The 57,671-nt window shown below is 70.5% G+C and carries 48 protein-coding genes and 1 other RNA gene (1 of these 49 only partly in view); 10 read left to right on the top strand and 39 right to left on the bottom strand.

All coding sequences use genetic code 11. The features are described from left to right. Positions 1 to 6: 6 nt before the first annotated feature. The 7 genes from ACFY01_RS31820 to ACFY01_RS31790 all read right to left on the bottom strand — a co-directional run bounded on the left by ACFY01_RS31820 (position 7) and on the right by ACFY01_RS31790 (position 7,761). Entirely contained in the window at positions 7 to 138 is a 132-nt protein-coding gene (locus ACFY01_RS31820) for a hypothetical protein (protein WP_390739207.1), read from the bottom strand. Beyond that, positions 135 to 2,444: a xanthine dehydrogenase family protein molybdopterin-binding subunit gene (locus ACFY01_RS31815; protein WP_390739206.1), complete on the bottom strand. Its 2,310-nt coding sequence runs from the start codon at positions 2,442 to 2,444 to the stop codon at positions 135 to 137. Before ACFY01_RS31815 ends, ACFY01_RS31820 begins: the two co-directional genes overlap by 4 nt. Continuing rightward, positions 2,441 to 3,973, bottom strand: coding sequence for a 2Fe-2S iron-sulfur cluster-binding protein (locus tag ACFY01_RS31810; RefSeq protein WP_390739205.1), 1,533 nt, complete (start codon positions 3,971 to 3,973; stop codon positions 2,441 to 2,443). The genes ACFY01_RS31815 and ACFY01_RS31810 overlap by 4 nt, the downstream gene beginning before the upstream one ends. Next, positions 3,970 to 4,863, bottom strand: coding sequence for an FAD binding domain-containing protein (locus tag ACFY01_RS31805; RefSeq protein WP_390739204.1), 894 nt, complete (start codon positions 4,861 to 4,863; stop codon positions 3,970 to 3,972). The genes ACFY01_RS31810 and ACFY01_RS31805 overlap by 4 nt, the downstream gene beginning before the upstream one ends. Positions 4,864 to 5,035: 172 nt before the next feature. Beyond that, positions 5,036 to 6,727 (bottom strand): beta-N-acetylhexosaminidase, encoded by a 1,692-nt coding sequence (locus ACFY01_RS31800; protein ID WP_390739203.1) that lies wholly within the window; start codon positions 6,725 to 6,727, stop codon positions 5,036 to 5,038. Between the two features lie 153 nt (positions 6,728 to 6,880). Then, the gene (locus tag ACFY01_RS31795) at positions 6,881 to 7,159 is read right to left on the bottom strand and encodes a DUF3039 domain-containing protein (protein ID WP_310777786.1); all 279 of its coding nucleotides are present in this window, start codon (positions 7,157 to 7,159) and stop codon (positions 6,881 to 6,883) included. Between the two features lie 29 nt (positions 7,160 to 7,188). After that, positions 7,189 to 7,761, bottom strand: a complete 573-nt coding sequence (locus ACFY01_RS31790; RefSeq protein WP_390739202.1) for a YqgE/AlgH family protein — start codon at positions 7,759 to 7,761, stop codon at positions 7,189 to 7,191. Positions 7,762 to 8,037: 276 nt separating this feature from the next. Here ACFY01_RS31790 and murA point away from each other — a divergent pair, with 276 nt between their 5' ends. Continuing rightward, a complete protein-coding gene (gene murA / locus ACFY01_RS31785; protein ID WP_390739201.1) occupies positions 8,038 to 9,378 on the top strand; it encodes a UDP-N-acetylglucosamine 1-carboxyvinyltransferase in 1,341 nt (446 codons plus the stop codon). Positions 9,379 to 9,935: 557 nt separating this feature from the next. Here murA and ACFY01_RS31780 read toward each other — a convergent pair. The 6 genes from ACFY01_RS31780 to ACFY01_RS31755 all read right to left on the bottom strand — a co-directional run bounded on the left by ACFY01_RS31780 (position 9,936) and on the right by ACFY01_RS31755 (position 17,348). Then, positions 9,936 to 10,217, bottom strand: coding sequence for an HU family DNA-binding protein (locus tag ACFY01_RS31780; RefSeq protein WP_067273695.1), 282 nt, complete (start codon positions 10,215 to 10,217; stop codon positions 9,936 to 9,938). Positions 10,218 to 10,642: 425 nt separating this feature from the next. Beyond that, positions 10,643 to 12,058 (bottom strand): NAD-dependent malic enzyme, encoded by a 1,416-nt coding sequence (locus ACFY01_RS31775; protein WP_390739200.1) that lies wholly within the window; start codon positions 12,056 to 12,058, stop codon positions 10,643 to 10,645. A 345-nt stretch (positions 12,059 to 12,403) separates the two neighbouring features. After that, positions 12,404 to 14,791: a HelD family protein gene (locus tag ACFY01_RS31770; RefSeq protein WP_390739199.1), complete on the bottom strand. Its 2,388-nt coding sequence runs from the start codon at positions 14,789 to 14,791 to the stop codon at positions 12,404 to 12,406. A gap of 175 nt (positions 14,792 to 14,966) precedes the next feature. Next, positions 14,967 to 15,740, bottom strand: coding sequence for an anti-sigma factor family protein (locus tag ACFY01_RS31765; protein ID WP_390739198.1), 774 nt, complete (start codon positions 15,738 to 15,740; stop codon positions 14,967 to 14,969). A 50-nt stretch (positions 15,741 to 15,790) separates the two neighbouring features. Beyond that, a complete protein-coding gene (locus ACFY01_RS31760) occupies positions 15,791 to 16,312 on the bottom strand; it encodes a sigma-70 family RNA polymerase sigma factor (protein ID WP_010039908.1) in 522 nt (173 codons plus the stop codon). Positions 16,313 to 16,652: 340 nt separating this feature from the next. Then, entirely contained in the window at positions 16,653 to 17,348 is a 696-nt protein-coding gene (locus ACFY01_RS31755) for an ABATE domain-containing protein (protein ID WP_390739197.1), read from the bottom strand. Positions 17,349 to 17,709: 361 nt separating this feature from the next. On the opposite strand from ACFY01_RS31755, the gene ACFY01_RS31750 reads away from it, so the two are divergent. Next, positions 17,710 to 18,249: a peptidoglycan-binding protein gene (locus ACFY01_RS31750; RefSeq protein ID WP_390739196.1), complete on the top strand. Its 540-nt coding sequence runs from the start codon at positions 17,710 to 17,712 to the stop codon at positions 18,247 to 18,249. Positions 18,250 to 18,391: 142 nt separating this feature from the next. Here the strand turns inward: ACFY01_RS31750 and ACFY01_RS31745 are convergent, their stop codons facing one another. The 14 genes from ACFY01_RS31745 to ACFY01_RS31680 form a co-directional block, all read right to left on the bottom strand. Further along, the gene (locus ACFY01_RS31745) at positions 18,392 to 18,919 is read right to left on the bottom strand and encodes a helix-turn-helix domain-containing protein (RefSeq protein ID WP_390739195.1); all 528 of its coding nucleotides are present in this window, start codon (positions 18,917 to 18,919) and stop codon (positions 18,392 to 18,394) included. Positions 18,920 to 19,191: 272 nt separating this feature from the next. Beyond that, positions 19,192 to 20,352, bottom strand: coding sequence for a uroporphyrinogen-III synthase (locus tag ACFY01_RS31740; protein ID WP_390739194.1), 1,161 nt, complete (start codon positions 20,350 to 20,352; stop codon positions 19,192 to 19,194). An 85-nt stretch (positions 20,353 to 20,437) separates the two neighbouring features. After that, positions 20,438 to 21,838 carry a nitrate/nitrite transporter gene (locus ACFY01_RS31735; protein ID WP_390739193.1) on the bottom strand — a complete coding sequence of 467 codons (1,401 nt, stop codon included), beginning with the start codon at positions 21,836 to 21,838 and terminating at the stop codon, positions 20,438 to 20,440. Between the two features lie 219 nt (positions 21,839 to 22,057). Then, the gene (locus ACFY01_RS31730) at positions 22,058 to 22,978 is read right to left on the bottom strand and encodes a hypothetical protein (protein WP_390739192.1); all 921 of its coding nucleotides are present in this window, start codon (positions 22,976 to 22,978) and stop codon (positions 22,058 to 22,060) included. A gap of 924 nt (positions 22,979 to 23,902) precedes the next feature. Further along, positions 23,903 to 24,565 (bottom strand): hypothetical protein, encoded by a 663-nt coding sequence (locus ACFY01_RS31725; RefSeq protein ID WP_390739191.1) that lies wholly within the window; start codon positions 24,563 to 24,565, stop codon positions 23,903 to 23,905. After that, positions 24,562 to 25,947, bottom strand: coding sequence for a hypothetical protein (locus tag ACFY01_RS31720; protein ID WP_390739190.1), 1,386 nt, complete (start codon positions 25,945 to 25,947; stop codon positions 24,562 to 24,564). Before ACFY01_RS31720 ends, ACFY01_RS31725 begins: the two co-directional genes overlap by 4 nt. Continuing rightward, positions 25,944 to 26,261, bottom strand: coding sequence for a hypothetical protein (locus tag ACFY01_RS31715; RefSeq protein ID WP_390739189.1), 318 nt, complete (start codon positions 26,259 to 26,261; stop codon positions 25,944 to 25,946). The genes ACFY01_RS31720 and ACFY01_RS31715 overlap by 4 nt, the downstream gene beginning before the upstream one ends. 117 nt (positions 26,262 to 26,378) lie before the next feature. Beyond that, positions 26,379 to 27,359 (bottom strand): hypothetical protein, encoded by a 981-nt coding sequence (locus ACFY01_RS31710; RefSeq protein WP_390739188.1) that lies wholly within the window; start codon positions 27,357 to 27,359, stop codon positions 26,379 to 26,381. 35 nt (positions 27,360 to 27,394) lie between these two features. After that, positions 27,395 to 28,054, bottom strand: coding sequence for a hypothetical protein (locus ACFY01_RS31705; RefSeq protein WP_390739187.1), 660 nt, complete (start codon positions 28,052 to 28,054; stop codon positions 27,395 to 27,397). Positions 28,055 to 28,219: 165 nt separating this feature from the next. Then, positions 28,220 to 28,966 carry a hypothetical protein gene (locus ACFY01_RS31700; RefSeq protein WP_390739186.1) on the bottom strand — a complete coding sequence of 249 codons (747 nt, stop codon included), beginning with the start codon at positions 28,964 to 28,966 and terminating at the stop codon, positions 28,220 to 28,222. 193 nt (positions 28,967 to 29,159) lie between these two features. Then, positions 29,160 to 30,359, bottom strand: coding sequence for an acyltransferase (locus ACFY01_RS31695; protein ID WP_390739185.1), 1,200 nt, complete (start codon positions 30,357 to 30,359; stop codon positions 29,160 to 29,162). Further along, a complete protein-coding gene (locus tag ACFY01_RS31690; protein ID WP_390739184.1) occupies positions 30,356 to 32,686 on the bottom strand; it encodes a glycosyltransferase in 2,331 nt (776 codons plus the stop codon). The genes ACFY01_RS31695 and ACFY01_RS31690 overlap by 4 nt, the downstream gene beginning before the upstream one ends. Before the next feature lie 16 nt (positions 32,687 to 32,702). After that, positions 32,703 to 33,707, bottom strand: coding sequence for a hypothetical protein (locus ACFY01_RS31685; protein ID WP_390739183.1), 1,005 nt, complete (start codon positions 33,705 to 33,707; stop codon positions 32,703 to 32,705). A gap of 229 nt (positions 33,708 to 33,936) precedes the next feature. After that, positions 33,937 to 34,920 carry a LysR family transcriptional regulator gene (locus ACFY01_RS31680; RefSeq protein ID WP_390739182.1) on the bottom strand — a complete coding sequence of 328 codons (984 nt, stop codon included), beginning with the start codon at positions 34,918 to 34,920 and terminating at the stop codon, positions 33,937 to 33,939. 83 nt (positions 34,921 to 35,003) lie between these two features. Here ACFY01_RS31680 and ACFY01_RS31675 point away from each other — a divergent pair, with 83 nt between their 5' ends. The 7 genes from ACFY01_RS31675 (at position 35,004) to ACFY01_RS31645 (ending at position 45,711) form a co-directional block, all read left to right on the top strand. Further along, a complete protein-coding gene (locus ACFY01_RS31675; RefSeq protein ID WP_390739181.1) occupies positions 35,004 to 36,236 on the top strand; it encodes an MFS transporter in 1,233 nt (410 codons plus the stop codon). 131 nt (positions 36,237 to 36,367) lie between these two features. Further along, a complete protein-coding gene (locus ACFY01_RS31670) occupies positions 36,368 to 37,660 on the top strand; it encodes an ABC transporter substrate-binding protein (RefSeq protein ID WP_390739180.1) in 1,293 nt (430 codons plus the stop codon). Then, a complete protein-coding gene (locus ACFY01_RS31665; protein WP_390739179.1) occupies positions 37,657 to 38,631 on the top strand; it encodes a carbohydrate ABC transporter permease in 975 nt (324 codons plus the stop codon). The genes ACFY01_RS31670 and ACFY01_RS31665 overlap by 4 nt, the downstream gene beginning before the upstream one ends. Further along, on the top strand, positions 38,628 to 39,452 hold the full coding sequence (locus tag ACFY01_RS31660) for a carbohydrate ABC transporter permease (protein WP_390739178.1): 825 nt from the start codon (positions 38,628 to 38,630) through the stop codon (positions 39,450 to 39,452). The genes ACFY01_RS31665 and ACFY01_RS31660 overlap by 4 nt, the downstream gene beginning before the upstream one ends. Before the next feature lie 24 nt (positions 39,453 to 39,476). Next, positions 39,477 to 41,726, top strand: coding sequence for an alpha-xylosidase (yicI, locus tag ACFY01_RS31655; protein ID WP_390739177.1), 2,250 nt, complete (start codon positions 39,477 to 39,479; stop codon positions 41,724 to 41,726). Further along, a complete protein-coding gene (locus ACFY01_RS31650) occupies positions 41,726 to 42,733 on the top strand; it encodes a LacI family DNA-binding transcriptional regulator (RefSeq protein ID WP_390739176.1) in 1,008 nt (335 codons plus the stop codon). Before yicI ends, ACFY01_RS31650 begins: the two co-directional genes overlap by 1 nt. A gap of 35 nt (positions 42,734 to 42,768) precedes the next feature. Further along, positions 42,769 to 45,711 (top strand): glycoside hydrolase family 3 C-terminal domain-containing protein, encoded by a 2,943-nt coding sequence (locus tag ACFY01_RS31645; protein ID WP_390739175.1) that lies wholly within the window; start codon positions 42,769 to 42,771, stop codon positions 45,709 to 45,711. A gap of 469 nt (positions 45,712 to 46,180) precedes the next feature. Here ACFY01_RS31645 and ACFY01_RS31640 read toward each other — a convergent pair whose 3' ends face one another. The 8 genes from ACFY01_RS31640 to ftsE all read right to left on the bottom strand — a co-directional run bounded on the left by ACFY01_RS31640 (position 46,181) and on the right by ftsE (position 52,710). Next, entirely contained in the window at positions 46,181 to 46,369 is a 189-nt protein-coding gene (locus ACFY01_RS31640; RefSeq protein WP_390739174.1) for a DUF397 domain-containing protein, read from the bottom strand. Then, positions 46,366 to 47,184, bottom strand: coding sequence for a helix-turn-helix domain-containing protein (locus ACFY01_RS31635; protein WP_390739173.1), 819 nt, complete (start codon positions 47,182 to 47,184; stop codon positions 46,366 to 46,368). Before ACFY01_RS31635 ends, ACFY01_RS31640 begins: the two co-directional genes overlap by 4 nt. A gap of 100 nt (positions 47,185 to 47,284) precedes the next feature. After that, positions 47,285 to 48,634 (bottom strand): hypothetical protein, encoded by a 1,350-nt coding sequence (locus tag ACFY01_RS31630; RefSeq protein ID WP_390739172.1) that lies wholly within the window; start codon positions 48,632 to 48,634, stop codon positions 47,285 to 47,287. A 78-nt stretch (positions 48,635 to 48,712) separates the two neighbouring features. Further along, positions 48,713 to 49,098, bottom strand: a transfer-messenger RNA (tmRNA) gene (ssrA, locus tag ACFY01_RS31625). Positions 49,099 to 49,220: 122 nt separating this feature from the next. After that, positions 49,221 to 49,766: an SsrA-binding protein SmpB gene (gene smpB, locus ACFY01_RS31620; RefSeq protein WP_390739171.1), complete on the bottom strand. Its 546-nt coding sequence runs from the start codon at positions 49,764 to 49,766 to the stop codon at positions 49,221 to 49,223. Positions 49,767 to 49,812: 46 nt separating this feature from the next. Further along, positions 49,813 to 50,991, bottom strand: a complete 1,179-nt coding sequence (locus ACFY01_RS31615) for a S41 family peptidase (RefSeq protein ID WP_390739170.1) — start codon at positions 50,989 to 50,991, stop codon at positions 49,813 to 49,815. Positions 50,992 to 51,058: 67 nt separating this feature from the next. Continuing rightward, positions 51,059 to 51,976, bottom strand: a complete 918-nt coding sequence (ftsX, locus tag ACFY01_RS31610; protein ID WP_390739169.1) for a permease-like cell division protein FtsX — start codon at positions 51,974 to 51,976, stop codon at positions 51,059 to 51,061. 44 nt (positions 51,977 to 52,020) lie between these two features. Beyond that, positions 52,021 to 52,710, bottom strand: coding sequence for a cell division ATP-binding protein FtsE (gene ftsE / locus ACFY01_RS31605; RefSeq protein ID WP_132851613.1), 690 nt, complete (start codon positions 52,708 to 52,710; stop codon positions 52,021 to 52,023). A 246-nt stretch (positions 52,711 to 52,956) separates the two neighbouring features. Between ftsE and ACFY01_RS31600 the strand changes: the two genes are divergently transcribed. After that, complete coding sequence (locus tag ACFY01_RS31600; RefSeq protein WP_390739168.1) at positions 52,957 to 53,148, top strand: hypothetical protein; 192 nt, start codon at positions 52,957 to 52,959, stop codon at positions 53,146 to 53,148. Positions 53,149 to 53,244: 96 nt separating this feature from the next. Here ACFY01_RS31600 and ACFY01_RS31595 read toward each other — a convergent pair whose 3' ends face one another. From ACFY01_RS31595 to ACFY01_RS31580, 4 genes are all read right to left on the bottom strand, one after another. After that, positions 53,245 to 53,880 carry a hypothetical protein gene (locus tag ACFY01_RS31595; RefSeq protein WP_390739167.1) on the bottom strand — a complete coding sequence of 212 codons (636 nt, stop codon included), beginning with the start codon at positions 53,878 to 53,880 and terminating at the stop codon, positions 53,245 to 53,247. Between the two features lie 295 nt (positions 53,881 to 54,175). After that, positions 54,176 to 55,282 (bottom strand): peptide chain release factor 2, encoded by a 1,107-nt coding sequence (gene prfB / locus ACFY01_RS31590; protein ID WP_390739166.1) that lies wholly within the window; start codon positions 55,280 to 55,282, stop codon positions 54,176 to 54,178. Positions 55,283 to 55,375: 93 nt separating this feature from the next. Beyond that, positions 55,376 to 56,614 (bottom strand): serine/threonine-protein kinase, encoded by a 1,239-nt coding sequence (locus ACFY01_RS31585; protein ID WP_390739165.1) that lies wholly within the window; start codon positions 56,612 to 56,614, stop codon positions 55,376 to 55,378. A gap of 111 nt (positions 56,615 to 56,725) precedes the next feature. Beyond that, positions 56,726 to 57,671 carry the 3' portion of a protein kinase gene (locus tag ACFY01_RS31580; protein WP_390739164.1) on the bottom strand. 758 nt of this gene lie beyond the right edge of the window, so only the last 946 of its 1,704 coding nucleotides appear in the window; its start codon lies off the right edge, out of view; it ends in the stop codon at positions 56,726 to 56,728.

Below are 57,671 nucleotides of genomic sequence, written 5' to 3'. Positions count from 1 at the left end.
CGTGCGTCAGGTGAAGTAGATCCCGCCCAGCACCACCACGACCGCCGCCACCACGAACAGCAGGATCCACAGCAGCAACTTGCCCATCGCGGGCGGTGGTTCGTAGCGCGGCTGGTCCTGGGGCTCGTGCTCGCTCACTGGCCGGTCACCACCGCGGCCTGGGGGCGGATGGGGAGGCGGTTGACCGGGCGGCCGGTCGCCGCGCGGACGGCGGAGGCGATGGCCGCCGGGGAGGTGACCACCGGTACCGCGCTGGCCGCCTTGGCGCCGAAGGGGGCGACCACGTCTCGTTCCTCGACCAGTTTGACGATCTGGATGTCGGGGACGTCCAGGGCCGTGGGCAGCGCGTACCCGGTGAGGTCGGGGTGACGGATCAGGCCGCGCGGGCTGCGGAGGTTCTCGGTGAGCGCGATGCCGACGCCCTGGGTGACCCCGGCCTCGATACGCGCGGCGAGCTGCGCCGGGTTGAGCACCTGGCCGACGTCCTGGGCGACGGCCAGTTCCACGACCCGTACCGAGCCGAGTTCGATGTCGACGTCCACCACCGCGCGGATCGCGCAGAAGGCCAGGCCCACGAAGGCGTCGCCCTGGCCGGCGCCGTCCAGCGGTTCGGTGGGGTGCGGGCGGCACTGGGCCGTCGCCCAGAGTTCCTTGCCGTCCATCGCCTCGGTGACGGTGGTGGACAGCACACCGTCGTACGAGGTGATCTTGCCGTCGGTGATCTGGAGCAGCTCGGTGGACATGCCGAACTTGTGCGCCAGGGGTTGCAGCAGCTGGGTGCGGACCATCTTCGCCGCCCGTTCCACCGCGCCGCCCGACACCCAGGTGTGCCGTCCGTGGCAGCTGGCGCCGGCCGGGGGCTGGTCGGTGTCGACGGGTGCCACGTGCACCTCGTCGATGCCGAGGGTCTCCTGGACGATCTGCCGGGCCAGGGTCGTGAAGCCCTGGCCCGTCTCCACGGCCGCGCACAGGACCGTGGCGATGCCGTCGTGGACCTTCACCGTCGCCGTGGAGACCTCGTCGGCGCCCTCCGCGCCGAGCATGTGCACCATGCCCAGGCCGTAGCCGACGCCCCGGCGCACCGCGCCCGGGTCGCCCGCGCCCTCGGGGCCGCCGGGCAGCAGCCACTCCTCCTCGGGCGTGTCCTTGGGCAGCGCGGGGAGCGGGAAGTCGCGTACCGCCTGGAGGAGTTCGGCGACGGGGGCCGGGCAGGTCACCGTCTGGCCGATGGGGAGGACGTCACCGGTCGCGAGCGCGTTGCGCAGGCGCAGTTCGGCCGGGTCCAGCGCGAGTCTCTTGGCGAGCTTGTCCATCTGCGCCTCGTAGGCGGCGCAGACCTGCATGGCGCCCTCGCCGCGCACGTGGCCGGAGGGCGGGTTGTTGGTGCGGACGGCCCAGCCCTCGATGAAGGCGTTCGGGACGACGTAGGGGCCGCAGGCGAAGGAGACGGCGGCGGCCAGGGCCTCGGCGGAGGTGTCGGCGTACGCGCCCGCGTCGAGGAGGATCTGCGCCTCGACCTTGACCAGCTGGCCCTCGGCGTCGGCGTGGTGCCGGTACCGGAGCAGGGTGGGGTGGCGGTGGGTGTGGCCGAGGAAGGACTCCTCGCGGGTCGCCGTCAGCTTCACCGGGCAGCCGGTCTTGAGGGCGAGCAGGCCGAGCGGGAGCTGGAAGCCCTGGTCCTCGCGGTCGGCGGTGGCGCCGGGGACGCCGGTGACGACGATCTTCACCCGCTCGGGGGTCAGACCGAAGACGGCGGCGGCCGTGTTGCGGTCGGTGTGCGGGTCGGTGGAGGCGAGGTACAGCTCCACTCCGCCGTCGGGGCGGGGCACGGCGAGGCCGGCCTCCGCGCCGACGGGGGCGGGGTCCTGGCGGCCGATGCGGTACAGGCCCTCGACGACGATCTCGCCCTGCGCGTCCGGGTCACCGTGGCGCAGCGGGATGTGCCGGATCAGGTTGCCGTCGGGGTGCAGCGCTTCGGCTTCGAAGGCCTGCTCGGGGTCGGTCACCGGGTCGAGCACCTCGTACTCGACGATGACGGCCGCCGCGGCCATCCTCGCGGTGTCCGGGTGGTCGGCGGCGACGGCGGCGATGGGCTCGCCGTGGTGGCGTACGACCTCGGAGGCGAACACCGGGCGGTCGGGGGTGCCGCGGCCGTGGCGCGGGGTGCCGGGGACGTCCTCGTGGGTGACGACGGCCCGTACGCCGGGCATCTCGCGCGCGTGGGTGGTGTCGATGGACACGATGCGCGCGTGCGCGTGCGGGGAGCGCAGTACGGCGGCCCAGAGCAGGCCCTCGGCCCACAGGTCGGCCGCGTACGGGAAGGTGCCCTCGGTCTTGGCGCGGGCGTCGGCGGCGGGCAGGGAGACGCCGAGGCCGTGCGGCAGCGGTTCGGTGTCGGGGGCGGGCTCCGCGGCGGTGGGCGCGGTGACGGCTTCGTTGCTCACGCCTGGCCTCCGTCCTGGCCGTAGTGCTGGTCGTGCGGTACGGGACCGCCGAACACCCCTCCGGCGCCGCCGAAGGTCCCCGGTGAGTCGAAGGCCGACGCGTTGACGCCGCCGGCTCCGGGGCCCGCCTGGTGCGGGATGCGTACGCCGTCCGCGTCCGTGTCGGCCTCGGCGGCGGCGTGCGCCTCGCGTTCGGCGACGACCTCCTGGACGGCGTTCAGGACGCCCCGGTAGCCGGAGCAGCGGCACAGGTTGCCGCACAGGGCCTGGCGGGCCTCCAGGTCGGTGGGGGCCGGGTTGCCCTCCAGCAGGTCGTGCACGGTCATCGCCATGCCGGGGATGCAGAAACCGCACTGCACCGCGCCGCAGTTGGCGAGCGCCCGCTGCACGTCGGAGGGCCGGCCGTCGGCGGCGAGGCCCTCGACGGTGCGCACCTCGCTGCCGGCGGCGGTGACGGCGGGCACCAGGCAGGAGGCGACGAGCCGTCCGTCGACCTGGACGTTGCAGGCCCCGCACTCGCCCTGCGAGCAGCCGTCCTTGGCACCGGCGAGCCCGAGCCGCTCGCGCAGCACGTACAGCAGCGACTCGCCGATCCAGGCGTCGGTGACGGGGCGGTCGGTGCCGTTGACGCGCAGGACGTAGGAGGCGAGGGGGTGTTCGTCGTGCGCGAGGGGCGGGGGCGGCTCCTCCTCGGCCGGCTGCGCGGCGTCGGGCGGGGTCGCGGTGTCGTCGCCCGTTGCGGCCTCTTCGGCGGCCTCCGGCTCGGCTGCGGTGTCGTCGTCCGTCTCGGGGGCCGCGGGGGCCTCAGAGAGCCCCTCAGGGGCCTCTGCGGCCTCCTGTGCCCGCGGGGGCGCCCCCGCGGGCTCGGCGGCTTCGGGCTCCGGCGTATGCCCGCCCTGCGGTCCGGCGTACGGCGCGCCGGGCCGGAAGTCCTCGCGGGCGGGCTGCCCGGCCGGCTGTTCGCCGTCCGGCTCCTGCTGCCGTCCCCAGGGCCGGCCCGCCGTCTCCGTCGCCCAGGGGGCGGGGGCGCCGCCCGGGAGCGTGGCCGGTGCGTTGCCGCTCCACTGCTCGACCAGGGAGGACGTGGTGAACTCGCCCGATTCGTCCGGAAGGTCGCCCCCCGCGACGGGGATGGACCATTCCCCGGTCACATCGTGCCCGGGGGCCGACCCGGCGGGCGCGGGCCCGTCGAAGGTCCACTGCTGCGTGGTGGCGGGGTTGTACGCGAACCGGTCGTCCGCCCCGGCGTTCCCGCCCTGCGGTGCGGCGTTCGGGTCGGGCCACCGGGCACCGGCGTCCGGCGTCGCCCAGGTGCCGCCGGCCGCCGGGTCGGCGCCGGGGTCCACACCGGGGGCCACCGTTATCTGCGGCGGCACGTAGCCGTGACCGGGCGCGGCCAGGAGGGCGTCGATGCCGCCCTCGGGGAGCTTCACGAAGGCGGTGGCCCCGTCGTCGTAGTCACCCTGGGGCAGCGGGTCCCAGCGTCCACCGCCCTGGGACGTGCCCTCTCCGTGCTGGTCGTCGGTCACGACAGCGCCCTCCCCAGTGCTCGTCGGGCCAGCGCGGCGACAGTGCGCCGCAGGTGCAGTACGGCGGGCGGAAGCTGCGGTACGGAGCCGTCCGGTTCCGCTGCCGGGTCCGGGATGCAGGCCGCGGCGACGTACTCGCCGAAGGCGTGCAGCGCCTCCGGGACGATCGCGCGGTCGTTGTCCCAGTCGATCAGCCGGGCGACCCACTGCTCGGCCTCCAGGGGCCGCAGCGGCATCGGCGCCACGGCGCCCACCGCGCACCGCACTCCGCGCCGGGCCGGGTCGAGGACCAGCGCCACGGAGGCGATCGCGCGGCCGGGGCCGGTCCGCCCGGTGGCCTTCAGGAAGACCTGCGGGGCGTGCAGCAGCGGCACGCGCACGTAGCCGATGAGTTCACCGCCGCGCAGCATGTCGACCCCGGCCAGCAGGTGCGACACGGGGATCTCCCGGCGGGCTCCGCCCTGGCCCGCGATGATCAGCGTCGCCTCCAGCGCGGCCAGGACCGGCAGCGCGTCACCGGAGGGCGCGGCCGAGGCGATGTTGCCGCCCAGGGTGCCCGCGTTGCGGATGTGCGGCGGGCCCGCGGCGCGCGCGGCGGCGGCGAGCGCCGGGATCAGGGCCGCGAAGTCGGGGCGGCCCATGCGCGCGTGCGTGAGTCCCGCGCCGAGCAGCGCGTGGCCGTCCAGGTACTGCCAGCCGCGGATCTCACTGATCCGGCCGAGACCCACCAGGGCGGCGGGCCTGAGCTGTCCGGAGTTGACGGCGGCCATCAGATCGGTGCCGCCCGCCACCGGCACGGCGGTGGGCATGGCGGTGAGCGCCGCCACCGCCTCGTCCAGCGTCGTGGGCAGCGTGACGGCCTGCGCCGCCTGTGGTGCGTGCGTGGTCAAACCGGCTGCCCCTTCCCGCTGCCCCACCTGGTCCCACCTGTGTTGCCGTACGGTACGTGCTGACAGGGCGGACGTGGCAACTCTGGCACATCTTCGCAGGGCCGTAACGCGGGGGTCCGCTAGGAGGCATTGAGGGTTTTTCTGCCACTTTCACCTGGTTGTCCATTTTCGTCTACCTGTTCGGCGGCGGGCCCTCGATCGGGCGCCCGAGCACGCCGGGCCGCCGCTGCCACGGCCGGGGCCCGGCCGGCGGGCGGTAGGCGACGCCCAGGGCGTCGAGCCTGCGGTAGTGGGCGGCCATCCGGCGTTCGAAGCCGGCGAAGTCCCGTTCCGCCGGGGCGGGCAGGGCGCTCCAGGCCACCTCGGCGAAGGCGGCGAGCCGCGGGAAGGCCTGGTAGTCCACGCGCGCGGAGTCCTCCATCACCTCCGTCCACACGTTGGCCTGGGTGCCCAGCACACGCCGCGCCTCCTCCTCGGTGAGCTGCGGGGGAACCGGCTCGAAGCGGTAGACGTCCTCCAGGGTGCGCACGAAGCCGATCGGTACGGGTTCGCCGGCGCCGACGTCCTGCCGGTGGTCCAGGTACACGTACTGCTCGGGGCACATCACGACGTCGTGGCCGGCCCGCGCCGCCGCGATCCCGCCGCCGTACCCGCGCCAGGACGACACGGCGGCGCCGTCGGCGAGCCCGCCCTCCAGGATCTCGTCCCAGCCGATGAGCCTGCGCCCGCGCGCGGAAAGCCACTTCGAGAAGTGGCCGATGAACCAGGCCTGGAGTTCGTCCTCGTCCGCGAGGCCGAGTTCCTTGATACGGGCCTGGGCGGTCGCCGACCGCCGCCACTGTTCCTTGGGGCATTCGTCGCCGCCGATGTGGATGAACTCCGAGGGGAAGAGGGCGAGTACTTCCTCGAACACGGCCTCGTAGAAGCGGAGGGTGTTGTCAGTGGGGGCGAGTACGTTCGGGCTGATCCCCCAGGTGTCCCAGACGGAAAGGGCGGTGGTGTCGATGACGTCGGTGTTGCCGAGCTCGGGATACGCGGCGATGGCGGCCTGCGAGTGGCCCGGTACGTCGATTTCCGGGACCACGGTGATATGCCGCTCGGCGGCGTAGGCGACGATCTCCCGGATGTCGTCCTGGGTGTAGTGGCCGCCGTGCGGTCTTTCGTCCCACAGCGGTGAGGCCCGGTGGCCGAATTTCGTCCGCGCCCGCCAGGATCCGGTCTCGGTCAGTCCCGGATACCGCTCGATCTCGATCCGCCAGCCCTGGTCGTCCGTCAGATGGAGGTGGAGGACATTGAGTTTGTGCGCGGCCAGGAGATCCAGGTAGCGCAGCACGCCGTCCTTGGGCATGAAGTGCCGTGCGACGTCGAGCAGGAGGCCGCGCCAGCGGAAGCGCGGTGCGTCCTCGACGATCTGGTGCGGGATCACATGGGCGGCGCGCGGGCGCACCGGAGCGCGCCGGAAGGCGTCGGGGCCGAGCAGCTGACGCAGGGTCTGGGCGCCCCAGAAGACCCCGGCCGCGTCGCCGCCGCGGATCTCGACGCCCCGGCCGGTGACGACGCTGAGCCGATACGCCTCCGGTTCCAGCGTGTCGTCGATGCGCAGGCGTACGGAATCGCGGGCGTCCTCCGGCCCCGGCGGCAGGGGCAGGCCGAGGGCGGCGCCGAGCGTGGAGCGCAGCCAGCGCTCCGTGCCGCCGGTGCCCGGGGCGGCCCACAGGGTGGTGTCCCGGTCGAGTGTGACGGCGTGGCCCGTCGGGCCGTCGTCGATGGTGCGCGGTGCCGGAATCAGTTCGCTCACGTCAGCCCTCGTCCCCCAGTCGCCGGCCAGTCGCCGGACAGTGGCCGGAAACGGGCGTTGCAACATGCGCAACGACCGTTTCACACATCACAACACCAGAAGGCTAGGGGTGCTCCGACACGCCGACAAGAGGTCTCGACCACTTCCCCGCGCGGGCGCACGAAAGCCCCCGGGGCGTGCCATACACACCCCGGGGGCCTCGTCGGCGGCTAGCTGCCGCTACTTGTCCTTGCCACCCTCGTCGCCGCCGCTGCCCATGGAGTCGTAGATCTCCTTGCACATCGGGCACACGGGGTACTTCTTCGGGTCGCGGCCCGGCACCCACACCTTGCCGCACAGCGCCACGACGGGGGTGCCGTCGAGGGCGCTCGCCATGATCTTGTCCTTCTGGACGTAGTGGGCGAAGCGCTCATGGTCGCCGTCACCGTGGGACACCTGCGGCGTCGGCTCAACGAGGGTCCCCGTACCAGTCCCGCGCTCGGGCTCGAGAGTGCTCATACGCCCCAGGGTACTGAAGCTCACGCGCATCAGTTGAGCGTAGGGTCGTCCGGATAGGTGGCCACCATCGCCAGCTCGCTGCGCTGGCGGCGCAGCACCTCGCGCCAGAGTCTCTCCGGGGACGGGGACGACACGTCGCCGGGCTCGGACTCGACGACGTACCAGGCGCCCTCCACCAGCTCGTCCTCCAGCTGGCCTGGGCCCCAGCCGGCGTATCCGGCGAAGATCCGCAGGGAGCCGACGGCCGAGGCGAGCAGCTCCGGCGGGGCCTCCAGGTCGACGAGCCCGATCGCGCCGTGCACCCGGCGCCAGCCGAGCGGGGCGCGGTCGCCGTTGGAGCCGCCGGGGATGACCGCGACGCCGAGCGCAGAGTCCAGCGACACCGGGCCGCCCTGGAAGACCACGCCGGGCTCGCCGGTGAGATCGGCCCAGCCCTCCAGGATGTCGCCCACGTCCACCGGGGTGGGGCGGTTGAGGACGACACCGAGCGAGCCCTCCTCGTCGTGGTCGAGAAGGAGCACCACCGCACGGTCGAAGTTCGGGTCCGCCAGGGCGGGCGTTGCCACGAGCAGCCGCCCTGTGAGCGAGGACACCTCGGTCATGCCAGACATGATCCCGCATCTTGCCTTCGCATGGGGAGCCAATCGGTGCCCGGGAGTGAATGCAGCTCAGGGCGCAACGATGCGCGGCCGAGCGCACGGCCGCGGCGGTGACGGGACGTGGCCGACGGGGAACGGTTCGTGTTGTGACACAGCTATGACCTAGCTGGGCGGTCCTTGGGCTTACGGGAGGGGGGTAATCGGCGATTACCCTGTCTCTCCGGCCCCTGCGCAAAGTGATCGGCCGACCCCTGCCCGACTCATCGGAACGCGAGATACATGACCGTCAACGACGATGTCCTGCTTGTCCACGGCGGCACCCCGCTGGAGGGCGAGATCCGTGTCCGCGGCGCGAAGAACCTCGTGCCCAAGGCCATGGTCGCCGCCCTGCTGGGCAGTGCGCCGAGCCGACTGCGCAACGTTCCGGACATCCGTGACGTGCGCGTCGTACGCGGCCTGCTCCAGCTGCACGGGGTGACGGTCCGTCCGGGTGAGGAGCCCGGCGAACTGGTCCTCGATCCGACGTACGTGGAGAGCGCGAACGTCGCTGACATCGATGCCCACGCCGGTTCGAGCCGCATCCCGATCCTGTTCTGCGGTCCTCTCCTGCACCGGCTCGGCCACGCCTTCATCCCGGGCCTGGGCGGCTGCGACATCGGTGGCCGGCCCATCGACTTCCACTTCGACGTGCTGCGGCAGTTCGGCGCGACGATCGAGAAGCGCGCGGACGGCCAGTACCTGGAGGCTCCGCAGCGGCTGCGCGGTACGAAGATCCGGCTGCCGTACCCGTCCGTCGGCGCGACCGAGCAGGTGCTGCTGACGGCCGTACTCGCCGAGGGCGTCACCGAGTTGTCCAACGCGGCCGTCGAGCCGGAGATCGAGGACCTGATCTGCGTTCTGCAGAAGATGGGCGCGATCATCGCGATGGACACCGACCGCACGATCCGCATCACCGGTGTGGACAAGCTGGGCGGTTACACCCACCGTGCCCTCTCGGACCGCCTGGAGGCCGCGTCCTGGGCGTCGGCCGCGCTGGCGACCGAGGGCAACATCTATGTCCGCGGCGCCCAGCAGCGCTCGATGATGACCTTCCTCAACACCTACCGCAAGGTGGGCGGCGCGTTCGAGATAGACGACGAGGGCATCCGCTTCTGGCACCCCGGCGGCCAGTTGAAGTCCATCGCGCTGGAGACGGACGTGCACCCCGGCTTCCAGACCGACTGGCAGCAGCCGCTGGTCGTGGCCCTCACGCAGGCGACCGGCCTGTCGATCATCCACGAGACGGTCTACGAGTCCCGTCTGGGCTTCACCTCCGCGCTGAACCAGATGGGCGCCCACATCCAGCTCTACCGCGAGTGCCTGGGCGGCTCCGACTGCCGCTTCGGCCAGCGCAACTTCCTGCACTCCGCGGTGGTGTCCGGCCCCACCAAGCTCCAGGGCGCCGACCTGGTCATCCCGGACCTCCGCGGCGGCTTCTCCTACCTGATCGCGGCCCTGGCCGCCCAGGGCACGTCCCGCGTCCACGGCATCGACCTGATCAACCGCGGCTACGAGAACTTCATGGAGAAGCTCGTGGAACTCGGCGCGAAGGTCGAACTCCCGGGCAAGGCCCTCGGCTGACCCCACCCCCACCACCCACCCCCGGCCCGAGCAGCCCGCTCCCCGGCCGGGGGTCCGGGGGTTGCCCCCGGGCAGACACAGCATGGAGAAGCTCGTGGAACTCGGCGCGAAGGTCGAACTCCCGGGCAAGGCCCTCGGCTGACCCCACCCCCACCACCCACCCCCGGCCCGAGCAGCCCGCTCCCCGGCCGGGGGTCCGGGGGTTGCCCCCGGGCAGACACAGCATGGAGAAGCTCGTGGAACTCGGCGCCAAGGCCGAACCCCCGGGCAAGGCCCTCGGCTGACCCCACCCCCACCACCCACCCCCGGCCGCATCACCCCAGCCACGGGCAGCTCGTTCGGGCTGGGGTCCGGTCTGTGCGCCTCGGTGCGCAAGCCTCGGCCGAGTGTGGCCGCGCAGCTCCCGCCGGCGGTTCAGCGTGGTGGCGAGGGGCCTGTGCCGCCCTGGTGGGGCGGGCTGGGGCGGTGAGCGTAATGGGGCGGCACCCGGAGTCCGGGTGCCGCCCCATCGGCGTTCTACAGTCCGTACGCCGTCCCGTGGCCTACGGACGGCAAGGTCACTGGCCCTTGGCCGCTTCCTTGAGCTTGCTGCCCGCGGAGACCTTCACGCTGTAACCGGCCGGGATGTTGATGGGCTCACCGGTCTGCGGGTTACGAGCGGTACGAGCGGCACGGTGGGTGCGCTCGAAGGTCAGGAAGCCAGGGATGGTGACCTTCTCGTCGCCCTTGGCGACGACCTCGCCGACGGTCTCGGCGAACGCGGCCAGCACGGCGTCGGCGTCCTTGCGGGTCACCTCGGCACGGTCGGCCAGCGCGGCCACCAGCTCACTGCGGTTCATGTTGTTACTCCCGTGTTCTTCTTGCCGTTGAGGCGTGCCACGCGGCAGAGCCGCATGTCGGGCACGGCCATGCCGATGCTGCCAGGGTCCTCGGAGAGTCCCCGGACCCGGGTCCGTCGTCAGACCCTCGCGCCCAGGGACGCATCCTGCCCCTACCTGCGGCGGGAAAGCCAATCCGGCACCCGTAGGAGTCGTGAGAACACCCTAGGGAGTCACACGAAAAGAGTGCCCGAACGTGGCCGACACCCTAGACGGCGGCTCCGCGCGCCGGGTTCCACGACGCGCCGGTACGACGCCCCGCCGTGGGGATGCTCACAAGGCTATGCACATCACCCACGGCCACGCATACCCACCCCGCGCCCGCACAGGCCCCAGGACTGGCCAGGACTGCCCCCGGACCGCCCCCGGACCGTCCCAGGACCGCCCTAGGACGCCGCGCCCACCGCCTTGGCCGCTTCCCGCACCGCGCCGGCCACGGCACCCGCGACCTTGTCGTTGAACACGCTCGGGATGATGTAGTTCGGGTTCAGCTCGTCCTCGGTCACCACGTCGGCCAGCGCCTGCGCGGCGGCGAGCATCATCTCGGTGTTCACCGTGCGGGACTGCGCGTCCAGCAGACCGCGGAAGACGCCCGGGAAGACCAGCACGTTGTTGATCTGGTTGGGGAAGTCGGAGCGGCCGGTGGCCACAACTGCGGCCGTCTGGCGGGCGATTGCCGGGTCCACCTCGGGGTCCGGGTTCGCGAGCGCGAACACGATCGCGCCCTCGGCCATGGCGGCCACGTCGTCACCGTCGAGGACGTTCGGGGCCGAGACGCCGATGAAGACGTCGGCGCCGTGCACGGCCTCCTTCAGGCTGCCCGTGAGGTTCTCGGGGTTGGTGTTGTCGGCGATCCAGCGCAGCGCCGAGTCGGCCGGGGCGCCCACCAGGTCCTCGCGGCCGGCGTGCACGACACCCTGGATGTCGGCGACGACGGCGTTCTTCACACCGGCGGCGATCAGCAGCTTGAGGATGGCCGTACCGGCCGCGCCGGCGCCGGACATCACGACGCGGATGTTCTCAATTGCCTTGCCCGTACAGCGAAGTGCGTTCTTCAGGGCGGCGAGGACGACGATCGCCGTACCGTGCTGGTCGTCGTGGAAGACGGGGATGTCGAGGGCCTCGCGCAGCCGCGCCTCGATCTCGAAGCAGCGGGGCGCGGAGATGTCCTCCAGGTTGATGCCGGCGAACCCGGGGGCGATCGCCTTGACGATCTCGACGATCGCGTCGGAGTCCTGGGTGTCCAGGCAGATCGGCCAGGCGTCGATGCCGGCGAAGCGCTTGAAGAGGGCCGCCTTGCCCTCCATGACGGGCAGCGCGGCCTTCGGGCCGATGTTGCCGAGACCCAGCACGGCGGAGCCGTCCGTCACGACCGCAACGGAGTTGCGCTTGATGGTGAGGCGGCGGGCGTCCTCGGGGTTCTCGGCGATCGCCATGCACACGCGGGCCACGCCGGGCGTGTAGACCATGGAGAGGTCGTCACGGTTGCGGATGGGGTGCTTCGACGCCATCTCGATCTTGCCGCCGAGGTGCATGAGGAAGGTACGGTCCGAGACCTTGCCCAGCGTGACGCCCTCGATGCCGCGGAGTTCCTCGACGATCTCGTCGGCGTGCGCGGTCGAGGAAGCCGCGATGGTGACGTCGATACGGAGCTTCTCGTGGCCGGACGCGGTGACGTCGAGGCCGGTCACCGAGCCTCCGGAGGACTCCACGGCGGTGGTGAGCTGCGAGACTGCGGTTCCGCTCGCGGGCACCTCCAGCCGGACCGTCATCGAGTAGGAGACGCTGGGCGCCGTTGCCATGGCCGACTTCCTCTGCTTTCACCGTGTCTCGGGCAATGCCGTCCGATCGTCGCACCTACCGCCGAGTAGGCGTTAGCCAGGCCGCATTGAGAACGTTTTGTTCACAACAAAAGAGGCCCACATCACATCGGACGTGGGCCTCTCGAACGTTCAGTGACACCGACCCGCCATGCTCGCCTCGCGGCAAGTGGTCGCTCGCAGCGACTATGGTTGGGCCCGGGGGCTTGGATCGGGCCGGTGCCACACCCAGGCTAACAAACGGATCCCGTAAGGCCATTCCCGTACGGGCGGTTCACAGGAAACCGGGACACAGGCACCAGGATCCGGGACACCGGCACCAGGACCTCAGTCCCGGAGCAGATCCGGTACCCCGGCCGCGTCCGGCTGGTCCCGCTCCCCGGAGACCACCGTCAACTGCTGGGTGGCCCGGGTCAGCGCGACGTACAGCACCCGCAGCCCGGCCGGCGACTCGTCTGCGATCTCCGCAGGTGAGACGACCACCGTGGCGTCGTACTCCAGACCCTTGGCCTCCAGGCTGCCCAGCGCCACCACCCGGTCGCCGAGCCCGGCCAGCCAGCGGGCGGCCTCCGCGCGCCGCTGCATGGCGACGACCACGCCGACCGTGCCGTCCACCAGGTCCAGCAGCCGCTCGGCCTCCGCGCGCACGGTGTTCTCCAGGGAATCCCGGACGACGCTGAAGCGTGGCTCGACCCCGGTGGACCGTACGGCCGACGGCGACTCGGAGCCGGGCATGGCGAGGGCGAGGACCTTCGCGGCCAGTTCGGCGATCTCCGCCGGGTTGCGGTAGTTCACGGTCAGCTGGAAGCGGCGGCGCGGGCGGGTGCCCAGGGCCTCGTCGCGGGCCTCGGCCGCCTCGTCCGGGTCGGACCAGGAGGACTGGGCGGGGTCGCCGACGACCGTCCAGGTGGCGTGCCGGCCCCGGCGGCCGACCATGCGCCACTGCATCGGCGTGAGGTCCTGCGCCTCGTCGACGATGACGTGCGCGTACTCGGTGCGTTCCTGCGCCAGCCGCTCGGCCCGCTCGCGCTGTGACTCCTCGCGGGCCGGCATCAGCTCCTCCAGGCCGGTGAGCTGGTCCAGCGGGTCCAGCTCGCGTCTCTTCTTCGGGCGGGCGGGGGCGCCGAGGACGGCCTGGAGCTCGTCGAGCATCGCGATGTCGTGCACGGAGTGGCCGTCCCGCTTGAGGGAGCGGGCGACCTTGCGGACCTCGCCGGGGTTCAGGATCCGCCGGGCCCAGCGGCCGAGCCGCCGCTCGTCCGCCATGGCCGCGAGGACGGCCTTCGGGGTCAGCTCGGGCCACCACGCGTCGAGGAACGCGAGGAAGCTGTCCTCCGTGCTGACGTCCTCGTCGAACGAGGACCGCAGCTCGGCGGCCAGCTCGGGGTCCGTGTGCCGGGTGCCCGCCCCGGACTGGGACCACAGGGCGTCGAGCAGCAGCTTGCGGGCGCGGGGCCGGAGCAGGTTGACGGGTGCGGTGCCGCCCAGGGCCGTGCGGCGGATCCGCTCCAGCGCGCCCGCCTCCAGCTCCAGCCGCCGCCCGAAGGCGACCACGCGGAGCCGGTCGGGCGGACCGGCGGGGGTGTCCTCGTCCCCGAAGGCGAGCTGGCCCTGAGCGGCGGCCGGGCTCGCGCCGCCCGAGCCGCCGGCCGGTCCCAGTTCCAGGGCCCCCCGGGCCGCCCTTCGCAGTACCTTCAGCATCCGGTACGAGCCCTTGGCGCGGGCCACGGACGGGGAGTCGTACAGGGTGGCCTCGGCGCCCTCGACCAGCGAGCCGATCGCGCGGATGGCGACCTGCCCCTCCTCGCCGAGCGAGGGCAGCACGCCCTCGGTGTACGCCACGAGCAGCGGCGTCGGCGAGACGATCAGGATGCCACCCGCGTACCGGCGCCGGTCCTGGTAGAGGAGGTACGCGGCCCGGTGCAGGGCCACGGCCGTCTTGCCCGTGCCCGGGCCGCCCTCGACGTAGGTCACGGAGGCGGCGGGGGCGCGGATCACAAGATCCTGTTCTGCCTGGATGGAGGCGACGATGTCCCGCATGGTGTGCGTACGGGCCTGGCCGAGGGCGGCCATCAGGGCGCCGTCGCCGATCACCGGCAGCTCGCCGCCGTCCAGGCGGGCCTTCAGCTCGGGGCGCATCAGGTCGTCCTCGACCCCGAGGACCCGGCGCCCCTTGGAGCGGATGACGCGCCGGCGGACGACCCGGCCGGGGTCGACCGGGGTGGAGCGGTAGAAGGGGGCCGCTGCGGGCGCCCGCCAGTCGATCACCAGGGGGGCGTAGTCCTGGTCGAGGACGCCGATGCGGCCGATGTGCAGGGTCTCGGCGATGTCGGCCGTGCCGTCGTCCCGGACGGCTCCTTCGGCGGGCTCGACCGCGGTGTACGCGCCGTCGGGGCCCTTCTTGCCGTCCTTGCCGAGCAGCAGGTCGATCCGGCCGAACAGGAAGTCCTCGAACTCGTTGTTCAGCCGGTTCAGGTGGACGCCCGCACGGAAGACCTGCGCGTCGCGTTCGGCGAGCGCGCCGGGGGTGCCGACCTGGCCGCGCTTGGCCGCGTCGTGCATGAGGAACTCGGCCTCGTGGATCTTCTCCTCGAGGCGCCGGTACACCCGGTCCAGGTGTTCCTGTTCCACGCTGATCTCTCGGTCGCGCAGGGAGTCCTGCGCCGAGTCGTGAACCGAGTCGACCGCGGTTTCCTGTTGAGCCTGAGCGGCCACCGGGCCCCCTTCTAACGTGCTGGGCAGCCGTCAACCGTACGCGAAGAGGGCCCCTTGAGGCGAGGGGCCCGCCCGACCGACCCGGCTGGAAACACCCGGGCCCGGCACACGCACCTGCGGCGATGCCACAGACGCGCACACCGGGCCCGGATCGCCCGTGCCGGCCGGCCGACGCCTACGCGTCGACCTGCACCAGCTTCTTGCCGTCGAAGGTCATGATCTCGAAGTGATCGATCTCGTTCGTCTTGAAGGCGGCGCCGCCCTGGGCGTAGAGCGGTTCCTTGGCCATCTCCGTCTTGGCGTCGGGGATGCCGTAGCCCTCGTTCGGGACCGACCAGGAGGTCATCGTCTCGCGCTCGCCGTTCTTGCCGACGGCGATGAGCGAGCACTTCAGGGGACCCTTGACGTTGCTGATCTGGACGACGCCCGCGGTGCCCCAGGGCTTCTCCTTCATCGCCACGGTCGCGGTCACCTTGGTGCTCGCGTCCGTCGCGGTGACCCTGTCGGACATCGTGTTGAACGTGTCCTTGGCGGTGGCCGACAGCGTCGTGCCCTTCTGGGCCGAGTCGCTGCCGCCGTTCACCGCCATCACGGCCACCGGACCGGTGATGATCAGCGCGACGGCCGCGGCGAGCATGAAGAAGCTCTTGCGGCGCTTCTGCGCGTGGCGCTCGGCGACCTCGTCGACGAGCTTGTCCATCAGCCGCGGCGTGGGCTTGGCGGAAAGGGATTCGCCGATCGCGGGTGTCCCTGCCCCGGTGCCCGGCAGGTCCGCCAGGGCGGCCAGCATCGGCTCCATCCCGGCGAGCTCGTCGAGCTGCTGGGCGCACCACTCGCAGGTCGCGAGATGCGCTTCGAAAGCGGTTGCTTCCGCGTCGTCGAGGATGCCTAGGGCGTAGGCGCCGACGGTTTCATGCTCGTTGGGCACCTGGCCCTGCCTGGGGCTCATGGGTCCAGACATACCCGGACCTCCCGCTCCGAATCCCCCGTAGACACTCATCACGCCGTCACCCCCCGCTCCTCCAGTGCGAGCTTCATCGACCGCAGGGCGTAGAACACCCGAGAGCGGACCGTGCCGCTGGGAATGCCCAGCGTCTCGGCCGCCTCGTTGACGGTACGCCCCTTGAAGTACGTCTCGACGAGGACCTCCCGGTGGGCAGGGGTCAGGTCGTCGAGCGCGTCGGACAGCGTCATCAGCCACAGCGCCTTGTCGATCTCGTCCTCCGCGGGGATGACCTCCAGCGGCGACGGATCGACCTCCTGCGGCCGGGCCTGCCGGCTGCGGTGGCCGTCGATGACGATGCGGCGTGCGACCGTCACCAGCCAGGGGCGTACCGATCCGGTCGCTCGATTGAGCTGACCGGCGTTCTTCCAGGCACGGATGAGCGTCTCTTGCACGACGTCCTCGGCGCGTTGCCGATCACCGGCGACCAGCCGAAGGACATACGCAAGGAGTGGTCCGGCGTGCTCGCGGTAGAGAGCACGCATCAGCTCCTCATCTGGTTCCGAGGGCTGGGACATGCGATGTCGGGCCCTCGATCCACGTTCATTGGCCACGGCCGCATCCTTGCGCACGCCCACCTCCGGTGTCCGGGGGTTCCCCCAGTCGGTCGCTCGCCCACACGTACGGAAGTGATCCGCGGCGTGTTCAAACCCGGGTGAGAAATTTCTCGGGGGTGACGTGACGAGGGGGACATGCGCGCACATTCCCACCGCATGATCTTTACATTTCCGACACATCGCCAAGGAGAACGGTGGACAGCCGGAGGTGCCCGCGCCACGCCGGAGGCAAACGCGGTGTTGTCGAAATCACTTCGACGCCAGACCGGTGCTTAGCTCACAGAAAACACCTACCGGACACTCAGGCTCGCGCGAGTGCCGCCCGCCGGCGGTGCCTCGCGACCCGTTCCCGGTTCCCGCAGACCTCGCTCGAACACCACCGCCGGCGTCGCCCGCGGGACGTGTCCACGTACATGATGGGGCAGTTGTCCCCCTCGCACTCCCGCACGGCCGCCCACGCGACCGGATCGGTCAGCAGCTCCACGGCGTCCCGGGCGACGGCCGCGAGCAGCGCCGCGCAGCACGGCGGCCCGTCCAACTCCCGCGCGAGCGCGCCGCCCTCGGCACGCACCGCGCGCGGGGCCGGGGGCGCGGGCCGGGCGAACTCGTTGAGGCGGGCGAGCGCGAGGTCGTACGGCGCGCTGTCGGTGCCGGGCGCGGATGTCCGGGAGTTGGCGACGGGCGCGGACGTCCCGGAGTTGGCGACGGGCGCGGACGTCCCGGAGTTGGCGCCGGGCGCGGACGTCCCGGAGTTGGCGCCGGCCCGCATCAACAGCTCCAGACATCCCCGCAGTTCACGGAAGCCCGCGAGCCAGGAGCCGTCGGCGTGCGCCAGGGGGGTGCCGGGCGGTACGAGTCCCGAGCCGGTGATCCAGGCGCGCAACGGCTCGACGGAGTAGAGCCGTTCGCCGGGGTGGGTGGTGGAGAGGAGATCCAGGCAGATCCGCCCCGCGTCGAACCGCAGCTCGTACCGGTCCGTGGCCGTACCCAGTGCCATGTGCCTGTCACCGCCTTGGGCTGGGGAACCGTTCCCTCTCCCACAGTGCCTGCCCACGCCCGAGGCCGGAACCCCTCGTACCGGCGGCGGGCACGCCCCGTCTCCCTCCCCGGGCCGTCCCACCCCGTCCCACGGGGTGCCCGTCCGGCCCCTGAGCGGCGGAGACCCTGAGCGGCGGGGACGCCGGTGGCGGGCGCACGGGCCGTCCCGTTCCGGTCCAGATACGCCGCCAGGCCTCGCCGCCCCCGCTCACGGCCGGGACCCTTTGTCCTGCGAGCCGGGACTCCTCGTCCCGCGAATCGCACCGAGAGCCGCCCCAGGGGGAACCACGGGGGACGGCGGTTCAGAAGGGAAACAGTTCATGAGCGTGCGCACCAAGACCGTCGCCCTGGCGACGGCCGCGCTGCTGGGCGCGGGAGCCATCGGCATCGCCCTGGCGCCGGCGGCGAACGCCGCCCCGTACCACGGCATCGACGGCGGCGGCGTCGTCACCGACGACTGGCAGGACGAGGAGGACCTGGGCGTCGACGACTACGCCGACAGCAACGCCACGGCCCTGTGGCAGACCGTCCTCTACGCGGACGGCGCCCAGTGGCAGGACGACGACGGCGACTGGCACAAGTTCAAGAAGGGCCAGATCGACGGCTCGTTCGGCCCGGAGACCGAGTCGGCCACCCAGTGGTGGCAGGAGCACTACCACCTCAGCGACAACGACGGCGTGGTCACCGACGACAGCTGGACCTTCGCCCAGCGATGGCTCTCCGGCCCGTCCTCGGGCAGCGTCGTCCGCTACGCGGGTGACGCCCGGCCCGTCGACTTCAAGCGGGTCAGCGGCAAGTACCGGGTGCGGATCAAGGGCACGGGCAACTGGAAGAACGCCTACTACGACCAACGCGGCTGAGTCACGCGCCGGCCCGGGGCGGGCGAGCCTGCGGTCCCCGGGGGCGGGCGGTCCCGGGGGCCGACGGTCACGCGGTCCCGGGGCCGGCCGCCACGCGGTCCCGGGGACCGGCGGTCCTGCGGTCCCGAGGGGGCGGGCGGTCCTACGGTCCCGGGGACGGGCGGTCGTACGGTCGGTCCGTCCCCCGGGGCAGCGCCCACAGCAGCCCCGCCACCAGCAGCGCGATGACAGCGAACGCGACCAGTGCCGCCGTGCGCCACCGCGCGCGCCCGGCGCCGGGCGGCTCGGGACCGGTGGCGGCTGCCCCTGCCGCGACAGCCCCTCCCGCGAAAGCCCCTGTTGGTACAGCCCTTGTTGCGACAGTCCCGTCCTCCGACGGCCCGGCGGCCGCCGCCGCTTCGGGTGGCGGCCAGGCCTGAGCGGCCAGCTCCCACAGCACCAGCAGCCGCGCCTGGTCCGCGCCCGCGAGCCGGCAGAGTGCCTGCGCCGCCGCCCACGGCGGCAGCTTGGTCCCGCTGAGGTACCGCTGCCAGGAGGACTTGCTGTAGGCGGTCCGCCGGGCCAGCTCGGCAAGGCTCAGACCCGTACGGTCCTTCAGGACGCGCAGCTGCCCGACCAGGTGCCGTACCTCTCCCGGCAGCGCGTCCGGCACGGACCGCCAGCGTGTCATCGTCGCCCCCCAGTGCTCGCCGTGCGACCGCCCGGTCGCGGCCCCCGCCCGCCACGGCAACGCCAGCCTGCCACCCCGCCGAAGGTCCGCGGCAGAGCGCACACGGGCCACCGGGAGCACTCGCCCCCGTCCGTGCAGGGCGCGCGAGACGGCCAGGCCCGCACGGGGTAGGAACCGACCCGAGTGGTGAGCCGGGCGCGCGCCGAACTCCTCAGCGTGGCGTGCCCGTCAGACGTCGGCGTACTTCGCGTCAGGCGTCGGCGTACTTCGCGTCAGGCGTCCGCGTACTTCGCGTCGGCCGCCGGATCGAGGGCGAGCCGGTAGCCCCGCTTCACCACCGTCTGGATCAGCTTCGGCGCCCCGAGTGCCGTACGCAGCCGGGCCATCGCCGTCTCCACGGCGTGCTCGTCCCGCCCGGCCCCCGGCAGGGCCCGCAGCAGCTCGGCCCGGGCCACCACCCAGCCCGGCCGTCGCGACAGCGCCCGCAGCAGGGACATCCCGGCCGGCGGTACGGGCTTCAGGTCGCCGTCCACCAGCACCGCGTGCCCGCGGATCTCCACCCGGTGCCCGGCGATCGGCAACGCGCGCGCCCGGCCCGGCAGTTCCTGGCAGAGCAGCTGGACGAGCGGCCCGAGCCGGAACCGCTCCGGCTGGACCGTCTCGACGCCCCGCGCCTGGAGCGGCAGCGCGGTGACCGGCCCGACGCACGCAGGCAGCACATCGCCGCTGAGGGCGGCGAGCAGCTCGGCCACCAGCCCCCGCTCCTCGGCCCGGTTCAGCAGCGACGCGGCGGCGGGCGCGCTGGTGAAGGTCACCGCGTCCAGCCCGCGCGAGAGGGCGGCGTCCAGCAGGCGGTCGACGGGCCCGAGGTCCTCCGGCGGCATCCACCGGTACACCGGCACCAGCACCACCTCGGCTCCCCCCTCCCGCAGCGCCTCCACGAAGCCGGGCAGCGGCTCGCCGTGCAGCTGTACGGCGATCCGGCGCCCGTCGACGCCCTCCTCCAGCAGCCGGTCCAGCACCTCCGCCATGGACTCGCTCGACGGCGACCACTCCTCGGTCAGCCCGGCGGCCCGTATCGCACCCTTGACCTTGGGTCCGCGCGCCAGCAGCTCCACCCCGCGCAGCCGCCCGAGCAGCGGCTCGCCGAGCCCCCACCCGTCGGCGGCCTCGACCCACCCCCGGAAGCCGATCGCGGTGGTGGCGACCACCACGTCCGGCACCTGGTCGATGATCTCCTTGGTGGCGGCGAGCAGTTCGCCGTCGTCGGCGAGCGGCACGATGCGCAGGGCAGGCGCGTGCAGCACGGCCGCCCCGCGCCGCTGGAGCAGCGCCCCGAGCTCGTCGGCCCGGCGCGCGGCCGTCACGCCCACGGTGAACCCGGCGAGGGGGCCGTGCCGGCTGTCGTCCGGTCGCTGCGTTTCGTCGTACATGGCTCTCCTAGCTGACCTGCATGCCGAACGAGCCTGTCAACGGCGCGTGACAGGCTCGGTTCGGGTTGATGTCGCCGGTGTTACGTCACACCTCCGCGTAGCTGAGCTGCGGCTTCGCCTCGGCGGCGGCCGCCGCGCGGGCCTGGCCGGCCGGGCTGCGAAGGTATACGGCCCAGGTCACCGCGAAGCAGACACCGTAGTAGGCCAGGAAGACGACGAACGCGCCGGTGCCGGAACCGTAGGAGAGGAAGGACTGCCGGAAGGCGAGATTGATCCCCACTCCACCGAGCGCGCCGACCGCCCCGATGAGCCCCATGGAGGCCCCGGACAGCCGCCGCCCGTGGGCCGCCGCCGCCTCGCCCTCCAGCCCCTTGGCCAGGGCCTTCGCCTGGAAGATGCCGGGGATCATCTTGAACGTGGACCCGTTGCCGAGCCCGCTGAGCACGAACAGCACCACGAACACGGCCACGAACAGCGGCAGCGACTTCTCCATGCTGGCCCCGACCAGGACGGCGGTGGCGGCGGCCATGCCCACGTAGTTCCACAGTGTGATCTTCGCCCCGCCGTACCGGTCGGCCAGCCAGCCGCCGACGGGCCGGATCAGCGAGCCCAGCAGCGGACCGATGAAGGTCAGGTACGCGGCCTGGAGCGGCGTCCGCCCGAACTGGTTGGTCAGCACCTGCCCGAAGGCGAAGCTGTAGCCGATGAACGACCCGAACGTCCCGATGTAGAGGAACGACATGATCCAGGTGTGCGCGTCCTTGGCGGCGTCCTTCGCCGCGCCAGTGTCGTTCTTCACGGTGGCGAGGTTGTCCATGAACAGCGCGGCGAGGACGGCGGCGACGACGATCAGCGGGATGTAGATCCCCAGCAGCACCCGCGGCCCGCCGCTCGCCCCGATGATCGCGAGGGCGACCAGTTGGATGACCGGCACGCCGATGTTGCCGCCCCCGGCGTTCAGGCCCAGCGCCCACCCCTTCTTCCTGAGCGGGAAGAAGGCGTTGATGTTGGTCATGGACGAGGCGAAGTTGCCGCCGCCGATGCCCGCGAGCAGCCCGACGAGGAGGAAGGTGCCGAACGACGTCCCCGGCTTCATCACGGCGAACGCGGCGATCGTCGGGATGAGCAGCAGGCTCGCCGAGATGATCGTCCAGTTCCGCCCGCCGAAGAGGGCGACCGCGAAGGTGTAGGGCACCCGGACGACGGCACCGACCAGCGTCACCACCGACGTGAGCAGGAACTTGTCTGCGGGGGTCAGCCCGTACTCGGGGCCCATGAACAGCACCAGCACGGACCACATGGTCCAGACCGAGAACCCGATGTGCTCGGAAAGCACGGAGAAGGCCAGATTCCGCCGGGCGGTCTTCTCCCCGCCCTCCTTCCAGAAGGCCTCGTCCTCAGGATCCCACTGCTCGATCCAACGGCCTCCCCTGCCGTGCGGGGCGGGGGCCGTACTGGGGGCAGGGGGTGGGACTGGGGCTGTCATGACGCCTCCACGGTGCTCCGGGGCTCGGTCTGCCATCGACTCGACTGACTCAACCCGAAGGTAGGAAGGACGCGTTTCCGGTCTGTGCCTGTGGGTGACCGGAAAGGAACTTTGCTCTCACCCCGCCGGGAGGCGGGATGAGAGGTTGCGGGGACGCCGGGTGCCGGCCGCCGCTTATTTCTTGTCGCTTGCCGAGGCAGATCGCGCCCCGGGGCGGGATCAGCGCTGCGGGGGCTGCCAGCCGGGGTGGGGCTGCGGGGGCTGGGGCTGGCTGTAGGGCCCGGAAGCCGACCCGGGCCCACCGTAGGGGCCACCTCCGTACGGCCCGCCTCCGTAAGGGCCACCCATGTACGGTCCACCCTGAACCGGCGGCTGGGCCGGCGGCTGGGCCGGTGACGGCCCCTGCTGCGGCACCACCGGCGAACCCGCATAGGGACCCGCATAGGGACCCGCATAAGGTCCCGCATTAGGTCCCGCATAGGGACCCACCTGCGGCGGCACCGGCGCCCCCACCCCCACCTGGGGCATGGACGCACCAAACGAAGACTGCGCACCAGGCGGCAGATACCGCACCCGCCCGCCTTCCTCCGTCACCCGCAGGAACCCGGCGGCCTGGAGCCGGCGCGCGAACTTCGCATTGCGCCGCCGGGTGACGAGCAACCCGATGCCCATGATCCCCATGAAGACGACCCAGGCGCCGCCCGCAACAGCGAAGTTGAAGGCGCCCCCGCCCTTCCGCACCGTATAGAGCACCAGCCCGACGGTGATGCCCAGCCCTCCGTAGGCCATACGCTTCTCGGCGTTCTTGCCGGTGAGGTCGAACTGGATCCGCGCCTTGAGCAGTTCGAGCGCATCGGGCACGACCGGCGGAAGCGAGACCCCGTCCGCGGCGTTCGGATACTGCGCCCAGTTCTGCGCGGCACGCGCCCGGGCCTGCGGGCTGTGATCGGGGACGATGACCAGCCTGAGCACGTTGTTGCGCGACCCGCCGTACCGCGCGTCGGCGTACTCGTACCCGAACTGCTGGGCGTAGAACGCCAGCCGGGCCAGCTTCTTCACGGATGACATCGCATTGGTGAGCTCAACGGGCTCCCCACTCGCCATCAACCGCAGCATCTTCCGCACCTGCCGCTTACCCACCGCGCCTGCCCCCCGCCCGACGACCGCGTCACTCTCTTCACTTACGCAACGCCCCAGTTTTCCACGCACCCACGCCCCCAAGACACCACCGACTCCCCGCTTGACGGGAACTTGGCCGAGCCTTGGAGGAGCCGCGATCGAGCCACGATCAGCGCCTGACCACAAGGCTCATCCCTGGCAACCCGGCTCAGGCATTAGCAACTACGAGTACGGCCGGCACCAACCCTCCCCAGACGGGCCGCAGGTGGAAGGAATGGGCTGCGGCAAAACTCAGATCAAGAGACTGCACGGACCCCCGCCCGGCGTGCACGCTCGACCGCCTCGGGAGAAACAGGGCGCTCACTGCTACTCCCTGATTGTCCGCTGGCTAGCTGATACAGCAGGAACAAGCGTCTCGGGCCAGGAACCGCGATGACCCCGATGAATCGCGGATCACCAGCGAACCAGACCTCAGCCACCTGCCTCGTCCTTTCCGTCTCGTGCCCCCGTCCGAGGCGACGGCGCCACCACACGGACCGAGCATGACCGTGAAGGATGACGGGCACGACGCCATCCGGATGATCCGGATCCGGGAAGGCGAGCCAGACATCACCAAGCTTCGCTCCGGAAATCCGCCCGATACCACTTTCGGGTGTCCTATGCACCTGCCAGGGATACACCTTCAGAACTCGACGCGCTCGAAGAGCCGAAGCGATGTATTGACGCTGAAGAAAAGCACGATACAGCGCGTACAAGGCAATAGGCAGCATGAACCACATTGTCCGCTGCCCGACGGAGAGCATGAACACGAAGCCACCGACACATACGGCAGGCCAAGCGGCCTGACCGACAACAGCGAAGGTCAACAACCTCGCCCAAGCAGCCTGCGTAGCAGAATCGTCCCAGGCAGAAGCAGACACCGCGGGATTGCGCGTACGCTCCACGTCACACCTCATCCTGGCCCACGAGTAGCGGATTTTTAAAAGTGACTATGCGGGCCACTTCCCGTAGTAAGTCGCGGTAGTGGTCAGCACGATGCACTGCAGGCGTTGAAAGAGTCAGTACAGCCAGCTTCGCTGCATCCGGATACGGAACGTGCACGGCAAGCTGAAGCAGTTTCTGCGGTGTTTCGGCAACCTGAGCGGTCACCAGAGTCTCCACAAGAGACGCCGGGCCGCAGGGCAGATCCAGAACCTCTACATAACGGGAGCCAAGCACTCCTGCGGCGATTCGAGCAGCAGTCACGCTACGCGGCGCCCAGGCGGTCCCCGTCCAACTGAGCGTGAAAAGTGACGGCAGCAGGGCTCCGTCACTCTCGTCATCGCGATGCAGACCCATTGAACAATGGACCACACCGCTGTGTGTCAGTACATGAAGCATGCGCTGAACCGGCGCGAGCAGTGAGACGAGCTGCCGACGTCTGTCGACAGAAATCGGCGCTTCCACAAATGAAAGTAACGGGCTTGTTCTCTCCGCGACCTCGAGCGTGTCCCCTGATCGGATAATTTCATTGAGCGGCAACGGAACGAACCCCGCGGGCAACGCGAACCAGATATCAGCGTCTTGCATCCGGGCGGACGAGTCGATAACGATCACTTCCGAATTCATGACGCTGCCGCCACTCCCCTGAAGAGGTAATGCAGAACGCCGGCCGTGGCCGATCCGTCGACCGTCCCGGTCCTGACGCCGTCCAGCGTGGAGGCAACAGCCTTGGCCGCATCGCTGTCGCTGCCAAGCGAATCGTAGAGACTTCCGGACACCCCGTACACGGCCGTGCCGGCTCCGAGCCACGTCGCGGTGTTCTCCACGACCGGCAGAACATCCCCCGTACGCGCTCCGAAGACGTTAACCCGCTCCAGCAGGCTCGCCGAATCGGAGATGGCCAACGCCTCGTCCCGGATCGTAGAACCGACCGTGGCGACCTTCTGCCCCAACGTAAAGGCGCTCTCCGCGGATTGGGCAGCGGCACTCAGCGCTTCAGGAGTCTTCATCAGACCTTTAGTCACTGCACCAAGCCCGGGTACGACGCCCAATGCATCTCCGACAACCGAGGTGACGTTGGTCCAGAAGTCTGCGTCGAGTTCTCCCTTCATAACCCCGTCCTTGAGGGAGGCCCAGACCTCTTCGTTCTGCAACCGAAGAGTGAGAGCGGTTCCGCTGAGGGCTGCTGCAACCACCATGAGGAGTGGAACGGCGAACGGTCCAGTCGCAAAGATGGCGATCACGCCCAGAACCGCAGCTACACCGCTGAGGATGTCGGGCAGGTTGTCCCCCAACCAGTCCGTGAACTTGTCCCAAGCACCAGGTTCATGCGGCGCCAGCTTCCTCGTCGAGTCGTGGATCTTGGCTGCCCTGTACCGCGCCCTTCCCTCGTGCTCCTCGGCCAGTTTCTTCGCCTCGGCGATGATTTTGTCGAGGTCGGCCTGGGCGGTTTCGACCGCTGTGTTGGCGTGGGTGAGGGCGGTCTGGGCGTCGTCGTGGCGGGAGCCCTTCTGGTCCAGGTCAGGGTCGTTCTTCGCCTTGGCCGCGTGGCCCTTTGCCTTGTCGAGGGCGTCCCGGGCGTCCTTGGCGTCGTCGTTCAGGCGCTTGGCTCGACGCTGGAAGTCGTCGAGTTCGCCTTCCCAGCCGTTGAGTTGGCGGGCTGCCTTGTGGAGCGAGCGCGCGGCGTTCTTGAGGTTGAGGGCCAGCGGGCCACCCTGGAGTTCCTCCCGGAAGGCGACGGCCGCGTCACCCTGCCAGTAGCTGCCGTCCATCAACCTGGTGACAAGGCCGTGCGTCTCCTCCAGGACCGACGCACAGGAGGCGAGCTTCTTGTGCAGGTCGCGCACGGTGTCCGTGTTGCCCGGCGTCGGATTGAAGCCAAGGTGCGTGTACGGGTTCGGGAGGTCCGGACCGTAAGGGGTCGGCTTCAGGCCCTGCGGGAGGTCGCCGCTGCGGTGCGCGACGGAATCGAGGTACGGGTTCGCTTCGACGCCGGGAGCCGTCGTCACTTTCCGCTCCCGTTCCTGCCGTGCTTGCCCTTCTTCAGCGCCTCCTCCAGCGCCTTGTCGACCTCCCGATAGCTGTCCTTGCTCTGACCGATGATCTCCGCGAGATTCTCGGTCTGTTCACCGATCTGCTCGGTGCCGTACTTCCAGTCCTCTTGGAAGTCCTCGCAGGCGGAGTCCAGGTCGTCGGTGCCGAGGCCGCTGACGGTGGCGTCGCCGAGCGCCTTGCGCAGGCCCTTCAACGAGTCACTCGACTTGTTCAGCAACTTCATGAAGTGCTTCAGCTCGTCGTCGTCGACGGCCAGCCGGTCTGCCACGTGCTCAGCTCTCCTGGGTCGGTCCCGTGTGAAGCGGGCGCGCTATCCGCTCATCGACCCAGGCAACCGCCCGTCCCCCCTTGAGGGGACGAGCGGCCTATGCGTTGGCGCCCTCCGTCATCGGTTGACGGCCTGGATCTCCTGCACGACGACATTCTGGGTCGCCCCGAAGGTGCCGTCAGGCAAGGTGTCGCCGTTGCCGTCGCTGCCCGTCCAGTGGATCTGCCAGGTGATGGTGGCCTTGAGGGGGTAGGAACCGTTGCCGGAGGAGCGCAGGTATTTCACTCCACAGGGTGGCGTCTCGTCGGACTTCCCCTTGGCGTAGGGCTCGCCGATGCTGCCGTCCTTGATCTGACAGACGCCCGACGCCGGGTACGTCTCCGCGTCCGACGTACCCGGGTCGATCTTCAGGGAGACCGGCTCGGCAGTCGTCGTCGCGGAGATACCCAGCACCGGAATGGAGGCGGTGACGGAGACCGGCTTGAACTTTGCTCCGTCCAGCCAAGCCCAGGTGGGGAGATTCACCTTCGTCGTGTTCGCCGGGGCCAGCGTCACCTTCGTGCTGGGCACGCGGATCTCGTTGTAGGCCAGCTCGGCGAGAACCTTAGGAGTGACGGCGTTCTCGACGTTCGCCGGCGGAGGGTCACCCTTGTCGACCCAGAAAATCGGTTCCTTACACTTGTCCCAGCCCGGCGGGAAGTCCTTGTTGACGTACGAGTCCCACCAATAGCCCTTGCCGGCCTTGTCCTTGTTGAAGTCCTTGTACGGATGGCCGTCGACATACCTAGCGCGCTGCTCGGCATCCCACTCATACCCCGTCGAACCCGCCTCCCAAATCGGCTCCAGGTAAGCCTTGAGCTTGGCCGGGGTGTACTTCGGCGCGTACCAGCAGGCCGGCGGGGTCCAGGAGGTGGTGGAGGTTACCGGGCCCACCGAGTCGCCCGAGCCGTTCTTCGAACGGTCGTAGACGATGACGCCGACCGTGGAGGAAAGATTGCCGTCGTCAGTGGCGTTTCCGTGTTGCTCGGTCTGCCCGTTGCTGCCGTGCTTGTCGCGCTCAGCGAAGGCCGCATGGGACGCGAAGACGGGAACACTCACAAGGGTCAGGACCGTCGCGACCCTCGCCAACTTCCTTAGGGCTGGCACGCCTTGTCCCCCCTGTTCGAAACGATGTTGGTGGTCTGCCAAACTCCGTCGGCGTTCTTGGCAAGTGTGGTGTGGTAGAGCACGTAGGCGTTCGAGGTCGTCGGCGTCCTATCGACCTTCTTCGTCTTTTTGTTCTTAATGAAGGACTTGCTCTCATCAGAGCAATAGGTGACGTATGCCTCTTTGGCCCCCGAAAGCGTCACCTTACGGTCGAAGTACCGGGTCTCACCGATCCACGTGTCTTTGTCCTTGATATATCCCTGCACGTACGTGATCGACGAGTCAAGAGCCTTGCCCGTGTTGTAGAAGCCAAGCGCCTTCGTACTCGCACTTCCCTTGAAGATGGCCTCGTCCACGGAATTGACGCTCAAAGCACTGTCCGCAAGGACCGCGTCTTTCGTCGGATCACCGGTCTTCGTCTCCTCGAAGACGTTCTTGGCGTCAGACGGGAAACTGATCTTCGGTCGCCCAGCTGCAGCCGACGCCGAAGCACTCGGCGAAGCCGAAGCCGAGCCCCCCGTGTCCGCGCCCGCGATCTTGTCGTTGCCCTTCGAACCGCCGTCTCCACCCCCGCCGCAACCGGCAAGGAGAAGTGCGGCCATCGCGCCGGCGGTGGCTGTCGTGAGCAGGCGGGGGCGGCGGGTCACGGTGGGCTCCTGGTGGGGCGTTCGGGGTTGGTGAAGCAGTCGGTACGGTATCGAGGCTGCCAGTTGGGGCACCAGGGCGGGTTGGTGTGGCCCGGGGTCGGTGCCGTCTCGTGACATTGCAACAGGGGGGCGAGCAGTGATCAGTGATCAGTGATCAGGCAGTTCTTACTCGCCTACGTACGCCAGCGTGTCGCTTCCCCCGTCGTCCCACTCGATGTTCACGCTGTCGCCCGAACGCTTCAGCGTTGCCGTGAGGTAGTCGTCCTTCTTGGTGCTCTCGGTGCTCATGGGCTTGAGGACCATGCGGAAGGTGCCGTCGCTGCGGTCCATGCCGAGGCCGGTGAGGATGCCCTTGCCGCCGGGGTCGATGTAGGAGAGGGCGTGTTTGCCCTTGTAGGTACCGGAGTTGTACTTCTCGCCGATGGTCAGGGTCTTGTTGGCGTCGTCCTGCCACTGGCCCTGGAACCCGGTCGCGGGGGCGGCGGTGGCGGAGTCGGAGGGGGACTCCGTGTCTTGGTCGGGCGCCTCGTCCGTCGGTGTGGATGTTGCGGTCGCTGTTGCGGTTGCGGACTCGCTTACCTGGGCCAAAGGTCTGTTGGGCTTGTCGTCGCCGTTTGTGGCCAGGTAGACGCCGCCGGCGATCAGGAGTACGGCCGCCGCGGCTCCGGACACTATGAGGGCCAGTTTCCTCTTGTCGCGGGCGCCGCCTCCCGGAGGTGGCGGTGGGGGCGGAGGCGGGTAGGCGCCGTACTGGCCGCCTCCGGCGTACTGGCCCGCGCCGTACGGTCCGCCGTAAGCGGGCTGCGTCGCGTACGGGTTGGGGGCCTGCCCGGGGGCCTGGGCGGGGGGCTGTGGTGAGTACGGCCCCGGGTACGGCTGCTGCGGCGGCGGCCAGCCGGGAGGCTGCGTCATCTTGGAGTGTCACTCCTCGGGTCGGTCGGGTCGGTGGGTCGGGCTGGTCGGCGGGCTGGCATTGGATCAGATGCACCGGTACCAGCAACCAGCAACCAGCCGAATCCCCCGCCCCCCACGCACCAACCTTCGCCACACCGCCCGCCGCGCGCAAGCGTGTTCCCGTGCCGCTCCTCCCAACTGCCGCCCCGATTCAGTGCCTTCGCCGGGGCCCCGCACGATGTGCACCGTTCGGCCACAACCGGGGAGCTCGCCTCGCCGCGATGTCCTCGATCCAGCCGAGGGCGAGGATCGTCAGGGCGATCAGCGGCCAGACCAGGAGGAACATCCAGAGCGTGTACGTGGCGTCGAGCGCCGCCACCGCGCGGTCGCCCTGCATGAACGGGAGGTCGTAGGCCTGGTCGATGATCGGGACCGTCGCCATGATCAGCAGGTTGTGCCACAGGTAGATCGTGACGGCACGGTTGTTGGAGAGGGTGACGAGCTTGTCCCAGCGGCGCAGGCGGCCCGGCAGTTCCTGCCATGACGGGGAGTACTGGAGCAGGATCACGACGAAGCCGAAGGACCAGCTCGCCTGTGCCAGGGGGATGTCGTTCAGGTCCCAGCCGTCCGGGCCCAGGTGGCCCGACGCCCACCACAGGGCGAAGGACATCAGCAGGGCGGAGGAGGAGACGGCCAGATAGCGGGGGACGCGGCGCAGCACGCCCTCGTGGTGGGCGAAGCCCAGGACCCAGCAGCCGCCGTACACCGCGAAGTCGGTGACCGCGTTGCCCGTCTCGCCGGGGATGGTGAGCAGGCCGGTGCCCAGGACCGCCGTCAGGCCCAGGGGGGCCAGCAGCGTCGGCCAGGGCGCCCTGCGGAACGCCCACAGCAGGAGGGGGGACGCCGCTACGAACCACAGGTACGCGCGCAGGTACCACAGCGGCCCGACCGCCTGCACCGCCCAACTGTCCTCCAGCAGGCCGGACTCGGAGCCGATGTGCCAGGGGAAGGGTGGGGCGCCCAGGGGGAGCACGTAGTCCACCAGGCTCAGTACGCCCCAGGTGCCGCCGTTGTCCGGGTCCTTCACCGGGTTCCAGCCGCCCGCGAACAGCAGCGTGAGCGCCGGCGCGCTGAACGCCCACAGCGGCGGGAGCAGCCTCCGTACCCGGTCCCGGATCACCTTCGGCGCCGGGCGGTTCAGGGAGCGGGCCATCAGGGAGCCGGCCAGCGCGAACATCACGCCCATGGAGGGGAACAGGACCGTCAGCCACGCCCAGCCGAAGAGGTGGTAGACCACCACGCGGACCAGGGCGACCGAGCGGAGGAGGTCCAGGTAGCGGTCCCGGCCGCCGGGCGGTGGTTTCCGGGCGACGGAGGATGAGGATGAGGTTACGGCTTCCGTACCGGTCATGCCACCGGCCTCCGATCACTGCTGCTCCTGCCGGCGCTGCCGCTCCTGCCGGGCGTTCGCGGGCCCGGCACCTGGTCGCCGCCCGGTGCCCGGCCGCCGTTCGGCGCCTCGACGACGCCCGTGCGCCGCAGTTTCTGCCAGCGCAGGCGGCCCCCGGTGAGCGCCGTGATCCAGGACTGGAGGAGTACGACGTACATGAGCTGGCGGTAGAGGATCTGCTGGAGCGGGAGCGAGATCAGGTGGGTGACGCGTTCGCGGTCCAGGCGGAAGGCGTACGCGGCGCACACGGCCTGGACGGCCAGGACGCCCAGCCAGGCCGCGATCGTCCTCCCGGTGGGGCCGAAGACGATCCCATAGAGGAGGAAGACGTCGATCAGCGGGGCCAGGAGGGGGGCGAGCACCATGAAGAGGGAGACCAGGGGCAGGCCCACCCGGCCGAAGCGGCCCGAGGGGCCGCGTTCCAGCAGTGCCCGGCGGTGTTTCCAGATGGCCTGCATCGTGCCGTACGACCAGCGGTAGCGCTGGGACCACAGTTGCTGGACGGACTCCGGGGCCTCGGTCCAGGCGCGGGCCTTCTCCGCGTACACCACCCGCCAGCCGTCCCGGTGCAGGGCCATCGTGATGTCGGTGTCCTCGGCGAGGGTGTCGTCGCTCATGCCGCCGACCCGTTCCAGGGCGGACCGGCGGAAGGCTCCGACGGCGCCGGGGATCGTCGGCATGCAGCGCAGGATGTCGTACATCCGGCGGTCGAGGTTGAAGCCCATCACGTACTCGATGTGCTGCCAGGCACCGATGAGCGAGTCCCGGTTGCCGACCTTGGCGTTGCCGGCCACCGCGCCCACCCGTGGGTCGCCGAAGGGCTGCACCAGTTCCCCGACCGTGGACGGCTCGAAGACGGTGTCGCCGTCCATCATCACGATCAGGTCGTGACTGGCGTTCGCCAGGCCCCGGTTGAGCGCGGCGGGCTTGCCCGCGTTGCGCTGGCGGATCACCCGGACGCCGGGCAGGCCCATCGCCTCGACGATCCGGGCCGTGCCGTCGGTGGAGCCGTCGTCGACGACGACGATCTCCACGGGGTGTTCGCTCGCCGTCAGGGAACGGACGGTGTTCTCGATGCACTTGGCCTCGTTGTACGCCGGGACCAGCACCGACACCGGTTCGGTGACCGGCGGCCCCCAGCGGAAGCCGCGGCGGCGCACCCGGCGGGCGTGGGCGCCGGAGAGCAGGAACATGAGGACGAAGCGGCCGATGACGAGGGCGCCGACGACCGCGAGGCCGGCCACCATCGCGCCGGTGATGTCGTCGGAGGCCTGGACCAGGAAGATCCACGCCTTGCCCTTCCAGAGGCCGAGGCCGGTCACCGGGGTGTGGGCGCTGGGCGCGTTCAGGGCTTCGGTCAGGTTGTCGAAGGTGTAGCCCTGTTTCTGGAGCAGGGGCAGGAACCGGTCGAGGGCCTGGACCGTCTGGTGACGGTCGCCACCCGAGTCGTGCATGAGGACGATCGCGCCCTTGCCGTGGTGCGGGGTGGCCCGGCGGATGATCTCCGTGACGCCGGGCTTGCGCCAGTCCTCGCTGTCGGTGTCGTTGACGACCGTGATGTAGCCGCGGGTGCCGATGTACCGCGTCACCGGCCAGGACCTGTCGTCCATGGCGTCGGCGAAGGAGGAGTACGGGGGACGGAAGAGGGACGTACGGATGCCCGCCGCGCCCGTGATCGCCAGCTGGTTCTGGGACAGCTCCCAGTCGATGCGCTTCCTGGACTGGTAGGAGAGATCGGGGTGGTTGAAGGTGTGCAGGCCGACCTCGTGGCCCTCGGCGACCATGCGCCGGACGAGGTCCGGGTAGCGGGAGGTCATGGTGCCGGTGACGAAGAAGACCGCGTGCGCGTGGTGCTTCTTCAGCACGTCCAGGACCTTCGGGGTCCAGGTCGGGTCGGGGCCGTCGTCGAAGGTGAGGACCAGGCGGTGGTCGGGGACGCGCAGGCTGGAGGTGCGGCCGCCGCGGGTGTCGATGACCGGGCCGCCGTCGAGGATCTTCTCCGGCACCTTGCCGGTGGAGGCCTCGGGGCGGATGCGGTGGTCGGCGAGGATCTCGCTGTGCACGTAGCCGCGCAGCATCAGCATCGCGACCAGGGCCAGGAGCAGGAGCAGGGGCAGCAGCAGGCGCAGGGGGAGGCGGCGGCGCGGGCGGTCCGGAGGGGTGGGCGTGGGTGTGGGCGCCGACGCCGCCGCGGGTGCGGTTGCGGTTGCGGTTCCGGTTGCGGTTCCGGTTCCGGTTCCGGTTTCGGTTGCGGCTTCGGTTCCGGTACGGCGGATACGTGAGGTCATCGGAAGTGCTGCCCCGTCACACGGAGGTCGGGGAGGCGATGGCCAGGGCCGGTCCGACCGGGCCGTCGGCCACCGTGCCCGTTCCCTTTCCGGTGCCGGTGCCGGTTCCGGTTGCGCCGCCCGGTCCCGTACCGGTTCCCGTGCCCCCGTCGCCGCCCGTGGACGGCGACGGGCTGACGGAGCCGCCGGTCGGGCCGGTCGGGGTGGGTGAGGTGGCCGAGGTGGTCGGTGCCGTGGGCTCGGCATCCGGGGAGGAGCCGCCCGCACCGCCCACGCCGGAGGTCGGGTTCGTCGCCGTCGGCTGCGGATCGGCGGAGGCCCCCGGCTGCCTGGCGGTCCCCGTGGCACCGGACGCGGCCGCGCTGCCGCCCGGCGACGGGGCGGCGGCGCCGGGCACCCTCGCACGCGCACCGGGCGCGGCGCCGGTGTGGCCGGAGGGCCGGGCGGAGTCGGCGGGCGCAGGGGAAATGTCCACCTGGCCGGCCGGCTTGTCCTCGTTCTGGCCGGGCACGGGCAGCCAGGGCGCGTCCGAGCTGCCGGACAGGAGCGTGGCGACGATGACGACGGCGTAGACCGCGCAGGCGATGCCGGCGCACATGCCGAGGCGGCGGAAGGTGCGCCTGCGGCGGCCCGACGCGTCGACGAAGACCGGCCCGCCGGAAGGGTCCTGGCCCTCGTCGCGCGACGCCCGTCCGTGCTCGGCGAGGCGTGTACGTTCGTCCGCGATCCGGTCGGCGTCGAGCTGGACGGTCACCTCGAGCGGATCATGCGCCTGCGGATCACGGGGCTGCGGGACACGGGCCTGCGGAACACCGGCCTGCGGGACACGCGCCTGCGGATCACCGGCCTGCGGATCGTGCGCCTGCGAGTCATGCGCCGACCGCCCGGCCGCTCCAACACCTCCCACTGCCGGCAGCACCGCCGGCAACACCGCCGTCGGCCCCGCGTCAGACACCGCCCCGCCCGGCAGGACGTCCGTCGTTCCGGTCTCCGGGAAACTCTGGACGTCGTTCCCGGTCACCGGGAGGTCCTGGGTCCCGAGCTCGGCATCGGGCCATTGCGTTCGGGCGTTTTCCGGCCACTTGTTCACGCGCACGCGCCTTCCCCCCACGGGAATGTTTCCGGGCGCGCATACGACTCCGAGCCCGCGCCGTCGGACCCGGCCCCCACCGGTCCGAGCGCCCCCCTTGTCTCACCATGCTCGGCTGTCCCGAACGTAGCGCCGACTCGGAGCGGGGACTTCGGAAGTTTCAATGGTGAACGGAAGTGACCGATTCACTGATCGATTCATCGATGGCTGGAATCCACGCGCTTTCGGGTCTCCGCAACCACCCGCGTTCCGCGGCGAGTTCGGCCGCGGCCCGGCGAACCGCGTCGAACGCGGGATGCGCGAGCCCCCTGCGCCACACCAGCGACACGGGCGACAGCGGGACGGGGTCGACGAGCGGCCGCACCACCGTACGCGGCAGGGCGGAGAAGCCGGTCACCGCGAGCACCGGGTTACCGGTCTTCGCCATGAGCCGCTCGAACTCCTCCTCCCCCACGGCCAGCGGCGCCGGTGGCGCGACCTCGATGCCGCGTCCGGCGAAGAGGCGGTGGGCCAGGTCGGTCCACTCCGGCGTACGCGCGTTGCCCGCCCCGGCGTACACGGTCTCGCCCGCCAGCGCGTGCAGCGGTACCGCCGCCAGCGGCGCCAGCCGGTGCGCCTCGGGCAGCACGACCGCCATCGGCTCGTACCGTACGAGCTGTTGGTCCAGCCCGGCCCGCAGCGCCGGGTCCAGGCCCGCGAACCTGCCGAACGAGACGTCCAGGCGCCCGGCGAGCAGCTCGGCCGCCGCTCCCGTGAGCCCGCTCTCGTAGCGGGCCATCAGCTCGTGCTCGGGGGCGAGTTCCCGCGCCCGGTGCAGCACGCGGCGGCCGGTGTCCAGGTTCGGGGAGTTGAGGTCGACCAGGAGGGGGCGGGCCTGTCCGAAGGCGGCGAGCAGGTCGTCCTGGGCGACGAGGACCCGCCGGGCGAGCGGCAGCAGGCGCTCGCCGTCGGCGGTCAGCGCGACCTGCCGGGTGGTGCGGACGAACAGCTCGGCGCCCAGCTCCCGTTCGAGGCGCCGCACGTCACGGCTGAGGGCCTGCTGGGCGATGTACAGACGGGACGCGGCGCGGGTGAAGTGCAGTTCCTCGGCGACGGTGACGAAGGCGCGCAGGAGGCGGGGGTCGAGGTGGGCGGGAGTGGGCACCGGGCGAACTTACAACAGGAGTGCGTGAATCGGTACGGAGAAGGTGTTGGACCTCTTGATCCACTCCAGGCGACGGTGGGGTCATGCCTCCCCTCTCCCCCGGCCCCTACCGCCGCCTGTTCACCCACCCCGGCGCCCGCGCCTTCACCACCGGCAACCTCATCGCCCGCCTGCCGATGGGCATGTTCGGCGTGAGCGCGGTCGTCATGATCGCCGGGTCGCGGGGCTCGTACGCGCTCGCCGGCGCCGTCACCGCGACCGGTCTCGCGGCGACGGGAGTGGCCGGACCCTGGATCGCCCGGCTCGTCGACCGGTACGGGCAGGCCCGGGTCGCCGTGCCGGCCACGGTCACCGCCGTGCTGGGCGCCCTCGCCCTGCTGCTGTGCGTGCGCCTGGACGCACCGGACTGGACCCTGTTCGCCGCGTACGCCGCGACCGCCACCGTCCCCAACATCGGCGGCATGTCCCGGGCGCGCTGGGCCCACCTGCTGCGGGACGACCCCGAGGCCCTGCACACCGCGAACTCCTTCGAGCAGGCCGCCGACGAGCTGTGCTTCATGCTGGGCCCGGTCCTGGCGTCCTTCCTGACCGGCACCTTCTTCCCGGAGGCGGGCACGCTCGTGGGCGGGGGGCTGCTGCTGACCGGGGTGCTGCTGTTCGCGGCGCAGCGGTCGACCGAGCCGCCGCCCCGGGCGCGTACGAAGGCCGCGTCGCCGCTGCGCACCCCCGGCATACCGCTGCTGCTGGCGTGCTTCGTGGCCACCGGCGCGGTGTTCGGCTCGATGGAGGTGGTGACGATCGCGTACGCCGACGCCCAGGGCCACCGCTCGGCGGCCGGGGTCGTGCTCGCGCTCCAGGCGGCGGGCTCCTGCGCGGCGGGCCTGCTGTACGGGGCGCGGAAGCCGGACGGGCCCGCGGAGCGCCGGCTGCCGTGGTGTCTGCTGGCCATGGCCGCGCTGATGTCCCTGCCGCTGCTCGCCGCCCGCACGGCCGGGACGCTTCCGGTGCTGGCCGTGGCCCTGCTGGCGGCGGGCATGGCGACCGCTCCGACGATGGTGACCGCGATGACGCTGGTCCAGGACCGCACTCCCGGGGACCGGCTCAACGAGGGCATGAGCCTGGTCGTCACCGCCCTGCTCGCCGGCATAGCCTGCGGCTCGGCGGCCGGGGGCTGGGCGGCCGAGCACACCGCCCCGGCGGCGGCCTTCGCGGCGCCGGTCGCGGCGGCCGTGACCGCCGCGACGGTCAACGCGGCGGGAAATGCTCTTCGTTCGCTCCGTCGAACCGCTTGCAGCAATTCCCGTCAGACCCATTGACGCTCCCGGAGCCCACACATACCTTCGCCCGTCGAAGCGCTTCGACGCCGGGCATCGAATCGATTCGATGGCTGATGACCGGTAACCGGCGAACCGAGAACCATCCGACTCCGACTCCCTTGGAGGCGTGGATGTTGACGGCACGAAGGCGGGCGGCGGCCGCGGCGGTGATCCTCTCCGGATCGCTGCTCCTGACCTCCTGCGGAGACTCGGACAGCGGCGCGTCCGACGGCAAGACGCTCCGGCTCTGGCACTACGAGGCACCCGACAGCGCGATGGGCGTGGCCTGGAACGAGGCCATCAAGGAGTTCGAGGCCAAGCACCCGGGCGTGAAGGTGAAGTTCGAGGAGAAGGGCTTCGAACAGATCCAGAAGACGGCGCCGATGGTCCTGAACTCCTCGGACGCGCCCGACATCATGGAGTACAACAAGGGCAACGCGACCGCGGGCCAGCTGTCGAAACAGGGCCTGCTGACCGACCTGACCGCCGAGGCCACCAAGCGCGGCTGGGACAAGAAGCTCAGCGCCGGTGTGCGCACGACCAGCATGTACGACAGCGACGGGGTCATGGGCTCCGGCAAGTGGTACGGCGTGCCCAACTACGCCGAGTACACGATGGTCTACTACGACAAGGACCTCTTCGCGAAGTACAAGATCGCCGAGCCGAAGACGTTCGACGAGCTCACGGCCGCCATGGACGCCTTCGTCAAGAAGGGCGTCACCCCGCTCGCCAACGCGGGCGCCGAGTACCTGGCGCAGCAGTACCTCTACCAGCTCGCCCTGTCCAGGGCCGACCGCTCGTGGGTCGACAAGTACGAGCTGTACAAGGGCAGGACCGACTTCCACGACGCGGCCTGGACGTACGCGGCCGAGACCTTCGCCGACTGGGTGAAGAAGGGCTACATCAGCCAGAAGTCCACCAGCACCAAGGCCGAGGACGCGGGCGTCTCCTTCATCCAGGGCAAGGCGCCGATCCTGTTCTCCGGCAGCTGGTGGTACGGCCGCTTCCAGACGGAGGCGAAGTTCGACTGGGACTCCACCCTGTGGCCCGGTTCGAACCTGACGCCGGGCTCCGGCGGCAACCTCTGGGTGGTCCCGAAGAACGCCAAGAACAAGGACCTGGCCTACGACTTCATCGACATCACCATGTCGAAGAAGATCCAGAACCTGCTCGGCAACAAGGGCGGTGTCCCGGTCGCGGCCGACACCTCCGCCATCACGGACCCGAAGTCCAAGCAGCTCATCACCAATTTCAACACGCTGAGCCAGAGGGACGGCCTGGCCTTCTACCCGGACTGGCCGGTGAACGGCTTCTACGACGTCCTCGTCTCCGAGACGCAGAAGCTGATGACGGGCAACGAGAAGCCGGACGGCTACCTCGACGCCTTGCAGCAGGCGTACGACAAGGGCGCCCCGAAGCAATGACGGTCACCGTCGAACGGGGCGCGCGCGCCGCCGGCAAGAGCAAGCGCACCCACGCCGGCCCGCGCCGCCCCCGTACCCGCGACTCGTACGCCCTCTTCCTGCTCCCCGGGACCCTCGCCTTCCTGGCCGTCGTCGTGCTGCCGTTCCTGATGAACACGGGCGTGAGCTTCACCGACTGGCAGGGCGTCGGCAGCCCGAAGTGGGCCGGACCCGCCAACTACCGGGAGCTGGCGCACGACTCGGAGTTCTGGGCGTCCTTCCGGCACAGCCTGTTCATGGTCGTCGCCATGGCGGCCGTACCGACGGCGCTCGGTCTCGTGCTGGCCGCCGCCCTGTTCGACTACATCGGCAAGCACTTCGGCAGCAGGGTCGCCGCCGTCCTGCGTGCCTGCTTCTACCTCCCGCAGGTGCTGCCCATCGCGGTCGCCGGGATCGTCTGGAGCTGGATCCTCGCCCCCGACAACGGCTCCCTCAACGAGTTGCTGAAGGCGGTCGGCCTGGGATCGTGGCAGCAGGACTGGCTGGGCGATCCGGACATCGCGCTGTACAGCGTGATGGGCGTGATGGTGTGGGTGCAGATCGGCTTCCCGCTGGTCGTCTTCATGGCGGGGCTGCAACGCGTCGACCCGCAGTTGTACGAGGCGGCCGAGCTGGACGGGGCCGGCTGGTGGCGCCGTTTCTGGCACATCACGCTGCCGCAGATCCGCCCGGAGACCTATGTCGTGCTGACCTGGTGCACGATCGCCGCGCTGAAGGTGTTCGGCGCGGTGTACGTGCTGACCAAGGGCGGTCCGGGCGGGGCGACGGACGTGCCGTCGTACTTCTCCTTCTCCACCTTCTTCGAGAAGACCCAGGTCGGCTACGGCGCCGCGATCTCCACGGTCCTCACCGTGATCATCCTGGCTCTCTCCCTGTTCGGCCTGAGACTCCAGACCCGTGCCGAGGACGCCGAGGAAGGGGTCCGCGCATGACCGCCGCCCTACGCCGCTACCCGGTGCTGGTGGCCCTGAGCATCGCCGCCCTGTTCATGGTGGTGCCGTTCGTGATCGTGGCCGTGAACGCGGTCAAGTCACCGGCCGAGTACTCCGCGCACGGCCCGCTCAGCCTGCCCGACGGCCTCTACCTGGACGGCCTGAAGGACTTCTGGCAGCGCGTCGACTACGGCCAGAAGCTGGTCAACTCCGTGCTGATCAGCGGCTCGGTGGCGGTTCTCGCCGCGGTGCTGTCGGTGCTCAACGCGTACGCGATCGGCATCGGCCGGATCAGGGGGCGCACCTGGGTGCTGGCCTTCTTCGTGCTGGCGAACATGCTGCCGCAGGAGGCGCTGGTCTACCCGGTCTACTACCTGAGCAAGCGGCTGGGCCTGTACGACACCCGGCTCAGCGTGATCATCGTGTTCACGGTGATCCAGGCGGCCTTCGGCACGTACCTCCTCTCCTCGGTCCTCGGGCAGTTCCCGCGCGAGATCATCGAGGCCGCCCGGATCGACGGCGCGAACAAGTGGCAGGTGCTGTGGCGGATCGTGGTCCCGGTCAGCCGGCCCACTCTCGGGGTCCTGCTGGTGTTCTTCTTCATCTGGACCTGGAACGAGTTCCTGCTCCCCCTGGTCATGCTGATCTCCAACGACAACCAGACCGTGTCGGTGGCGCTCGGCGTGCTCCAGGGCCAGCGTCTGATGGACGCCACGATGACCAATGCCGCCGCTCTGCTGGGCGTGCTGCCCGCGATCGTCTTCTTCCTCGTCTTCCAGCGGACGCTCACCCGCGGCATCGCCGTGGGCGCGGTCAAGTGAACCACCAGGCAAAGGGGTGCGCGCGTGAAGTTCACCGACGGCTACTGGCTGCTGCGCGAGGGTGTCACCGCGGCCCACCCGGTCGAGGTCCTCGACGTCACCAGCCCGGACGGCGGGCTGGAGATCCACGCGCCGACCCAGCCCATCCGCCACCGCGGCGACCTGCTGAAGGGACCGGTCGTGACGATCACCGCGCACACCCCGATGCCCGACGTCATCGGCGTGACCCTCACCCACTTCGACGGGGAGCAGCCGCGCGGCCCCGAGTTCGAGCTCACCGGTACGGAGGCCCTGGCCCACACCGAGTACGACGAGGAGCACGCCACCCTCACCTCCGGCGCGCTGTCGGTCCGGGTGGCCCGCACCGGCCCCTGGCACGTCGACTTCCTCGCCCACGGCCGCGTCCTCACCTCCAGCGGCCCCAAGGGCATGGGCATCATGCGGGACGGGACCGGCGCCCACTACCTGCGGGAGCAGCTGGGCCTCGGGGTGGGGACCAGCGTGTACGGCCTCGGGGAGCGGTTCGGGCCGCTGGTGAAGAACGGGCAGGTCGTCGACATCTGGAACGCCGACGGCGGCACGGCGACCGAGCAGGCGTACAAGAACGTCCCCTTCTACCTCACGGACGCGGGCTACGGCGTCTTCGTCGACCACCCGGGCAAGGTGTCCTTCGAGGTCGGCTCGGAGGCGGTGTCCCGGGTCCAGTTCAGCGTCGAGTCGCAGCAGTTGACGTACTACGTGATCCACGGGCCGACCCCGAAGGACATCCTGCGCAAGTACACCGCCCTCACCGGGCGCCCGGCCCTGCCGCCCGCGTGGTCCTTCGGGCTGTGGCTGTCGACGTCGTTCACCACGTCGTACGACGAGGAGACGGTGACGTCGTTCATCGACGGCATGCGGGCGCGTGAACTCCCGCTGTCCGTCTTCCACTTCGACTGCTTCTGGATGCGCGAGTTCAACTGGTGCGACTTCCGGTGGGATCCGCGGGTCTTCCCGGACCCGGAGGGGATGCTGGCCCGGCTGAAGGACAAGGGGCTGCGCGTCTGCGTGTGGATCAACCCCTACATCGCCCAGCGCTCCCCGCTGTTCGCCGAGGGCAAGGCGCTCGGGCACCTGCTGCGGCGGCCGGACGGCAGCGTGTGGCAGTGGGACCTGTGGCAGCCGGGCATGGCGCTGGTCGACTTCACCAGCCCGGCCGCCCGCGACTGGTACGCGGCGAAGCTGGAGGCTGTGCTCGCGCAGGGCGTCGACTGCTTCAAGACCGACTTCGGGGAGCGCGTCCCGGTCGACGTGGCCTGGTCGGACGGCTCGGACCCGGAGCGGATGCACAACTACTACACCTACCTCTACAACCGCACGGTCTTCGAGGTGCTGCGCAAGCACCGGGGCGAGGGCGAGGCGGTGGTCTTCGCCCGCTCGGCGACCGCGGGCAGTCAGCGGTTCCCCGTGCACTGGGGCGGCGACTGCGAGGCCACGTACGAGTCGATGGCCGAGTCACTGCGCGGCGGGCTGTCGCTCGGGCTGTCCGGCTTCGGCTACTGGAGCCATGACATCGGCGGCTTCGAGGGCACGCCGACGGCCGCGCTGTTCAAGCGCTGGCTGGCCTTCGGGCTGCTGTCCTCGCACAGCCGGCTGCACGGGTCCTCGTCGTACCGGGTGCCGTGGCTGTTCGACGAGGAGTCCGTGGACGTGCTGCGGCTGTTCACGCGCCTGAAGCTGAGCCTGATGCCCTACCTGTACGAGGTCGCCCGTACCGCCCAGGCCGAGGGCGTGCCGGTGATGCGGGCGATGGTGCTGGAGTTCCCGGACGATCCCGGGTGCGCGCACCTGGAGCGGCAGTACATGCTCGGGCCGGACCTGCTGATGGCGCCGGTGTTCAGTGACGAGGGGGACGTGAGCTACTACGTGCCCGAGGGCACCTGGACGCACTTCCTGAGCGGGCGGACGGTGACCGGGCCGCGCTGGGTCCGCGAGCGGCACGGGTTCGCGAGCGTGCCGCTGCTGGTCAGGCCGGGGGCGGTGATCCCGGTGGGGGCGGTGGTGGACCGGCCCGACTACGACCACGCCGACGGGGTCACGCTGCGGGCGTACGCGCCGGCGCGGGGCGCGCAGGTGACGGTGCCGGTCGGGGACGTGACGTTCACGGTCGTACGCGAAGGGGACACGCTGCGGGCCTCGTGCAGCGATCCGGTGGCGCCGTGGGCGCTGGCGGCCGGGGAGCGGACGGCTCGGGCGCGGGCCGGGACCGGCTTCCTCACGCTGGAGTTGGGCTGATGGTGAAGATCACCGATGTGGCGCGGCACGCCGGGGTGTCCCCCAGCACCGTCTCCTACGCGCTCAGCGGCAAGCGCCCCATCTCCGAGGAGACCCGGCAACGCGTCGAGGCGGCCATCCGTGAGCTGGGCTACCGGCCGCACGCGGGTGCCCGGGCCCTGGCCAGCAGCCGGTCGAACGTCCTGGCGCTGGTGATCCCCTTACGGGCCGGCATCCACGTCCCGGTGGTCATGCAGTTCGCGGTGTCCGTGGTGACGACGGCACGCCGGCACGACCATGACGTGCTGCTCCTCACCCAGGAGGAGGGCGAGGACGGTCTGCGCAGGGTCGCGGACACGGCGCTCGTCGACGCGCTGATCGTGATGGACGTCCAACTGCACGACCGACGGCTGCCGTTGCTGCGGTCGCTGGACCGGCCGTCCGTGCTGATCGGGTTCCCCGCCGACGCGGACGGGCTGACCTGCATCGACCTCGACTTCAAGGCGGCCGGCGAGGCGTGCGTGGAGCATCTGGCGCGGCTCGGACACCGGGTGGTGGCGTTGGTGGGGTCGCCGCCGGAGGTGTATGTGCGGGGGACGGCGTTCGCCCAGCGGGTCGTCCAGGGTTTCACGGCCGCCGCCGACCGCGGCGGGCTGTCGAGCTCCGTCCACCCGTGCGAGGCATCACCGGCGGCCGCCCGCCTGGTCGCCGAGCGACTGCTGCGTGAGCAGCCCGCGCTGACGGGGGTCGTCGTCCACAACGAGCCGATCCTCGAGCCGCTGATCGACGCCTTCGAGCAACTCGGCCTCCGGGTCCCCGGCGACCTCTCGATCACCGCCATCTGCCCGGACGAACTCGCCGAGTCCGTCCGCGTTCCCGTCACCTCCGTCGCCCTGCCCTCCGCCGAGGTGGGCGAGCGGGCGGTGCGGCTGCTGATGAAGAAGCTCGACGGGACCGCCGTACCCGAGGCCACACTGCTGCCGCCCCGGATGACCGACCGGGCGAGCACGGCGCCGCGCAACGCCTGAGTCCTCGCACCGCCCCCATCCGAAGGAGCCGTGACATGAAAGGCAAGAGCAGAAGCGAGAGAAGAAGACACAGAAGCGGACGGAGAACCACGCTGCTGACGGCCCTGGCCCTGATCGCGGGCCTCGGCGCCACCGTCCCGGCCCACGCCGACCCGGCGTACCCCTTCCGCGATCCGGACCTGCCGGTGAACGCCCGGGTCACCGACCTGCTGGGCCGCCTCACCCTCGACGAGAAGATCTCCCTCCTGCACCAGTACGAGCCCGCCATCCCCCGCCTCGGCATCCAGTCCTTCCGCACCGGCACCGAGGCCCTGCACGGTGTGGCCTGGCTGGGCAGGGCCACCGTGTTCCCGCAGGCCGTCGGGCTGGCCTCCACCTGGGACCCGGCACTGATCCGGCAGGTCGGCTCGGCCGTCGGCGACGAGGCGCGCGGATTCCAGCAGCAGCGTCCGGCCGGGTGGGGCCTGAACCTGTGGGCGCCCGTGGTGAACCTGCTGCGCGACCCGCGCTGGGGCCGCAACGAGGAGGGCTACTCCGAGGACCCCTACCTCACCGGCGCGATCTCCACCGCGTACGGCACCGGACTGACCGGCGGCGACCCCGACCACCTGAAGACCGCCCCCACGCTCAAGCACTTCCTCGCCAACAACAACGAGGAGCACCGCGACACCACCTCCTCCGAACTGCGCCCGCGCGTACTGAAGGAGTACGACGAGCAGGCCTTCGAACCGGCGATCGAGGCGGACGCGGCGACGGGCGTGATGTCGTCCTACAACCTGGTCAACGGCCGCCCGGACACGGTGAACCCGGCCCTGGACGACACCGTCCGCACCTGGACCGGGCAGGACCTGCTGAACGTCACCGACGCCTACGCGCCCGGGAACCTCGTCGGCAGCCAGCAGTACTTCGGCACGCAGTCCGAGGCGGACGCGGCCGCGCTGAAAGCGGGTATCGACAGCTTCACGGACAACGACACGGACGCCGGGCCGACCACGGCGGCGGTCAAGTCGGCCCTGTCCACAGGCCTGCTGAAGGAATCGGACGTCGACACCGCCGCCCGCCACATCCTGAGCATCCGGGTCCGGCTCGGCGAGTTCGACCCGGGCGGCGGGAAGTACGGCTCCATCGACGCGTCCGTCATCGACAGCCCGGCCCACCGGAAGCTGGCGCGCGAAGCGGCGGCCGAGGCGGCGGTGCTGCTGAAGAACCAGGCGGGCGCCCTGCCGCTGAAGAAGTCCGCTGAGGACGTGGCCGTGGTCGGTCCGCTCGCCGACACCCTCTACACCGACTGGTACTCCGGCACACTGCCCTACGCCGTGACCCCGAAGGAGGGTATCGAGGCCAAGCTCGGCACCTCCGTGGCGAGCAGCGAGGGCGTGGACCGGATCGCGCTGAAGGACACGGCGACCGGGAAGTACGTCACGGCCGGCACCGGGGACGCGGGCGCGCCGCTGAAGGAGACGACGGACCCGGGGCTGCCCTCCCGGGCCTCACAGTTCGACGCGTTCGACTGGGGTGCGGGCATCGTGACGCTCCGCTCGGCCGCCAACGGCAAGTACGTCGGCTACAACTGGTCGAACTTCGTCAACGACCAGACCCAGCCCGGCGGCTGGTTCGTCCAGCAGCAGTTCAGGCTGGAGCGTCAGGACGACGGCACGTACCTGCTGCGGTACGCGGGTTACGAGACCGCCGAGTCCTGGTGGTCGAACCCGGTCTACCTCGGCCCGACCGGCACCGACGGCACGCTGGGCCTGGTCCCGAAGGAACAGGCGGCCCACTACGCGAAGGACGTCGTCCGGGACGGCGTGGCGGACGCCGTCTCCGCGGTCAAGGGCAGGGACCAGGCGGTCGTAGTGGTCGGCTCGAACCCCTCCATCAACGGCCGCGAGGCCCACGACCGCACCGACACGGGCCTGGCGCCCGCGCAGGAAGCCCTGGTCAGAGCGGTCCGCAAGGCCAACCCGCACACGGTCGTGATCGTCGAGAACAGCTACCCGGCCACCCTCGGCGCCCTCCAGAAGGAGGTGCCGGCCCTGCTGTGGACCACCCACGCCGGCCAGGAGACGGGCAACGCCCTCGCCGACCTCCTCTACGGCGACGCGAACCCCTCCGGCCGCCTCACCCAGACCTGGTACCGCTCGGACGCCGACCTCCCGTCGATCCTCGACTACGACATCATCAAGTCCGGCCGGACCTACCAGTACTTCACGGGCCGGGCGCTCTACCCGTTCGGGTACGGGCTGTCGTACACGAGCTTCCGCTACGGCGGGCTGCGGAAGGTGCCCGACGGGTACGAGGTACGGGTCACCAACACCGGCAAGCGGGCCGGCGCCGAGGTGGTCCAGCTGTACGCCCACCAGCGCGCCTCCCGTGACACCCAGCCCCTGAAGCAGCTGAAGGCCTTCGAGCGGGTGTCGCTGAAGCCGGGCGAGACCCGGACGGTCAGACTGCGGGTGCGGGCCTCTGACCTCGCCCACTGGGACGTCACCCGCTCGAAGTGGGTGGTGGAGACGGGCACGTACGACGTCATGGCGGGCGCGTCCTCGGCCGACATCCGAGCCCGGACCACCTGGACCGTGCACGGCGAGACGATCCCGCCCCGCGACCTGTCGAAGCCCACCCGCGCCGAGAACTTCGACGACTACTCCGCCGGCATCCACCTGGTCGACGAGTCGAAGGCAGCGGGCACGGCGGTGTCCGCCGCGTCCGACGGGGCGTGGCTGAAGTTCGCGAACACCCGGCTGCGCTCGGGTGCCTCGGAGTTCAACGCACGCGTCGCGGGGTCCGCCGGCACGGTCGAGCTACGTCTCGGGTCCCCCACCGGCCGACTCCTCGGCACGGCGCCGACCGACGGCACGGGATCGGCGTACGACTACGCCACGGTGAGCGCCCGGCTGACGGCGGCGGGGAAGGGCCGGGCCGACGTCTACCTGGTGCTGAGCAAGGGGCTGCGGCTGTCGACGTTCAGTCTGGGCTGACCGGTCGGCCGTTGCGGCGGGCTTGGTGCCGTCGAGGCGCTCTGTGTGCTGTACTTGGACGCAAGGAGGGCCCCCGCGACGGACCGGATATCCACGCGGAGGCCCAAGCTCAGCAGGAGCTTGCCGGATGCCCCCACCTTGATTGGGGGCATCCGGCTACTTGCTGAGCCACCAGAGCAGCCACCTCCTCGCGTGCTTCGCCGCCCGCTCCGGCAGGCACCGGATCAGCCGGATGACGAGAGTTGGCTTTTGCTCACGGCGACACCCCATCTGGAGGCGTCCTCCCCTCGACGTGAGGCGGCCGCACAGGGTCCCGGGACCGCACTCGTCGGGCCGGGCCCCGAGGGGACGGGGCCCGGTGTGAAGGGAGGACGCACCCATACGGGCGCGCCACAACGCTAGGTCAGCGGATCATGCGCCACATCCATTACCGACGGCGTTCGACTTGCTACGTTTAGTCAGAGTGGGCTCAAGCCTCGCGGGAGGCGTACGCGACGAACGCGGCCCAGGAGTTCGCGGGCACCGCGAAGCGGGGGCTTCGAGGGCCGAGCTTCGAGTCACGGACGTGGATCTGGTGGGAGCGGACCGCGACTTCGAGGCAGGCGCTCCCTTCGGAATCGCTGTAGCTGGACTTGAACCATGACAGTTCGTCGCTCACAGCTCCCCCGCCACCCTCCTGATGAACCGATCCGACTCCTCAACGCTAAGCGCCTGCATGCGGATCATGCCATAGCGCTGCGTCAGCGAACTGAGCTTGTCACCGTTGGAGTACAGGGCCCCTGTCGACTGCCCGTCCACAAAGGCGTACCGCTCATGGTCGACGGTCTCCGCAAGCACCATCGGACCACTGAGCGCCGCCGTGGGAGCAGTTGAGAAGGGCAGCACCTGGATCGAAAGGTGTCGCTGCTTGCCCACCTCAAGCAGGTGGTGGCACTGCCTGTGCATAACGTCCTGGCCACCGACCGTCGAACGCAGCGCGGCCTCGTGGATCACGAAACTGAAGTGTGTCAAAGGCTTCCTCGTCAGCTTCTCCTGCCGTTGCAGCCGTGCCGCCACGCGCTCTTCCACCGTCTCCTCGTCCAGCGGAGGACAGTTGCTGCTGATCAGCGCTCGCGCGTAATCCAGAGTCTGCAACAGACCGGGAATGAGCATCGGCTCGTACCACTGCACGGCGATCGCATCCGCCTCGATCGCCATGTACTCCTGTGACCGCGCGGGAAAGGGCTCAGGCTTGAGGAACTCGTGCGCGGCCACCAACTTCCCCCGCGCCCCGCACATCTGATCCGCGACCTGCAACAACCGCAGCGTCGGCCGCCGCCTCCCGTTCTCCATCGACTTGATGTACTCATAGTCGTAGCCAGCCTCGTCGGCGAGCGCCTGACGAGTGATCCCCGCCCCTTCCCGCCACAGCTTGATCTGCCCGCCGCAGTACCGCCAGTTCGGCTGTCCCTGCTGGGTCTCCGCCGAAGCCACTCGCCCACCGCCTCCCGCCGCCACACCGTGTACTGGCACGCTAGGTCGCGGCGATCAGCCTGAGCACGGCGAACGAGGGAGAATCACACCTGCGGGTCGGTCAGTCGTCCTGGGCGAGGTGCTCGATCGCGTAGGGCACGTGGTCCTCGCCGTAGCCGAAGCGTTCGCCGAGGGTCTGGCAGCGGGCGTACTGCCGCTTGGTGAGCGACCTGGACGCCACGTGCAGGACCCTCAGCAGCAGCCGGAAGCCGAGGTCGGGGTCGACCTGGACGACGACCTGCTCCAGGGCGGTCGCGTGCTTGGGCTCCAGCAGGGGTGCGGCTTCCCGGAGTTCGTGCAGGACCGCGTCCACCAGATCGGCTCGGACCTTGGGAAGGGTGGGGGTGTGCTCGGGGGCGACCTCGGTCAGCCGCGCCCGGCAAACCTCGGTGATCCGGCGCAGCCAGTCCCGTCCGGCGGTTCCGAAGCGGTCGGGGTTGCTGTTCGACGCGGCGGCCCAGACGGTGGTGAGGGTGTCGTCGGACAGCGGAGCGCGGAGCAGCCGGACGGTGTCCTCCCACAGTACGAGCGCCTGGACGCCGGGGATGTGATAGCCGTCGGCGGTGACGGTCCGGTGGAGAAGTTCGGGTGCCGGCTCGCACCGCTCCCACACCGGGTCGAACTGCCGGGCGAGTTCGGAGAACCCGAAGTCGTCGTCGAAGAGACGCCGGGCGACCTCCAGGGGCCGCCACACGACGGTGAGTCCCTCGTAGACGACCTGGAAGTGGTATCCGAACGGGACACTGAGGTCGCCGAACCTGTTGCAGCGCTCCTCCGGGACCGGCACACCCGCCGTCTTGAGCGCGCGCAGGTAGAGCCGGAACCCGAGATCCAGGTCGGCCCGGGTGGCGACCTCCTCGAGTGCCGGCGCCAGGCCGGGGAGCTCGTCGGCGGACGCCCGGATCTCCGCCAGGATCGCGTCCCGGACGGTTTCGACGGGCGGCAGGCGCCAGTACGACCACGTGGGGGCTGGCGCACGGCCCTCCACCTTCCGGGGCGGGCGGGCCGCGCAGGTCGCGTCCATCCGCGCGAGCCAGTCGCGCGCGCCGGTTCCGTGCGCCCGCGGATCCCACACGCCTCCCGTGGCGGCGAGCCACACGGCGCCGAGCACCTCGTCGGACAGCGGGGAGTCCAGGAGCTTGCCCAGGTCCGCGCGGAGCTCCTCGGCGTACCCGAAGTCGTCGTGGAACACGTCGTACCCGAGGATGTGGCGTTCGTCCTCGCTGAGCCGCTCGAAGCCCGACATGTCGACGGGCGTCTCGCCCTCGTATGCGGCGAGCTTCTCCGTGACGAGGGCGAGTGCCGCGTCCGCCGTGCCGGGCGGCGTCGACAGGGCGAACGACTCGGTCAGGCCGCTGAGCCCGAAATCGGAGTCGTACTTCTCGTAATAGGGGCCGAACTGCTGCCGCACGGACTGGACGCCTCCGAAAGGGTGTGCACGACAAAGGCCCCGCCGCTCGCGAGCGACAGGGCCTCGGCCACATGGGATGAGTGGAGATGGCGGGAATCGAACCCGCGTCCAACGGTGCAGAATCAGGGCTTCTCCGTGTGCAGTTCGCTGTGATTTTCTCGGCCCCGGCGATCACGCGAACAAGTCGCCGACGGGCCCAGTCACTGTTTGATTTCCCTCTTCACCCCGTGACCGGGATCAAGGTTTAGTTCCCTAGCTGATGCCAGGATCCGGGTCGGGAACAGCCCCGGGCTGACACTCCTATGAGAGTTCGCTAGCTGCTAATTAGGCAGCGAGGGCGAACGAGGAGGAATCGCGCTTGGTGTTGGCGATTATTTTTTGCGACATATGGTTTACGAGATCATTGCCGCTTCCTCGACACGCTTCCCCTGCTTCGACAGCCGCTGTCGAAACCGATCATCCCCATGTTGTTTTTTCAATCCCCTCCGGCAGACCGGAGAGGCTCACGCACCTGCTGTGTGGTGCAAGTGCCATCGTACGTGACCAACGCGGGTCCATGCCAGCTTATTCCCGGCGGCCGGGAGGGCTAGGCACCCCGCTGCTTCCGCTTCGCCGCCGCGATCGCCCGGTCCGACTCCCGCCGGTCCTGCTTCTCGCGCAGGGTCTGTCGCTTGTCGTACTCCTTCTTGCCTCGGGCGAGGGCGATCTCGGCCTTCGCCCGGCCGTCCTTGAAGTACAGGGCGAGGGGCACGATCGTGTGACCCGTCTCCTGGGACTTGGACGCCAGCTTGTCGATCTCCTCGCGGTGCAGGAGCAGCTTGCGCTTGCGACGCACGGAGTGGTTGGTCCAGGTGCCCTGGCTGTACTCCGGGATGTGGGCGTTGTGCAGCCACGCCTCGTTCCCGTCGATCTGGACGAAGCCGTCGGTCAGCGAGGCGCGGCCCTGGCGCAGCGACTTCACCTCGGTGCCGGTGAGGACGAGCCCGGCTTCGTAGGTGTCGATGATCGCATAGTCGTGCCGTGCCTTCTTGTTCTGCGCGACGATCTTGCGCTTGCCGTCCTTCGCCGCCTTGGCGGCCCCTCCGCCCTGCTTGGGCTGGGACTCCTTCGGTACGTACATTCCCTTGCTCATAGTGCCGTCCATTTTCGCACTACGGAGGGGGTACGGGGGAAGCCGTTTACGACGGGTCGCCCAGGCCCGTGAGGACCGTCTCCGCCCGCTGGAGCGCGTTCTGCCCGGCCTCCAGGTCGGGGGTGATGCCACGGCCGTCGACGGCGCGGCCGGAGGGGGTGCGGTAGTGGCCGACGGTCAGCTCGGCGACGGAGCCGTCGGGCAGCTTGCTCGGCATCTGGACCGAGCCCTTGCCGAAGGTGCGGGAGCCGATGACGACCGCGCGGCCGCGGTCCTTCAGGGCGCCGGTGAGCATCTCGGCCGCGCTCATCGTGCCGCCGTCGACCAGGGCGACCAGCGGTCTCGCGGTGTCGCCGCCGGACGCGGCGTGCAGGGCGTGCTGCTTTCCGTCGACGTCGTAGGTGGCGACCAGGCCGCCGTCGAGGAAGGCGGAGGCGGCGGTCGTGGCCTCGGTGACCAGGCCGCCGGAGTTGCCGCGCAGGTCGAGGATGAGCCGGCCGTCGGCCGGGGCCTCGCGGACGGCGGTGCGGACGGTGTCGCCGGAGCCCTTGGTGAAGGCGGCGACCCTGATGACGGTCACCCCGCCGGGAAGCCTGCGGACGGTGACGGAGTCGGTGGAGAGGCGGGCCCGGCGCAGTGTCTCGCTCCACGCGCGCGTGCCTCGCTCCAGGCCGAGCCGGACGGTGGTGCCGGCGGGTGCGTCCTGGGCGTCGCCGCGGAGTAACGAGACGACGTCGGTGACGGGCAGCCCGTCGACCTGCCGCCCGTCGATGCTGCGCAGCCGGTCGCCCTGGCGGATCCCGGCGCCGGCCGCGGGCGACCCGGACTGCACCTTGGTCACCTCGATACGTCCGTCGCGCTCGCGCCGCGCCCACAGGCCGACGCCGGTGTACTCGCCGTCGAGGGCCTCCTGGAACTCCTCGTACTCCCCCTCGGAGTACACGGCGCCCCAGCGGTCCCCGCTGCGGCTGACCGCGCGCTCGGCGGCCTCCATGGGGGACTTGCCGTCGGCCATGGCCTCGGCGGCGGCCTTCTCGACGTCGTCGTGCCCGGTGCCCGCGCGGGCGGCTCCTTGCGTGGTCCTCCGGCCGGAGGCACCCGAGTGATCGCCGTCCGGGAGGGCGCCGGTGGCGGCTCCGGCGGCGAGCACGCCCGCGAAGACCAATGTCAGGGCGGCCCCGCGGCCGAAACGGCGGGGCTGGCAGAACAGGTCGCGGCCTGACATGCGGGTGAGTCTAGGACAACGCGAAGGGCCGTACGCTCGGTTGAACGTACGGCCCTCTTGGCATGCGTCACACCTTCAGGTACTTGCGCAGCGCGAAGAACGCGGCCAGCGACGGCATCAGCAGGCTTGTCGCCAGGATGAGCGGAAGCTTTGTCAACACGGCGTCCCAGCCAATGAAGTTGATCAAGTTCAGCTTCTGCGACAGGGCCAGACCGTGGTCGATGATGAAGTACCGCGCGACGACCAGGAATCCGCAGGCCACCGTGCCGCCGATCAGCCCGGCGACGGCGGCCTCGGCGATGAACGGCGCCTGGATGTAGAAGCCGGAGGCGCCGACCAGCCGCATGATCCCGGTCTCGCGCCGACGGCTGAACGCGGAGACGCGCACGGTGTTGACGATCAGCATCAGCGCGACCACCAGCATCAGCGCCATGACCATCCGGGCGGCCCAGTTCATGCCGTTCAGCAGCCCGAACAGGTTGTCAAGGATGCCCTTTTGGTCCTGCACGGACTGCACGCCGTCGCGCCCGTCGAAGGCGGTCGCGATGACCTGGTACTTCTGCGGGTCCTTGAGCTTGATCCGGTACGACTCCTGCATCTGGTCGGGGGTGAGCGAACTGGCCAGCGGGGAGTCGCCGAACTGCTCCTTGTAGTGCTTGTACGCCTGGTCCTGCGACTCGTACGTCACCGTCTCGACGACCGCCATCTTCTTCAGGTCGGCGAGGATCTGCTTCTTCTGGTCCGCGGTGACCGCACCCTTGGTGCACTTGGGGTCGGAGTCGGCGTCGCTCTTGTTGCAGAGGAAGATCGAGACGTTGACCTTGTCGTACCAGTAGCCCTTCATCGTGCTGACCTGGTCGCTCATCAGCAGCGAGCCACCGAACAGGGCCAGGGACAGGGCGACGGAGACGATCACCGCGAAGGTCATCGTGAGGTTGCGGCGGAGACCCACACCGATCTCCGACAGTACGAACTGGGCGCGCATGGCGTCTGGTAAGCCTTTCCGTGGATCCAGGATCCTGGGGGTCGTCAGTGCTGGTAGCCGTAGACGCCGCGTGCCTGGTCGCGGACGAGACGGCCCTTCTCCAGCTCGATGACGCGCTTGCGCATCTGGTCCACGATGTTCTGGTCGTGCGTGGCCATCACGACGGTCGTACCGGTGCGGTTGATCCGGTCGAGCAGCTTCATGATGCCGACGGAGGTCTGCGGGTCGAGGTTGCCGGTGGGCTCGTCGGCGATCAGCAGCTTGGGCCGGTTGACGAAGGCCCGGGCGATGGCCACGCGCTGCTGCTCACCGCCGGACAGCTCGCCCGGCATCCGGTCCTCCTTGCCGCCGAGCCCGACGAGGTCGAGCACCTGCGGCACGGACTTGCGGATCTCGCCGCGGGACTTGCCGATGACCTCCTGCGCGAAGGCCACGTTCTCCGCGACCGTCTTGTTGGGCAGGAGCCGGAAGTCCTGGAACACGGTCCCCAGCTGGCGGCGCATCTGCGGCACCTTCCAGTTGGAGAGGCGCGCGAGGTCCTTGCCCAGCACGTGCACCTGTCCGTGGCTGCACCGCTCCTCGCGGAGGATCAGCCGCAGGAAGGTGGACTTTCCGGAGCCGGAGGACCCCACCAGGAACACGAACTCGCCCTTCTCCACTTCCAGGGACACTTCCCTGAGTGCGGGGCGGGTCTGCTTGGGGTAGACCTTGGAGACGTTGTCGAATCGGATCACGGATGCACCACGGGTCGCCGGGGGTAGATGTGCGTGACCATACGCGAACCGGGTACGGAAGCGCAGTCGCCGGTCGAGGTTGTGGGGGGCTTGTGGGTTTTTGTTCCTGGTGATGTTTCCCAGGGTCACAGCCCCGGCTCGGCTCCGGCCCCGCAGGAATCGCCGGAACCTGTCACAGTGGAGGGGGAACGTTCCCGGTTCCGGAGACGTTGTATGGGTGATGGCCGGTGCAAGGAGGGCGAGCGCATGACGTACGACCGGTTGGTGTGCGCGAACTGCGCGGCGCCCGTGAGTGAGGGCCGGTGCCCGGTGTGCCGTGCCAACCGCGAGCGACTGCAGCAGGAGAACTTCTTCGGCGGACTGAACCCGATGGCGCTGGTCGCGCTGCTGGCGGTGCTGATCGCCGCCGTGGCGCTGCTGGCGCACCAGACCGCGTGAGAGTTCCCGCCCAGTACGCCTGAAAGGGCCCGGAGCGCCAAGCTCCGGGCCCTTCACGTCAAGCGGTGGGCACGCATCGTACCCGATCGGCTACCGTCAGGCAGCCGCACCGCCCCGGCCGCCGACGAGGCGCGGCAGGACGCGGAAGCCGACGCCACCGGCGATCATGGTGGCGGCGCCGATGATCAGGAACGCGGTCTGACCGGCACCGGTCTCGGCGAGCTCCTTACCGCTGCCCTGGGCCTTGGCACCGGTGCCCGTGGCGTTCGAGCCGGTGTCGGTGAGGGCGGAGGTGCCCTCCTCCTGGGCGGAGGTGCCGGAGCCGCCGTCGGGGTCGTTGTTGTTGCCGCCGCCGTTGTTGCCGCCACCGTTGCCGTGGCTGCCGCCCTGCGAGGGCTCGGAGGTGGCGGTCGGGTCCTGGGACGGCTGGGCCGTCGTCGGGTCCGGGTCCTCGGTGGGCTCGGTCGGCTCCTCGGTGGGGTCCGTCGGCCCGTCGGTCGGGTCGGTCGGGACCGTGGTGGGGTCCGTGGGGATCGTGGTCGGGTCGGTCGGGATCGTGGTGGGATCCGTCGGGTCCGGGTCCGGGGTCGGGTTCTCGTCGGCGCACAGCACGCCCAGCACGCAGTCCGACTCCGTGGCGGAGGCGGCGCCCGCGGCGGTCAGCGAGGCACCCGCGGCGATCACGGCGCCGGCGGCTATCCGCGCGATCCGGATCCGCGTCTTCTTCGTCATATGGTTGCTACCCCCAGTAGCTGTAGGTCAATGAGCGGCGCATGGGGTCGGCCGTGATCGACGGGGGCAGCTGACGAAGCTCAAGTCGCCGCGCGAGTCCCCCGGTTCACATGCGCCCCAGAGATACGCATGCACGCTTCACCCTTCCGATTTTTCAAAGCAACGTCAAGGCCGTTGCGCGCGCAATGTCCATCGGTGGGCCGTATGCCGGGAGTTGCGGTGTGTAAGTGTGATGTAGAACCCAGACAAAACAGCAACTGCCGCCCGGCGGGCGGCAGTTGCCAAGTCGACAAAGTTACTTCTCTTGCTGCTTGCGCCAGCGAATACCGGCCTCGAGGAACCCGTCGATCTCACCGTTGAACACGGCCTCCGGGTTGCCGACCTCGTGCTCCGTCCGCAGGTCCTTGACCATCTGGTACGGGTGCAGCACGTACGACCGCATCTGGTTGCCCCAGGAGTTGCCGCCGTCGCCCTTGAGGGCGTCCATCTTGGCCTGCTCCTCCTGCCGGCGCCGCTCGAGCAGCTTCGCCTGGAGGACGTTCATCGCGGTGGCCTTGTTCTGGATCTGCGACCGCTCGTTCTGACAGGAGACGACGATGCCGGTGGGCAGGTGCGTGATGCGGACGGCGGAGTCGGTGGTGTTCACGCCCTGACCGCCGGGGCCGGAGGACCGGTAGACGTCGATCCGCAGGTCGCTCTCGTCGATCTCGACATGGTCGGACTGCTCGACGACGGGCAGGACCTCCACGCCCGCGAACGAGGTCTGCCGGCGGCCCTGGTTGTCGAAGGGCGAGATGCGCACCAGCCGGTGCGTGCCCTGCTCGACGGAGAGGGTGCCGTAGGCGTAGGGGACCTGCACGGCGAAGGTGGTGGACTTGATGCCCGCCTCCTCCGCGTACGAGGTCTCGTACACCTCGGTCTTGTAGCCGTGCTGCTCGGCCCACCGCAGGTACATGCGCTGGAGCCGCTCCGCGAAGTCGGCGGCGTCGACACCGCCGGCCTCGGCGCGGATGTTCACGAGCGCCTCTCGGGCGTCGTACTCGCCGGACAGGAGCGTGCGGACCTCCATCTCGTCCAGCGCCTTGCGGACGGCGGCAAGCTCGGACTCGGCCTCGGCACGGGTGTCCGGGTCGTCCTCCTCCTCGGCCATTTCGAAGAGCACGGCGAGATCGTCGATCCGTCCGCGCAGTACCTCCGCCTTCCTGACCTCGGCCTGGAGGTGGGAGAGCCTGCTGGTGATCTTCTGCGCCTCGTCCGGGTTGTCCCACAGGGACGGCGCGGCCGCCTGCTCCTCGAGCACGGCGATGTCTGCCCTCAGCTTGTCGAGGTCCAGAACGGCCTCGATCGACTCCATGGTGGAGGAGAGGGACTTGATCTCTTCGGATACATCGACGACTGCCACGCCATCCAGCGTAACGGTTCCTTCAGGCATCCCCGGCCGAAAGAGGCACCCGGCGCCTGTGCGGGGCCGCGCGGCCGGGCGGGCTCGTTCTCCTCACGGCGTCGAAGACGTGTGCGTGTTCTGCGGGGACGTCTCCGAGTCGTCGCCCGACGTCGCCAGCCACGCGCCGACCCCGAGCGCGGCCGCGAGCGTGACTCCGGCCACTCCGAGGGTGATCTTGCGCCGCCGGGCGGCCGCCCGGTGCCGGGCCGAGCCGGGGCGGGGCGCTCCGGAGGCCCGGGGGGCACGTGCGGTGCCCCGCGCGCCGCCGGCCAGCTCGTCCGGCCCCGGTACGCGCATCGAGGTGTGCGTGTCCCGGTTGGAGTCCGGCTTGGCCCCCGGCACCAGGGACACCGCCCCGCGCCGCCGCACCGGCTCGTCCCCGGGCGACACCGGGTACGCCGGCTCCTCGGCCGCGGCCTCCTCGGAGAGCTCCGAGTCCGGCTCGTCCACCTCCAGCGGGGGCATCCCGGCCAGCAACGGCAGCTGCTCGCGCAGCCGGGCCGCCAGCTCCGACGCCCGCAGCCGCGAGGCCGGCGCCTTGGCCAGGCACTGCACGAGCAGCTGCCACAGCTCCTCGGGGATCCCGGGCAGCGGTACGACCGTCTCGGTCACGTGCCGCCGCAGTACGGCCCCGGGGTGGCCGCCCCCGAAGGGGGTGAAGCCGGCCAGCAGCTCGTACAGCACCGTGGCCAGGGCGTAGATGTCGACCGAGGCGCGCGGCGGCAGTCCCTCCACGATCTCCGGGGCCAGGTAGTCCGGGGTGCCGATGATCTTCGTGGCCCGGGTCCGCTTGGGCGAGTCGATCAGCTTGGCCACGCCGAAGTCGGTCAGCAGCGCCGGGTGCGCGCCGCCGGGGCCGAGCGGGCCCTGCATGTCCAGCAGCACGTTCTCCGGCTTGACGTCCCGGTGCACGACGCCGGCCGCGTGCGCCACCGCCAGCCCGTCGGCGACGTCCGCGACGATCGCCACCGCCGCCTCGGGCGCGAGGCGCCGCTCACGTTCGAGCCGGGTACGCAGGTCCGTGCCCCGGACCAGGTCCATGACGAGCGCGAGGTCATTGCCGTCGACCACGAGGTCGCGCACCGAGACGACGTTCGGATGCTCCAGGCCGAGCAGGGCCGTGCGCTCCTGCACGAAGCGTCCGACCAGTTCCTGGTCGGAGGCGAGGTCCTCGCGCAGCAGCTTGATGGCGACGGGTCCGTCCGGTCCCTCGCCCAGCCACACCGTGCCGGCGCTGCCCCGGCCCAGGATCTGGTGGGCGGTGTACCGGCTGCCGATCTTCCGTGCCAAGACTGCTCCTACTGACGCGTGTTGTCGTTAAAAGTACGCGTCCGAGGAGCCAACCTTCACCGCGGAGACGGAAATCACCCGTCAGATGTCGACAAATCCCCAAACCAGCGATCACTTGCCGCCGGAACCGCTCCCGAGGTCCTTGACCCACTTGGTCGCCGTGTCGACCAGGTTGGTCAGCTCCTGCCAGTAGCTGCGGCCCGTGCCGATCCAGTGCTGCAAGGGGCTGAGCTCCCAGATCAGCCAGCCCGCGACGAACAGGATGACGATCGTGAACAGGCATCCCTTCAGGCAGCCGAGACCGGGGATCTTCATCGGGTTGGCGCTGCGCTGCCGGGGCTCCCGGGGCTCCCGCGCCGGCCGCCGGGGCTCCGCCGGAGCGGGCGGGGCGTACTGCTGCGGCTGCGGGGCGGCGTACCGCTGGGGCTGCTGCTGCGGCTGGCCGTAGCCGGGCGGCGGGCCCTGCTGCTGACGCTGCCGGGCCTGGCGCGGCTGGGGCTGCTGCGGGCGCGCCTGCTGCGGGGGCTGCTGCTGGGGGCGGGCCACCTGGCGCTGCGGGCGGCGGCGCAGCGGGTCCTCGTTCGGGTCGAGGTACTGGATCTGGGTCTGCTCGTTGCGGTCGCGGGCGGCGCGCAGCTGGTTCTGCCAGGGGTGCGGCTGCTCCGGCGGCTGGCCCTGCGGTCCGGCGCCGGGCTGCCCCTGCGGCATCGGCGGCATGACCGCGGTCGGGTCGGCGGCCCCGGTGTTCGGCAGTACGGCGGTGGGGTCGGCCGCGCCCGCCGGGCCGCCGGTGTGGGGCAGGACGCTGGTCGCCCCGTTCGGGTCGTACGCTCCGGGCGCCGGGCCCGTGGGCAGCACCTGCGTGGGGTCGGCGGCCCCGGGCACGCCCGGTACGGCGGTCGGCGCCGGGTCGGGGGCGAGCAGTGCCCCGACGCCCTCGGCGGCGGCGATCTGCGCGCTGTTGGCGTGCACGCCGATGCCCTCGGCGACCACACGCAGGCCGCGCGCCAGGTTCTCGGCGCTGGGCCGTTCCTCCGGGTTCTTGCGCAGGCAGCGC

Source organism: Streptomyces sp. NPDC001480 (assembly GCF_042894725.1).
Classification (GTDB): domain Bacteria; phylum Actinomycetota; class Actinomycetes; order Streptomycetales; family Streptomycetaceae; genus Streptomyces.
This window is presented reverse-complemented; position numbering and strand designations above follow the sequence as displayed.

Bases quoted from the DNA above. Each gene is read 5' to 3' on its own strand.
- ACFY01_RS31800 (WP_390739203.1), bottom strand. From the start codon at position 6,727: ATGTTGCAACGCCCGTTTCCGGCCACTGTCCGGCGACTGGCCGGCGAC.
- ACFY01_RS31795 (WP_310777786.1), bottom strand. From the start codon at position 7,159: ATGAGCACTCTCGAGCCCGAGCGCGGGACTGGTACGGGGACCCTCGTT.
- ACFY01_RS31790 (WP_390739202.1), bottom strand. From the start codon at position 7,761: ATGACCGAGGTGTCCTCGCTCACAGGGCGGCTGCTCGTGGCAACGCCC.
- murA (WP_390739201.1), top strand. From the start codon at position 8,038: ATGACCGTCAACGACGATGTCCTGCTTGTCCACGGCGGCACCCCGCTG.
- ACFY01_RS31780 (WP_067273695.1), bottom strand. From the start codon at position 10,217: ATGAACCGCAGTGAGCTGGTGGCCGCGCTGGCCGACCGTGCCGAGGTG.
- ACFY01_RS31775 (WP_390739200.1), bottom strand. From the start codon at position 12,058: ATGGCAACGGCGCCCAGCGTCTCCTACTCGATGACGGTCCGGCTGGAG.
- ACFY01_RS31765 (WP_390739198.1), bottom strand. From the start codon at position 15,740: ATGAGCCCCAGGCAGGGCCAGGTGCCCAACGAGCATGAAACCGTCGGC.
- ACFY01_RS31760 (WP_010039908.1), bottom strand. From the start codon at position 16,312: ATGTCCCAGCCCTCGGAACCAGATGAGGAGCTGATGCGTGCTCTCTAC.
- ACFY01_RS31755 (WP_390739197.1), bottom strand. From the start codon at position 17,348: ATGGCACTGGGTACGGCCACGGACCGGTACGAGCTGCGGTTCGACGCG.
- ACFY01_RS31750 (WP_390739196.1), top strand. From the start codon at position 17,710: ATGAGCGTGCGCACCAAGACCGTCGCCCTGGCGACGGCCGCGCTGCTG.
- ACFY01_RS31745 (WP_390739195.1), bottom strand. From the start codon at position 18,919: ATGACACGCTGGCGGTCCGTGCCGGACGCGCTGCCGGGAGAGGTACGG.
- ACFY01_RS31740 (WP_390739194.1), bottom strand. From the start codon at position 20,352: ATGTACGACGAAACGCAGCGACCGGACGACAGCCGGCACGGCCCCCTC.
- ACFY01_RS31735 (WP_390739193.1), bottom strand. From the start codon at position 21,838: ATGACAGCCCCAGTCCCACCCCCTGCCCCCAGTACGGCCCCCGCCCCG.
- ACFY01_RS31725 (WP_390739191.1), bottom strand. From the start codon at position 24,565: ATGAATTCGGAAGTGATCGTTATCGACTCGTCCGCCCGGATGCAAGAC.
- ACFY01_RS31700 (WP_390739186.1), bottom strand. From the start codon at position 28,966: ATGACGCAGCCTCCCGGCTGGCCGCCGCCGCAGCAGCCGTACCCGGGG.
- ACFY01_RS31695 (WP_390739185.1), bottom strand. From the start codon at position 30,359: ATGACCGGTACGGAAGCCGTAACCTCATCCTCATCCTCCGTCGCCCGG.
- ACFY01_RS31690 (WP_390739184.1), bottom strand. From the start codon at position 32,686: ATGACCTCACGTATCCGCCGTACCGGAACCGAAGCCGCAACCGAAACC.
- ACFY01_RS31675 (WP_390739181.1), top strand. From the start codon at position 35,004: ATGCCTCCCCTCTCCCCCGGCCCCTACCGCCGCCTGTTCACCCACCCC.
- ACFY01_RS31670 (WP_390739180.1), top strand. From the start codon at position 36,368: ATGTTGACGGCACGAAGGCGGGCGGCGGCCGCGGCGGTGATCCTCTCC.
- ACFY01_RS31665 (WP_390739179.1), top strand. From the start codon at position 37,657: ATGACGGTCACCGTCGAACGGGGCGCGCGCGCCGCCGGCAAGAGCAAG.
- ACFY01_RS31660 (WP_390739178.1), top strand. From the start codon at position 38,628: ATGACCGCCGCCCTACGCCGCTACCCGGTGCTGGTGGCCCTGAGCATC.
- ACFY01_RS31650 (WP_390739176.1), top strand. From the start codon at position 41,726: ATGGTGAAGATCACCGATGTGGCGCGGCACGCCGGGGTGTCCCCCAGC.
- ACFY01_RS31645 (WP_390739175.1), top strand. From the start codon at position 42,769: ATGAAAGGCAAGAGCAGAAGCGAGAGAAGAAGACACAGAAGCGGACGG.
- smpB (WP_390739171.1), bottom strand. From the start codon at position 49,766: ATGAGCAAGGGAATGTACGTACCGAAGGAGTCCCAGCCCAAGCAGGGC.
- ACFY01_RS31615 (WP_390739170.1), bottom strand. From the start codon at position 50,991: ATGTCAGGCCGCGACCTGTTCTGCCAGCCCCGCCGTTTCGGCCGCGGG.
- ftsX (WP_390739169.1), bottom strand. From the start codon at position 51,976: ATGCGCGCCCAGTTCGTACTGTCGGAGATCGGTGTGGGTCTCCGCCGC.
- ACFY01_RS31600 (WP_390739168.1), top strand. From the start codon at position 52,957: ATGACGTACGACCGGTTGGTGTGCGCGAACTGCGCGGCGCCCGTGAGT.
- ACFY01_RS31595 (WP_390739167.1), bottom strand. From the start codon at position 53,880: ATGACGAAGAAGACGCGGATCCGGATCGCGCGGATAGCCGCCGGCGCC.